Origin of the sequence: Mucilaginibacter sp. UR6-11 (genome assembly GCF_020880695.1) — a bacterium.
Taxonomy (GTDB): domain Bacteria; phylum Bacteroidota; class Bacteroidia; order Sphingobacteriales; family Sphingobacteriaceae; genus Mucilaginibacter.
In genome coordinates this window covers 230,686-288,356 of record NZ_JAJIWO010000004.1, presented here as the reverse complement: position 1 = coordinate 288,356, position 57,671 = coordinate 230,686, and the positions used below count along the sequence as shown (strand labels likewise).

General features: G+C 44.3%; 52 protein-coding genes (1 of these 52 running past the window's edge). 16 read left to right on the top strand and 36 right to left on the bottom strand.

What is annotated here, in order from left to right:
* The 4 genes from LJ658_RS12150 to LJ658_RS12135 form a co-directional block, all read left to right on the top strand.
* On the top strand, positions 1-1,784 hold the 3' portion of the coding sequence (locus LJ658_RS12150; RefSeq protein WP_230546781.1) for a sodium-translocating pyrophosphatase. Its footprint begins 454 nt before the window's first position; the window shows 1,784 of its 2,238 coding nt (coding positions 455-2,238); the start codon falls outside the window, past its left edge; its stop codon occupies positions 1,782-1,784.
* A gap of 211 nt (positions 1,785-1,995) precedes the next feature.
* Positions 1,996-3,351, top strand: coding sequence for a lipopolysaccharide biosynthesis protein (locus tag LJ658_RS12145; RefSeq protein WP_230546780.1), 1,356 nt, complete (start codon positions 1,996-1,998; stop codon positions 3,349-3,351).
* A 170-nt stretch (positions 3,352-3,521) separates the two neighbouring features.
* On the top strand, positions 3,522-5,081 hold the full coding sequence (locus LJ658_RS12140) for an amino acid permease (RefSeq protein ID WP_230546779.1): 1,560 nt from the start codon (positions 3,522-3,524) through the stop codon (positions 5,079-5,081).
* 102 nt (positions 5,082-5,183) lie between these two features.
* Positions 5,184-5,759, top strand: a complete 576-nt coding sequence (locus LJ658_RS12135; protein WP_230546778.1) for a MarC family protein — start codon at positions 5,184-5,186, stop codon at positions 5,757-5,759.
* Between the two features lie 12 nt (positions 5,760-5,771).
* Here the strand turns inward: LJ658_RS12135 and LJ658_RS12130 are convergent, their stop codons facing one another.
* The 4 genes from LJ658_RS12130 to guaA all read right to left on the bottom strand — a co-directional run bounded on the left by LJ658_RS12130 (position 5,772) and on the right by guaA (position 10,245).
* Entirely contained in the window at positions 5,772-6,167 is a 396-nt protein-coding gene (locus LJ658_RS12130; protein ID WP_230546777.1) for a VOC family protein, read from the bottom strand.
* Positions 6,168-6,348: 181 nt separating this feature from the next.
* Positions 6,349-7,512, bottom strand: a complete 1,164-nt coding sequence (locus LJ658_RS12125) for an RsmB/NOP family class I SAM-dependent RNA methyltransferase (protein ID WP_230546776.1) — start codon at positions 7,510-7,512, stop codon at positions 6,349-6,351.
* Positions 7,509-8,654, bottom strand: a complete 1,146-nt coding sequence (locus LJ658_RS12120; protein ID WP_230546775.1) for an ABC transporter substrate-binding protein — start codon at positions 8,652-8,654, stop codon at positions 7,509-7,511. Before LJ658_RS12120 ends, LJ658_RS12125 begins: the two co-directional genes overlap by 4 nt.
* 61 nt (positions 8,655-8,715) lie before the next feature.
* Positions 8,716-10,245, bottom strand: coding sequence for a glutamine-hydrolyzing GMP synthase (gene guaA / locus LJ658_RS12115; RefSeq protein ID WP_230546774.1), 1,530 nt, complete (start codon positions 10,243-10,245; stop codon positions 8,716-8,718).
* An 85-nt stretch (positions 10,246-10,330) separates the two neighbouring features.
* Here guaA and LJ658_RS12110 point away from each other — a divergent pair, with 85 nt between their 5' ends.
* Both LJ658_RS12110 and LJ658_RS12105 read left to right on the top strand, forming a co-directional pair.
* Positions 10,331-10,912: a hypothetical protein gene (locus LJ658_RS12110; RefSeq protein WP_230546773.1), complete on the top strand. Its 582-nt coding sequence runs from the start codon at positions 10,331-10,333 to the stop codon at positions 10,910-10,912.
* 1 nt (position 10,913) lies between these two features.
* Complete coding sequence (locus LJ658_RS12105; RefSeq protein WP_230546772.1) at positions 10,914-11,462, top strand: GNAT family N-acetyltransferase; 549 nt, start codon at positions 10,914-10,916, stop codon at positions 11,460-11,462.
* 61 nt (positions 11,463-11,523) lie between these two features.
* On the opposite strand, the gene LJ658_RS12100 is transcribed toward LJ658_RS12105, so the two are convergent.
* Both LJ658_RS12100 and LJ658_RS12095 read right to left on the bottom strand, forming a co-directional pair.
* Positions 11,524-12,126, bottom strand: a complete 603-nt coding sequence (locus tag LJ658_RS12100; protein ID WP_230546771.1) for a porin family protein — start codon at positions 12,124-12,126, stop codon at positions 11,524-11,526.
* 122 nt (positions 12,127-12,248) lie between these two features.
* Positions 12,249-12,863, bottom strand: a complete 615-nt coding sequence (locus LJ658_RS12095; protein WP_230546770.1) for a porin family protein — start codon at positions 12,861-12,863, stop codon at positions 12,249-12,251.
* Positions 12,864-13,020: 157 nt separating this feature from the next.
* Between LJ658_RS12095 and leuS the strand changes: the two genes are divergently transcribed.
* Positions 13,021-15,819 (top strand): leucine--tRNA ligase, encoded by a 2,799-nt coding sequence (gene leuS, locus LJ658_RS12090; protein ID WP_230546769.1) that lies wholly within the window; start codon positions 13,021-13,023, stop codon positions 15,817-15,819.
* Between the two features lie 184 nt (positions 15,820-16,003).
* Positions 16,004-18,517 (top strand): outer membrane beta-barrel family protein, encoded by a 2,514-nt coding sequence (locus LJ658_RS12085; RefSeq protein ID WP_230546768.1) that lies wholly within the window; start codon positions 16,004-16,006, stop codon positions 18,515-18,517.
* Between the two features lie 69 nt (positions 18,518-18,586).
* On the opposite strand, the gene LJ658_RS12080 is transcribed toward LJ658_RS12085, so the two are convergent.
* The 4 genes from LJ658_RS12080 to LJ658_RS12065 form a co-directional block, all read right to left on the bottom strand.
* The gene (locus tag LJ658_RS12080; RefSeq protein WP_230546767.1) at positions 18,587-19,378 is read right to left on the bottom strand and encodes an alpha/beta fold hydrolase; all 792 of its coding nucleotides are present in this window, start codon (positions 19,376-19,378) and stop codon (positions 18,587-18,589) included.
* 4 nt (positions 19,379-19,382) lie between these two features.
* Positions 19,383-19,838 carry an SRPBCC family protein gene (locus LJ658_RS12075; RefSeq protein WP_230546766.1) on the bottom strand — a complete coding sequence of 152 codons (456 nt, stop codon included), beginning with the start codon at positions 19,836-19,838 and terminating at the stop codon, positions 19,383-19,385.
* Positions 19,822-20,163 (bottom strand): helix-turn-helix transcriptional regulator, encoded by a 342-nt coding sequence (locus LJ658_RS12070; protein ID WP_230546765.1) that lies wholly within the window; start codon positions 20,161-20,163, stop codon positions 19,822-19,824. Before LJ658_RS12070 ends, LJ658_RS12075 begins: the two co-directional genes overlap by 17 nt.
* 120 nt (positions 20,164-20,283) lie before the next feature.
* Positions 20,284-22,092 (bottom strand): DNA mismatch repair protein MutS, encoded by a 1,809-nt coding sequence (locus LJ658_RS12065; protein ID WP_230546764.1) that lies wholly within the window; start codon positions 22,090-22,092, stop codon positions 20,284-20,286.
* 63 nt (positions 22,093-22,155) lie between these two features.
* On the opposite strand from LJ658_RS12065, the gene rlmH reads away from it, so the two are divergent.
* Positions 22,156-22,629: a 23S rRNA (pseudouridine(1915)-N(3))-methyltransferase RlmH gene (rlmH, locus tag LJ658_RS12060; RefSeq protein WP_230546763.1), complete on the top strand. Its 474-nt coding sequence runs from the start codon at positions 22,156-22,158 to the stop codon at positions 22,627-22,629.
* 65 nt (positions 22,630-22,694) lie between these two features.
* On the top strand, positions 22,695-23,636 hold the full coding sequence (locus LJ658_RS12055; protein ID WP_230546762.1) for a cation diffusion facilitator family transporter: 942 nt from the start codon (positions 22,695-22,697) through the stop codon (positions 23,634-23,636).
* Positions 23,637-23,754: 118 nt separating this feature from the next.
* On the opposite strand, the gene LJ658_RS12050 is transcribed toward LJ658_RS12055, so the two are convergent.
* Both LJ658_RS12050 and LJ658_RS12045 read right to left on the bottom strand, forming a co-directional pair.
* On the bottom strand, positions 23,755-24,294 hold the full coding sequence (locus LJ658_RS12050; RefSeq protein ID WP_230546761.1) for a DUF5606 domain-containing protein: 540 nt from the start codon (positions 24,292-24,294) through the stop codon (positions 23,755-23,757).
* Between the two features lie 75 nt (positions 24,295-24,369).
* Positions 24,370-24,831 (bottom strand): peptidylprolyl isomerase, encoded by a 462-nt coding sequence (locus LJ658_RS12045; protein ID WP_230546760.1) that lies wholly within the window; start codon positions 24,829-24,831, stop codon positions 24,370-24,372.
* Between the two features lie 259 nt (positions 24,832-25,090).
* Between LJ658_RS12045 and LJ658_RS12040 the strand changes: the two genes are divergently transcribed.
* Together LJ658_RS12040 and LJ658_RS12035 are read left to right on the top strand one after the other, a co-directional pair.
* Positions 25,091-26,356, top strand: coding sequence for an asparagine synthetase B (locus tag LJ658_RS12040; protein ID WP_370632966.1), 1,266 nt, complete (start codon positions 25,091-25,093; stop codon positions 26,354-26,356).
* A gap of 80 nt (positions 26,357-26,436) precedes the next feature.
* A complete protein-coding gene (locus LJ658_RS12035; RefSeq protein WP_370632965.1) occupies positions 26,437-27,723 on the top strand; it encodes an asparagine synthetase B in 1,287 nt (428 codons plus the stop codon).
* Positions 27,724-27,837: 114 nt separating this feature from the next.
* On the opposite strand, the gene LJ658_RS12030 is transcribed toward LJ658_RS12035, so the two are convergent.
* The 5 genes from LJ658_RS12030 to LJ658_RS12010 all read right to left on the bottom strand — a co-directional run bounded on the left by LJ658_RS12030 (position 27,838) and on the right by LJ658_RS12010 (position 34,005).
* Positions 27,838-29,967, bottom strand: coding sequence for a putative porin (locus tag LJ658_RS12030; protein ID WP_230546759.1), 2,130 nt, complete (start codon positions 29,965-29,967; stop codon positions 27,838-27,840).
* Positions 29,960-30,781, bottom strand: coding sequence for a purine-nucleoside phosphorylase (locus LJ658_RS12025; protein WP_230546758.1), 822 nt, complete (start codon positions 30,779-30,781; stop codon positions 29,960-29,962). The genes LJ658_RS12030 and LJ658_RS12025 overlap by 8 nt, the downstream gene beginning before the upstream one ends.
* Entirely contained in the window at positions 30,744-31,805 is a 1,062-nt protein-coding gene (gene lpxK, locus LJ658_RS12020) for a tetraacyldisaccharide 4'-kinase (protein WP_230546757.1), read from the bottom strand. The genes LJ658_RS12025 and lpxK overlap by 38 nt, the downstream gene beginning before the upstream one ends.
* An 84-nt stretch (positions 31,806-31,889) precedes the next feature.
* Complete coding sequence (locus LJ658_RS12015; protein WP_230546756.1) at positions 31,890-32,984, bottom strand: AI-2E family transporter; 1,095 nt, start codon at positions 32,982-32,984, stop codon at positions 31,890-31,892.
* A gap of 148 nt (positions 32,985-33,132) precedes the next feature.
* Positions 33,133-34,005, bottom strand: coding sequence for a nucleoside phosphorylase (locus tag LJ658_RS12010; protein ID WP_230546755.1), 873 nt, complete (start codon positions 34,003-34,005; stop codon positions 33,133-33,135).
* Positions 34,006-34,064: 59 nt separating this feature from the next.
* Here LJ658_RS12010 and LJ658_RS12005 point away from each other — a divergent pair, with 59 nt between their 5' ends.
* On the top strand, positions 34,065-34,238 hold the full coding sequence (locus LJ658_RS12005; protein WP_230546754.1) for a DUF6496 domain-containing protein: 174 nt from the start codon (positions 34,065-34,067) through the stop codon (positions 34,236-34,238).
* Between the two features lie 53 nt (positions 34,239-34,291).
* On the opposite strand, the gene LJ658_RS12000 is transcribed toward LJ658_RS12005, so the two are convergent.
* Entirely contained in the window at positions 34,292-35,281 is a 990-nt protein-coding gene (locus LJ658_RS12000) for a Gfo/Idh/MocA family protein (protein WP_230546753.1), read from the bottom strand.
* Positions 35,282-35,300: 19 nt separating this feature from the next.
* A complete protein-coding gene (locus tag LJ658_RS11995; protein ID WP_230546752.1) occupies positions 35,301-36,614 on the bottom strand; it encodes a folylpolyglutamate synthase/dihydrofolate synthase family protein in 1,314 nt (437 codons plus the stop codon).
* A 111-nt stretch (positions 36,615-36,725) separates the two neighbouring features.
* On the opposite strand from LJ658_RS11995, the gene LJ658_RS11990 reads away from it, so the two are divergent.
* Positions 36,726-37,100 carry a response regulator transcription factor gene (locus tag LJ658_RS11990; protein ID WP_230546751.1) on the top strand — a complete coding sequence of 125 codons (375 nt, stop codon included), beginning with the start codon at positions 36,726-36,728 and terminating at the stop codon, positions 37,098-37,100.
* Positions 37,101-37,279: 179 nt separating this feature from the next.
* On the opposite strand, the gene LJ658_RS11985 is transcribed toward LJ658_RS11990, so the two are convergent.
* From LJ658_RS11985 to LJ658_RS11950, 8 genes are all read right to left on the bottom strand, one after another.
* Positions 37,280-38,095 (bottom strand): energy transducer TonB, encoded by an 816-nt coding sequence (locus LJ658_RS11985; RefSeq protein WP_230546750.1) that lies wholly within the window; start codon positions 38,093-38,095, stop codon positions 37,280-37,282.
* Between the two features lie 71 nt (positions 38,096-38,166).
* Positions 38,167-38,568 carry a biopolymer transporter ExbD gene (locus LJ658_RS11980; protein WP_230546749.1) on the bottom strand — a complete coding sequence of 134 codons (402 nt, stop codon included), beginning with the start codon at positions 38,566-38,568 and terminating at the stop codon, positions 38,167-38,169.
* A complete protein-coding gene (locus LJ658_RS11975) occupies positions 38,568-39,269 on the bottom strand; it encodes a MotA/TolQ/ExbB proton channel family protein (protein ID WP_230546748.1) in 702 nt (233 codons plus the stop codon). The genes LJ658_RS11980 and LJ658_RS11975 overlap by 1 nt, the downstream gene beginning before the upstream one ends.
* A gap of 12 nt (positions 39,270-39,281) precedes the next feature.
* Positions 39,282-40,901, bottom strand: a complete 1,620-nt coding sequence (locus tag LJ658_RS11970) for an SPOR domain-containing protein (protein ID WP_230546747.1) — start codon at positions 40,899-40,901, stop codon at positions 39,282-39,284.
* 103 nt (positions 40,902-41,004) lie between these two features.
* Positions 41,005-42,891 (bottom strand): hypothetical protein, encoded by a 1,887-nt coding sequence (locus LJ658_RS11965; RefSeq protein WP_230546746.1) that lies wholly within the window; start codon positions 42,889-42,891, stop codon positions 41,005-41,007.
* A 12-nt stretch (positions 42,892-42,903) separates the two neighbouring features.
* Positions 42,904-46,005 (bottom strand): tetratricopeptide repeat protein, encoded by a 3,102-nt coding sequence (locus LJ658_RS11960; protein WP_230546745.1) that lies wholly within the window; start codon positions 46,003-46,005, stop codon positions 42,904-42,906.
* 215 nt (positions 46,006-46,220) lie between these two features.
* Positions 46,221-46,586, bottom strand: a complete 366-nt coding sequence (locus LJ658_RS11955; RefSeq protein WP_230546744.1) for a PleD family two-component system response regulator — start codon at positions 46,584-46,586, stop codon at positions 46,221-46,223.
* Positions 46,587-46,818: 232 nt separating this feature from the next.
* Positions 46,819-49,752, bottom strand: a complete 2,934-nt coding sequence (locus LJ658_RS11950; protein ID WP_230546743.1) for a pitrilysin family protein — start codon at positions 49,750-49,752, stop codon at positions 46,819-46,821.
* Positions 49,753-49,979: 227 nt separating this feature from the next.
* On the opposite strand from LJ658_RS11950, the gene LJ658_RS11945 reads away from it, so the two are divergent.
* Positions 49,980-50,645: a porin family protein gene (locus tag LJ658_RS11945; RefSeq protein WP_230546742.1), complete on the top strand. Its 666-nt coding sequence runs from the start codon at positions 49,980-49,982 to the stop codon at positions 50,643-50,645.
* Between the two features lie 73 nt (positions 50,646-50,718).
* Here LJ658_RS11945 and LJ658_RS11940 read toward each other — a convergent pair whose 3' ends face one another.
* The 4 genes from LJ658_RS11940 to LJ658_RS11925 all read right to left on the bottom strand — a co-directional run bounded on the left by LJ658_RS11940 (position 50,719) and on the right by LJ658_RS11925 (position 53,581).
* Positions 50,719-51,189, bottom strand: a complete 471-nt coding sequence (locus LJ658_RS11940) for an RNA-binding protein (protein WP_230546741.1) — start codon at positions 51,187-51,189, stop codon at positions 50,719-50,721.
* A 174-nt stretch (positions 51,190-51,363) separates the two neighbouring features.
* Positions 51,364-51,723: a PleD family two-component system response regulator gene (locus LJ658_RS11935; protein WP_230546740.1), complete on the bottom strand. Its 360-nt coding sequence runs from the start codon at positions 51,721-51,723 to the stop codon at positions 51,364-51,366.
* A gap of 223 nt (positions 51,724-51,946) precedes the next feature.
* Positions 51,947-53,167, bottom strand: a complete 1,221-nt coding sequence (locus LJ658_RS11930; RefSeq protein WP_230546739.1) for a BamA/TamA family outer membrane protein — start codon at positions 53,165-53,167, stop codon at positions 51,947-51,949.
* 81 nt (positions 53,168-53,248) lie between these two features.
* Complete coding sequence (locus tag LJ658_RS11925) at positions 53,249-53,581, bottom strand: glycine zipper domain-containing protein (protein ID WP_230546738.1); 333 nt, start codon at positions 53,579-53,581, stop codon at positions 53,249-53,251.
* A 265-nt stretch (positions 53,582-53,846) separates the two neighbouring features.
* Between LJ658_RS11925 and LJ658_RS11920 the strand changes: the two genes are divergently transcribed.
* Complete coding sequence (locus tag LJ658_RS11920; protein ID WP_230546737.1) at positions 53,847-55,073, top strand: multidrug effflux MFS transporter; 1,227 nt, start codon at positions 53,847-53,849, stop codon at positions 55,071-55,073.
* A 424-nt stretch (positions 55,074-55,497) separates the two neighbouring features.
* Here the strand turns inward: LJ658_RS11920 and LJ658_RS11915 are convergent, their stop codons facing one another.
* The 5 genes from LJ658_RS11915 to LJ658_RS11895 all read right to left on the bottom strand — a co-directional run bounded on the left by LJ658_RS11915 (position 55,498) and on the right by LJ658_RS11895 (position 57,658).
* Positions 55,498-56,184, bottom strand: a complete 687-nt coding sequence (locus LJ658_RS11915) for an ATP-dependent Clp protease proteolytic subunit (RefSeq protein WP_230546736.1) — start codon at positions 56,182-56,184, stop codon at positions 55,498-55,500.
* Positions 56,185-56,196: 12 nt separating this feature from the next.
* Positions 56,197-56,469 carry a hypothetical protein gene (locus LJ658_RS11910; protein WP_230546735.1) on the bottom strand — a complete coding sequence of 91 codons (273 nt, stop codon included), beginning with the start codon at positions 56,467-56,469 and terminating at the stop codon, positions 56,197-56,199.
* Positions 56,450-56,977, bottom strand: a complete 528-nt coding sequence (locus LJ658_RS11905; RefSeq protein WP_230546734.1) for an RNA polymerase sigma factor — start codon at positions 56,975-56,977, stop codon at positions 56,450-56,452. Before LJ658_RS11905 ends, LJ658_RS11910 begins: the two co-directional genes overlap by 20 nt.
* Positions 56,978-57,039: 62 nt before the next feature.
* On the bottom strand, positions 57,040-57,432 hold the full coding sequence (locus LJ658_RS11900) for a hypothetical protein (protein WP_230546733.1): 393 nt from the start codon (positions 57,430-57,432) through the stop codon (positions 57,040-57,042).
* Positions 57,433-57,505: 73 nt separating this feature from the next.
* Positions 57,506-57,658 (bottom strand): hypothetical protein, encoded by a 153-nt coding sequence (locus LJ658_RS11895; RefSeq protein WP_230546732.1) that lies wholly within the window; start codon positions 57,656-57,658, stop codon positions 57,506-57,508.
* Positions 57,659-57,671: the final 13 nt, after the last annotated feature.

Below are 57,671 nucleotides of genomic sequence, written 5' to 3'. Positions count from 1 at the left end.
CTCTATTTATTGTGTTTTATACTATTTATGTTAAAAATACAGGTGGCGACGTTAACCATGAGGCTATGGCTAAAGCGTTAGACGTACTGGCCGGCTTCTCGTTAGGCGCCGAGTCTATCGCGCTGTTTGCGCGTGTGGGCGGTGGTATCTACACCAAAGCTGCCGACGTAGGTGCGGATCTGGTTGGTAAGGTTGAAGCCGGGATCCCAGAGGATGACGTGCGTAACCCGGCTACCATTGCCGATAACGTGGGTGATAACGTAGGTGATGTTGCCGGTATGGGCGCCGATCTGTTCGGGTCATACGTAGCGACAATGCTGGCTACAATGGTGCTGGGCCGTGAAATTGTATCTCCCGATCAGTTTGGCGGTATTGCCCCGGTTTTATTACCGATGGTGATTGCCGGCCTGGGTTTGATATTCTCAATAGTCGGCGCATCGTTAGTCAGGATTAAAAACGAAACTGACAGCGTACAAAACGCACTGAACATAGGTAACTGGGCCTCAATTATATTAACGGCCATTGCTACTTATTTTGTGGTACAATGGATGCTGCCCAATACCCAAATGCACCTGGTGCGTGATCTGGACGCCAACGGCGTTTTGAAAGAAGGATCATTGGTATTTACCAAAAACGGTGTTTATGGTTCTATCCTGGTAGGATTAGTTGTGGGTACCTTAATGTCAATCATTACCGAGTACTATACCGCAATGGGTAAGCGCCCGGTTATGAGCATCATTAAACAATCATCAACCGGCCATGCAACCAATATTATCGGCGGTTTGGCCGTTGGTATGGAATCAACCGTGTTGCCAATTTTAGTGCTGGCAGCCGGTATTTATGGTTCGTTCTTTTTCGCAGGATTATATGGTGTGGCTATTGCGGCCGCAGGTATGATGGCGACAACAGCCATGCAATTAGCTATCGATGCGTTTGGCCCTATTGCCGATAACGCGGGCGGCATTGCCGAAATGAGCCAGTTGCCGCCCGAAGTACGTCACCGTACAGATAACCTGGACGCCGTAGGCAACACTACCGCAGCAACCGGCAAGGGATTTGCCATTGCGTCGGCAGCGTTAACCTCACTGGCCTTATTTGCGGCTTTTGTGGGTGTGGCAGGTATTGAGCATATTGATATTTATAAAGCTAACGTATTAGCCGGTTTGTTTGTGGGCGGTATGATCCCGTTTATCTTCTCGGCATTATGTATCTCGGCTGTGGGCCGGGCTGCAATGGCGATGGTAGAAGAGGTACGCCGCCAGTTCCGCGAGATACCGGGCATTATGGAGTACAAAGCTAAACCCGAGTATGAAAAATGCGTAGCGATATCAACCAAAGCATCCATCCGCGAGATGGTTGCCCCGGGTTTAATCGCATTGATCACCCCGATAGTGGTTGGCTTTATTTTCGGCCCTGAAGTTTTGGGCGGTTTGTTAGCCGGTGTTACCGTATCAGGCGTATTGATGGGGATCTTCCAGAGCAACGCCGGCGGTGCCTGGGACAATGCTAAAAAATCATTCGAGAAAGGTGTGGAGATCAACGGCGAAATGCATTACAAAAAATCAGAACCGCATAAAGCATCTGTAACCGGCGATACCGTGGGTGACCCGTTCAAGGACACTTCAGGCCCTTCAATGAACATATTGATCAAGTTAATGTCAATCGTATCACTGGTTATCGCACCGCACTTAAACAGCGCGGTTGATCATAGCGCACGCTTGCAAAAACAAATCAAACTGCAATCAATGACTACGCATGTAATCAAGGTTGACAAGAAAGCATAAATTAATAATTCCATGGAAAAGGGGATACCGAACCGGTATCCCTTTTTTTGTTCACAAACCTGCTTATTTAAACTTGTAAGGCGGGTTTTAAATAAATTAAGTATGTTTGGTAGTGTAACGGCAGGCTCATCATGGTAAATGAGATCAAGCATATATTCTGAAAGGAATGCTGTACCTGTGTTACTTAAATAATAAACCTAGTTAATTTAAATTGGGCAATCTCTTAAATAAAATATCTTCGCGGTTTCGGTTAAATAATCTGCATTCTTTAAGTAAGGTATATATCCGGCAGGTATTTGCTTCATTATTTATTAAAGCGGGTAGTGTTATCATATCCCTGCTGTACATACCGCTTGCCCTTGGATATTTAGATACTGAGAAATATGGCATCTGGGTAACGCTTACCACAATTGTAAACTGGATAGGGGTGCTGGATATCGGCATGTCTAACGGTTTGCGCAATAAACTTGCCGAAGCTCTCGCCAAAGAAGATATTAAACTAGGCAAAATATATATCAGCACGGCTTATGCTTTTTTAGGGGGGATTTTTTTAAGTGTGCTTATTCTTTTTATGGCGGTTAACCCGTTTATAAACTGGCAGGTTATATTGAATACGCATGCCATATCCAGGCACGAACTCTATTTAATTACCAGCGTGGCGGTGTCATGTGTGATTTTGAGGTTTATAGTTGATACGATCACAATGGTTGATGCAGCTCACGGCAACTCTGCAAAAGCGGCGATGTTACTTGCTATTGGCAATGGCGTATCGCTTATATTGGTTTGGCTGGCAACCTTATTTACTCAAAAAGGCAATATTTTGCTGCTATGCACTATTGTTACCGTGGTGCCGGTACTGGTTTACACCCTGTATAGTTTGATTGTTTTCGGTAAAAAATATAAAAATATAAGGCCATCATTTAGTGCCGTAAAGATTGAACACTCAAAAAGCTTAATAGGGCTAAGCCTGCAGTTTTTCATAGTTCAAATAACCGCTACCATATTATATTCAAGCTCACCTTTTATCATAACACAGCTATTTAACCCTGCAGCAGTTACCCAGTTTAGCATAGTTACCAATATATTTACCATGCCTGTTATGATATTTGGTTTAATATGCAGCCCGATAATGCCACTGGTGACCCAGGCTTTTGTAAAAAAGGACAATGAGTGGATTAAATCCGCATTAAGGCGGTTAAACTACTTCTCTTTATTGTTTTGTGCAGGAACCGTCATAATGATATTTTTATCGGGCTGGATATATAAAATATGGCTCGGAGATAAAGTACATATACCGTTTAATTTATCGGCAGCCATCGGCATTTATACGATAATCATTATTTTAAATGCTCCTTTTTCAAACTTTATAAATGGTTTGGGAAAAATAAAAATACTCACTTTTATATCGCCCATTGAAATAGGTTTTTTTGTTACGTTAGCTATTATTCTATCTAAGCTGTTTAATGATGTGATTGGTGTGTCCGTAGCTTTATCAATTACTGCGCTTATTACGTTGATTTTATTGCCGTTGGAAATCAGAAAGGCGCTGAAAAATAATAAGCCGTAGCGTAAGGAATCAGCTAAAGAACCATGACAATTAAACTGCTGTCAAACCGGCATCCCAATTTGTCAGATCAGAGCCTTTCGGGTGCATATTTAAGCACAATTGCAGCGCATTAATTTTTTCAAAAAAAATAAGTATGTTTGGGAATAGATTAACTGATTTTCAAAACAAATATGAAGCTATTTATTAAAAAACCTATTGCACAATTAATGGCCGCTTCGAAAGAAGGAGAGAAGACATTAAAACGTACACTCGGTGTTGGCTCGCTTATCGCTTTGGGTATCGGCGCAATTATCGGCGCGGGTATTTTTGTGCGTACAGCTGCAGCCGCAGGCGAGCATGCCGGACCGGCCGTTACCATTTCATTTTTAATTGCAGCAGCAGGTTGCGCCCTTGCAGGGTTATGCTATGCTGAATTTGCCAGTATGATACCCATAGCAGGATCGGCTTATACCTATTCTTACGCTACTATGGGCGAGTTCATTGCCTGGATCATTGGATGGGATTTAGTTTTAGAGTATGCATTAGGTGCCGCCACTGTCGCTATCGGTTGGTCGCAATATTTCAATACCTTCCTTGAAACTTTCTTTAACTGTCATATTCCTTTTGCGTTATCACACTCACCGTTTGAAGTATCAACCACTACTACGGGTATGTACGCGTCAGAATTAGGTTCGCACGGTATCGTTAACTTACCCGCTATCTTTATCCTTTTAATGCTTACGCTATTGCTGATCAAAGGTACGGCCGAATCGGCAGCGGTAAACAACGTTATCGTAATCATTAAAGTTGCCATCGTATTAATGATCATTGGTTTAGGCTGGAGCTTTATTAATCCGGCAAACCATATCCCTTACCTGATACCGGCTAACGCAGGTACAGTTACAACCAATACAGGCACGGTAAACTATGCCGATACGTTTAACCACGGCTGGCTGGGCGTATTGCGCGGCGCAAGTGTAGTGTTCTTCGCATTTATCGGTTTCGATGCGGTATCAACCGCGGCACAGGAAGCCAAGAACCCGCAGAAAGATATGCCAAAAGGTATCCTGATCTCATTAGTGTTCTGTACATTATTATACGTCCTGTTCTCGCACGTGTTAACCGGTTTAGTTCCTTACAAAGAATTTTTATTACAAGGTAAAGAAGCATCGGTAACTTATGCTATAAACGCGGCCATGGGCGGCGGTTACGGCTGGTTGGCAAAACTGGTTACTATAGCTATTCTGGCCGGTTTTTCATCGGTTATCCTGGTAATGTTGCTGGGCCAGACCCGTGTGTTCTATACCATGAGTGTTGACGGTTTAATTCCGCCGATATTCTCAAAACTGCACCCTAAATTCCGTACACCTTATAAATCGCAATGGTTGTTTTTTGTGATGGTATCTATCTTCGGCGGTTTCATCCCCGACAGTATTGTAGGCGATATGGTGAGTATAGGTACATTATTTGCATTCGTGCTGGTATGCCTGGGTATCTTTATCTTGCGCCGTACAGATCCGGGTATTACGCGTCCGTTTAAAACACCATTATACATGATAGTTTGCCCGCTGGGCGCAGTCATTTGTTTATGTATGATGGGCAGCGAAGGTTTGGAGAACTGGCTGCGCCTGTTTATCTGGATGGGTATCGGCATGGCGGTTTATTTTGGCTACAGCATTAAACACTCGCATGTGCGCCACGGCAAGCCCGAGAATGCCATAGATCCGCCAAACCCTAAATTTGTTGAGTAATAACAGCATATTACGATAATCAAAAAAGGTTCTGGGATATTTTCAGGACCTTTTTTGTTGATATTGTTTTATAGCTTTGTGTAAACCGCTAAAACCATTATTATGCACCCTTTCATTTTCAAAGAGATAGTGTCGGTAACCATGATCCTCTTCGCGATCATTGATATCCTCGGCGCCATACCCGTAATTATCCAGCTGCGCCAACGTGCCGGGCACATCGAGTCGGAAAAGGCCAGTATAGTGGTGCTGATTTTAATGATTGTGTTTTTGTTTGTCGGCGATAAACTGCTTGATATCATCGGCCTTGATGTGGCTTCATTTGCCATTGCGGGCTCGCTGGTGATCTTTATTATCGCGATGGAGATGATATTGGGCATTCACCTTTTTAAACCCGACGAGGAAATGTCAAGCACGGTTTCTATCGTTCCACTGGCTTTTCCGCTAATTGCCGGAGCCGGCACCATGACCACGCTGTTATCGCTTAAATCACAATACCAAACGCAGGATATATTGATAGGCATAGTACTCAATACCATGTTTGTTTATCTGGTACTTAAAAACGTGCAATGGCTGGAGAAGCTATTTGGCAAAACCGGAATTGATATTCTGCGTAAAGCGTTTGGGATAATATTATTGGCTATCGCGATAAAACTGTTCAGGAGCAATACGCATTTGTAGGTTGCCGGGCTCTTACATCTTGTCCATCAGTATTACATTAAATTTATGGCCGTCAGGGTCTGCAAAGCCAAAGCCATAATAATTAGCCTGGTCTCTGCCCACTTCCTGAAAAATGGCGCCACCTGCGTTTTTAACTCTCTCAGCCCATTCATTCACTTCGGCCTCGGTGTCTGCGGCAAGCGTAAAAATAATCTCGCTGTTTGTTGTTGGTCCGGGCGATAAATATTCATCTATTTTAGAGCCTTGTTCAAAAAAGTGGATTGTAAATTCATCATCGCCAAAAAGGAAACTGGCTAACTTGGGATAACCGTTTTGTGCACTTGGCTTAAAGCCTAATTGGGTGTAGAATTGATAGGTACGATTGGTATCTTTTACACTAAAATTGGCCCAGATTTTTTTTGTTTTCATAGTGTTGATGTTTTAGTAAGACTGCATAATTATGCTAATATGCGCCAGACAATAGTAAAGTAATGTGCCGCATTGGTGTCGTTGGTTATAAAGCTAAACTAAGCCCTAATATTAATATTTAAAAAAATTAATATTTTTCACGTTGGGAGACGTATGTTAAGGCGGATGATAAGTTGATTAATTAAATCCGGCTTAGCCTTGCCACAAACATACTATCTGCCTTGCCTTCATATCCTTTCAATACTTTAACTTCTTCCAGCTTTAAACCACATTCTTTAACTAAATAATCAACCACATCTTCATTCTCGGCCTTAAAAGCCGAGCAGGTTATATAGATTAATGGTTTACCGGTTTTCAAAAATTTGATAACGTTAGCGGCTATGGTTTTTTGCAGGCGCTGAAAGAACTCTATCTTCTGCGGCTCAAATTGCGATATCATTTCGGGTGTGCGGCCCCAGGTGCCCGAGCCGCTGCAGGGGGCATCCAGGATAATACCGTCAAACGCATAATCATGCAGGGTTTGGTCAACGTTTTGGGTCAGGTCCAGCTGCTTCTTTTGATATTTCATTAATCCCGCGGAGCGGAAGCGCTCGTCCAGGTTAGCTAAAATAGATTCACGGATATCAGACACCACCAGTTTAATATTTGGCTCCAGCTCATGCAGCAGCAAAGATTTGCCGCCGCTTGCCGCGCAGGCATCCCACCACGAGTCCCAGACATTGGGCCTGAAATAATTGGCGGTTTGTTGTGATGAATAGTCCTGCACCTCAAACCAATGCTGGGTCGGGAAAATAGTTTCCAGCCGGGTGCCGTTGGGCAGTGCAATACAGCCGTTCCCCTCGTCTTTAAAAGCTATTGATGCTTTGTTTAATTCGGCCTTTACCAAATGGTCGTAGCCGTTGTGTACATGGATAAACAGATCAGGCTGTACAAAAAACGATTTCAGAAAGGCCGTTTTATCAATATCAGGCGAGATAAGGCTGGTCCACGGAAAAACATCCTCCAGCCTAAAACCCGGATAGGTTTTGGTAACCAGGTCTATTTTTTCTTCAATAGTAAAGCCAACACAGGCCGCCCAATCGGGCTTAAAATGTTGCAGGAAAGAGTTAAGCTGCGTATTGCATAAAAACTCGGCAACCATTAAACGGTCCTCGGTAGGGGTGTTCCAAAGCGCTTTACCTAAACGAAAGTAATTATAAACTAACCGGTTGGCAATGCGCCGGTCGGTTGAGCCCATTTGTTTGTTTTGGCGATAAAAGCCCGGTAAAAATTTGCCTAAAGGGGTTTCGGCAGGATACTCGCCCAATATCCGCTGAAACGTTTTAAGCTGGTTTATCGCCTTCATTCTACCTTCCTCAATTCGTAATAACGGTAATCCATGATATTTACATGGGTATTAATATAACCAATTCCGGGCTTTTTAATAAAGTGGAAATTATTATGGATTCCCGTAAAATCAGCCGATGTTAAATTTTTTATTTCGCCGTTATTGGCGCCTAATAACCTGCCAAAATATAAACCTTCATCAAACCCTTTTATGGCATATTCACCTGCTTCCTGATGATAAACTTTGCGGTAGTTACGCATAAATTCAACCGTGGCAGCGCTTTTATAGTCAACCTGATCTGCCGAGGTGATATGTGTTTTTAGCCGCTGCAAAATTTCGCTATGCAAAAAAGTGAATTTTTCCCAGCTTGGGTGGCCGAATAAAATAATTGGATAATGTTTTGCCAGCGAATCCAGCGACCGCATGGTGATGGTTAAAAATGCCTGGTTGGTTGATGGCATTACCACAATATTAGGGCCGGTTAATGAAAATTGTAAGGCCATTGTATTTAAGCGGCCCCTTACAACGGTTGTTTGTATGATCTGTATTTTCCGGCCGCTAAGGCTGTCTATAGCGTTTTTAAACGGGATAATGTAGTCATTATCTTCTGAGTAGCCCGATTTAAGCACAAATATTTTTTGCGGAACTAAGCGTGCCTGGATATACTTTGCGGCTGCCCGGGCATGATATTCAAGCGGCGGTGTAACGGTAACCAAATTTTGATTACCGAAGGTTGATGGAGCCGCCGGTGACAATGGCGAAACTATGGGTTTGCGTGCTGCTTTTAATACGCCGGTAAATGCTTTCAGATCTTCCGGAAAAATAGGGCCTACAATCAGGTCGCTTTCGCGCACCTGCGGGTTAAACGCCAGTGCATGTGCCTGTGAGGCTAATCCTTTGGTATCATATATCTGCAGCTTATAATTGTAGCCCGCTGCGGTCAGTGAATCTAATGCGAGTTTAAAGCCCTGGTAATAATCAAGCGCTATGTTGGCTTGTTTTAAACCGGCCTCGGTATAGGATGCGCCGGGGTTTAAATGATCAAGCGCAAAGGGCAGGAGCATTGAAATTGTCGATCTCTCCGGCAGCCCCGGTTGTGGTTTGGCAGGGGTGGGTTTGGTAGCCGGCTTTTCAGTTTCAGTTTTTACGGGTGTTGCCACCGGCCGCAGTTTTGGTGAACACGCAGCCGTTAGCAATGCAATCCCTAAAAATATTAACCGCTTATTCCCACTCAATTGTGGCAGGCGGTTTTGAACTGATATCATATACTACCCGGTTAATCCCTTTTACATTATTGATGATCTCGTTTGAGATCTTAGCCAGCAAATCATAAGGTAAGTGGCACCAATCTGCCGTCATCCCGTCAACTGATTCAACCGCACGTAAGCAAACAACGTTTTCGTAAGTCCGTTCATCGCCCATAACCCCTACCGATTGAACCGGTAAAAATATGGTACCGGCCTGCCATACTTTATCATAAACACCTGCACTGCGCAAATTGTTGATATAAATAGCATCTGCTTCCTGTAATATAGCAACTTTTTCCGGCGTTACCTCGCCTAATATCCTGATTGCCAAACCCGGACCCGGGAAAGGGTGGCGGCCTAATATGGTCGGATCAATGCCCAACGCTTTACCAACGCGGCGTACTTCGTCTTTAAATAAAGTATTTAACGGTTCAACCACCTTCAGTTTCATGAAATCGGGCAGGCCCCCTACGTTATGGTGCGATTTTATGGTGGCCGACGGACCTTTTACCGATACCGACTCAATGACGTCCGGATAGATGGTGCCTTGTCCTAACCATTTTACGTCCTGTACTTCGTGTGCTGCGTCATCAAAAACTTCAATAAACACGCGACCTATGGCTTTACGTTTAGCTTCAGGGTCTGATAATCCGGCCAGTGCATCATAAAAACGCTGTTTAGCGTCAATACCTTTGATGTTAAGACCCATGTGCTGATAGGAATCCAGTACCGACTGATACTCGTCTTTACGCAATAAGCCATTATCAACAAATATACAATGCAGGTTCTTGCCGATAGCATGGTGCAGCAATACGGCTGCAACAGATGAATCAACACCGCCTGATAATCCTAATACCACTTTATCGTTACCCAGTTTTTCTTTTAATGCGGCAATGGTTGTTTCAACAAACGAGTCTGCTGTCCAGTCCTGCGAGCAGCCGCAGATGTCCACTAAAAAGTTTTGCAGCAATTGTTTACCGTCTAAACTATGGGTAACCTCGGGATGGAATTGGATGCCGTAGGTTTGGGTATTGGTTATCTGATAGGCAGCTATCTTTACGGTATCTGTGCTGGCTATGATCTCAAAGTTATCAGCTATACGGGCGATGGTATCGGCGTGCGACATCCACACCTGTGAACCGGTAGATATCTGTTTAAATAATGGGTTTCCGCTATTGATGAATTGCAGGTTTGCCCTTCCGTATTCGCGCGTGCTTGACGGCAGTACCTCACCGCCGTGAAAATGGGCCAGGTACTGTGCGCCGTAACAAACTGCTAAAATGGGCAGTTTGCCATGAAAGCTCATAAAATCAAAATGCAGCGCATCGTCCTGCCGAACCGAATAGGGGCTGCCTGAAAGGATGATTCCTTTTACAGTGTCGTCAATTTCAGGGATTTTGTTAAATGGGTGGATCTCGCAGTAAATATTGAGTTCCCTAACCCGGCGCGCTATCAATTGTGTAAACTGCGAGCCGAAGTCAAGAATGAGGATTTTTTCTTGCATGGGCAAAGATAGTTTTTTGCGGTGAAAATCTGGGAAGGAATTTTGATTTTGAAATGATTGAAATTTTTAGGCTTATCTTTGTCATATGTCTAAAAGAACAAACATTTTGCTTTTTATACTCTGCTTAACGGGCATTGCTAAAGCCCAGACAGCCGACGCGGTTTATGATCAATATCTTGATTTTAACCTGAAGCGACTGGAGGGTAATACTGCGGCGGCATTAGCACTGGGCGAAAATATTTTACCAAACGTTGGTAAACTGGCCGGCAAAAGCCAAATCAGCTTCTATAACAGCCTTGCTAAATTATATGATGACGATAACCAGTCGGTAGAGGCTATTCCATTATATGAAAAGGTTGCCGCTGCCCAGCCCGATTATTATGTGGTACACCGCGCGCTTGGCTATCTGTACCTGAAACCTACAGACGAATTGTATGCGAAACTGCAACTATCGCCCGGGGATAAAGAAATTGAGATGCAATATAAAACAGCGGTAACTAAAGCGTTGCCGCATTTAGAAAAAGCCCAGGCCTGTGATCCGAGCGATGAAACGCTGGCCCTGATAAAAACACTTTATACCAACCTGAAAGATAAAAAGGCATTGGATACTTTAACCGGAAGACTGGCATTACTTGCTGAAAAATGTATTGATATTTTAACTGAATAACATGGCTGTTACCATCCGCCCGGCAACTTTTGATGATGTGCCGCAATTAATGGCGCTGATAGCATTATCTGTGCGTGGTTTAAGCGTTGGCTATTATACCCCGGCTCAAATTGACAGTGCCATCAAATATATTTTTGGCATTGATAGCCAGTTGATTATTGACGGTACTTATTATGTAGCGCAAACTGACGGAATAATAATTGGCTGTGGCGGCTGGAGCAAACGCAATACGCTGTATGGCGGTGATCAGCATAAACCGGTTGAGGACCCTTTGCTTAATCCTGAACATGATGCTGCACGAATCCGCGCATTTTTTGTGCACCCTGATTATGCCAGGCAGGGGATAGGCAGACGTATTATCAGCGTTTGCGAAACCGAGGCAAAAAATAACGGATTTACCAATTTTGAATTAGGGGCAACTTTACCTGGTGTCCCGCTTTATACCGCCATGGGTTATCAGCCTGTTAAAAGGGTTGATGCTGTTTTGCCCGATGGCGAGGTACTGGGTATCTTAAAGATGCAGAAACAACAATACCCTTACGAAGTTTAAACGTCGTAAGGGTATTTGAAAATGTTCCGCTCACAAAACGGGATATTTTCCCGGCGGGTGTTTAAAACGCTAACCCTACGTTAAAGCTAAAACGTTCGTTACGTGCAACATCACCAGAGTTGAAAACGTTGACTACACTGCTTTGGCCATCATACTCTATAAAGAACTTGGTTTTGCGCGATACCGGTATTTTCACACCGATGCCATAAGCCAGGCCGCCGTCTGTACTGTTGAAGCCATCTTTTAAATCATAACCGGCTGCATGGGCACTGGTTAAAAAACCAATGTATGGGCCAAAATCCAGGTACCAGTTGTGCGTTCTTCCAAAATGCCAGTTGGCTAATACAGGTACAGTTATATAGTTAAGGTTAAAATCAACACCATCAATAGTTGATGTCGGTGTGTTAATATAGCCGTTGGCCCATCCTTTTTGGTCATAAACAACCTTAACTTTTAAACTCCAGCTTCTGCTGAAATAATGGTCGGCATAAACTTGCGCGTTAAAACCACTTATAGCGTCGGTGCTTTGGTAGGAGTTGTCAGCCGTAAGATAGGCGCCGTTATAACCAAAGCCAATACCAAATTCGTCCTTTGGTTTATGCTGTGCCTGTGCGAGTGAGTAAATACCCAGCGCCATAAAAAGTGTGGTAAGGATTTTTTTCATAAGTGATAGTTTAAGTTTTTGCAAAGATAATTGAAATTTTGAATTCGAAACTCTGCGTGCGGATTATTAACAATAAGGGCTTATAGGGAATGCACCCTATAAGCCCTTCTGAAGTTTATAGTTTAAAATTTTATACCGACATTTAAAGCAGATCTCTGGTTTTGGGCACCGGAAGAATCGTGGGCTAAGATGTTTGAAACACCAAGCTGGCCATCATATTCAATAAAGAACTTTAATTTATTGGATATCGGGAGTTTTAGGCCCAATCCTAAATCAGCTCCCATATCAACACTGTTAAAACTGCTTTTTAAATCACTGTTATTATAGTCTTCAGATGCTTTTGTTAAAAAGCCTACGTATGGTCCGGCATTTACATACCATTCATGTTCTTTCCCAAAATGCCAGCTGGCGGTAACAGGCAGAGTAATATAATTTAATGAATAATAAACGCCGGTAACCGTTTTCCCCTGGAGTTGGAGATAACTGTTGCCCCAGCCTTTGGGATCGTACATAACCTTTGCTCTAATGCTCCATGATTCATTAAGATAATGATCAGCAGATACTGCAAAATTAACGCCGCCAATATGGCCGGTGCCGCTGCCATAGGTTTGGTTGGCAGTTACATAAGCCAGGCCATAGCCTACACTAACGTCAAATTCATTTTGGTTTTTAGTTTGTGCGCTGGCTAATGAGCATACACCCAACATAATGGCTAATGTTGTAAAGATTTTTTTCATAATTGTGGCTTTTTAGGTTTGCTAAATTAATTTAAAATTTGAAATTAATTAACAATATTTTAATTGTTGAGCGGTCAAAAGCTCAACACTTATATAATTAGCTACTAAACTAATAGAGATTTTCTTAATTTCGCGGTTCATAACCCTGGAGTTAAGCATGGACTATCAATTTAAAGATATAGAGCAAAAGTGGCAACAGTTTTGGGCCGATAACCAAACTTTTAAAGCTGAGGATAAAACCGACAAACCGAAGTACTACGTGCTTGATATGTTTCCTTACCCATCGGGCGCGGGGTTACATGTGGGCCATCCGCTGGGCTACATTGCTTCTGATATTTTTGCACGCTATAAACGGTTAAAGGGTTTTAACGTATTGCATCCCATGGGTTATGACAGCTTCGGCCTGCCTGCCGAACAGTATGCCATACAAACCGGCCAGCACCCCGCGGTTACTACCGAAGCAAATATCGCTACTTACCGGCGCCAGCTGGATCAGATCGGTTTTTCGTTTGACTGGAGCCGCGAAGTGCGTACCAGCTCGCCCGATTATTATAAATGGACCCAGTGGATCTTTATGCAGTTGTTTAACAACTGGTATAATAAAGATGCCGACAAGGCACAATCAATAGCCAAACTGGTTGAACATTTCGAAAAGAACGGATCAGCAGGAGTTAATGCCGTAGCCGATGAAGAGATATCAAGCTTTACAGCTGATGAATGGGAGGCTAAGAGCCCCAATGAGCAGCAGCAAGAATTATTAAAATACCGCCTTACCTATCTGCGCGAAAGCACCGTGAACTGGTGCCCGGCTTTAGGTACCGTGTTAGCGAATGATGAAGTGAAAGACGGCTTTAGCGAACGCGGCGGCTACCCGGTTGAGCAAAAGAAAATGATGCAGTGGAGCATGCGCATAACCGCTTATGCCGAGCGTTTACTACAAGGTTTGGACAAGATAGACTGGCCGGAGCCGCTAAAAGAAATGCAGCGTAACTGGATAGGCAAAAGTACCGGTGCGTCGGTAAAATTTCCTATCGATGCTCAAAACTCAAAACCCGCTACTCAAAACTATATAGAGGTTTTTACTACCCGTGTTGATACTATTTTCGGCGTTACCTTTTTGGTTATAGCGCCCGAGCATGAATTGGTTGCCGAATTAACAAGCCCGGATCAAAAAGCCGGGATCGACGCTTATATCATCCAAACCAAAAAGAAATCTGAGCTGGACAGGATGGCTGATGCCAAAACGGTGTCGGGCGCATTTACGGGCAGCTATGTGATCAATCCGTTGAATAATGAAAAAGTTCCGATTTATATTGCCGACTATGTTTTGGCAGGATATGGTACCGGCGCTGTTATGGCGGTACCCAGCGGAGACCAGCGCGACTTTTTGTTTGCCCGGCATTTTAGCCTGCCGGTAATACCGATACTGGATACCCAGGATATAACTGTTGAAGCCGACCCGACGAAAGAAGGTAGATATATCAACTCTGATTTTATAAACGGATTGGCATACAAAGAAGCGACAGCGGCAGTTGTTGCCAAACTGGAAGCATTGGGCCTGGGCAAAGCGAAAGTGAATTTCAGGATGCGCGACGCGATTTTTGGCCGCCAGCGGTATTGGGGCGAGCCTGTGCCGGTTTATTTTAAAGAAGGATTACCACACTTAATCAGCGAAAGCGATTTGCCTTTGTTGTTACCCGAAGTTGATAAATACCTGCCTACAGAAAGCGGAGAACCCCCGTTGGGCCGTGCCGAAGGATGGAAGCATCCGGAGGGCGATTATGAATTGAGTACTATGCCCGGCTGGGCAGGAAGCAGCTGGTACTGGTACCGCTATATGGATGCACATAACGACAGGGAGTTTGCATCAAAAGAAGCTATTGCATACTGGAAAGATGTCGACCTGTACATCGGCGGCAGTGAGCATGCTACCGGCCACTTGCTGTACAGCCGTTTCTGGAACAAGTTTTTGAAGGATATTGACTTAGTTGTTGAGGAAGAGCCATTCAAGAAACTGATTAACCAGGGGATGATCCAGGGGCGCTCAAACTTTGTTTACCGGTTGATAGACGAAGAGGGCAGGGGTACTAACACTTTTGTATCGCATGGTTTAATTGGCCGGTATAAAACATCTCCATTACACGTTGATGTTAATATAGTTGAGAATGAAGTACTCAACATCAATAAATTTAAAGCATGGCGCGAGGAATATCAGGACGCCGAATTTATACTGGAAAACGGAAAATATATCTGTGGCGTTGAGGTTGAAAAGATGTCGAAATCTAAATTCAACGTGGTTAACCCGGATGATCTGATTGCCCGTTACGGCGCCGATACTTTGCGCATGTACGAGATGTTCCTTGGTCCGCTGGAGCAAAGCAAGCCGTGGAATACCAATGGTATTGAAGGGGTATTCAAATTTCTGCGTAAGTTCTGGCGCTTGTTCCATAACGATGTCTGGGAATTTACCGTAACAGGCGCCGAGCCGACCAAAGCCGAATTGAAATCATTGCACAAGATCATCCGTAAGGTTGAAGAAGATATTGAGCGTTTTTCGTTCAATACCTCGGTATCCAGCTTTATGATCGCTATAAATGAATTAACAGATCTTAAATGCAATAACCGCAAGGTGTTGCAGGACCTGGTTGTGGTATTATCAGCCTATGCGCCGCATATCTGTGAGGAGCTTTGGGTGATGCTGGGCAATGGGGCGGGTACGTTATCATACGCGGCTTATCCTAAATTTAACCCGGCCTACCTGGTTGAGGACGAGTTTGCTTATCCTGTTTCTATCAACGGAAAAACGAAGATGAACCTGAATATTTCCCTGAGCCTGGAATCAAAGGAGATCGAAGAATTTGTATTGGCGAATGCCGATGTGCAACGCTACCTGGATGGTAAACAACCCAAAAAGGTAATTGTAGTTAAGGGCCGTATTGTTAATATGGTGGTTTAACCGGCTTAGGTGTCCCCGGTTTTGCGTCCCGGGACACCTGAAAAAGTGACCGGATTTATCGGTATCCATACCTAAAGTTTTGGTAGTGTAACATTTACGCCGATATTGTTTGTAATTTTAATAAATCTGCCTTTTCATTGTAACATTTGGAGTAATTTCGCCTCCAATTACAAAAAATGTTAAAATGAAACGTATTATTCTACTTATTCTCATAATTTGTTCTGTTATTTCGGCCAAGGCACAATTTGGTGTTGGGGGCGGCGGCCCTTCTATCGTAGGGAAAATATCAGGACAGGTTACCGATTCAATTACGCATAAAGGTTTAGATTATGGTACCGTTAGCTTATTCAGAAGCACCGGAAAATCGCCGATAACCGGTGTTTTAACCGACGATAAAGGAAATTTTCAACTGGATAATATTCACCCGGGTGTATACCGTTTAGAGGTAACTTTTGTAGGCTATCCAACCAAGGTTATCAGCAATGTTGAAACTACACCCGGAAAACCCGATAAAAATTTAGGGGTGCTGGTGGTGTCGCCAAGTGCCAAAGCATTAAAAGAAGTTACCATAACCGGGACAGCCGCACTGGTTGAAAACCGCATTGATAAGATTGTTTATAATGCCGAAAAAGATCTGACTTCGCAGGGTGGCAGCGCTACGGATATATTGCAAAAAGTTCCGCTGGTATCGGTGGATATTAATGGCAACGTGTCTTTACGTGGCGACGGCAATGTGCGCGTACTTATAAACGGCCGGCCGTCAGGCGCAACATCGGCCAGTTTAGCCGACGTATTAAAGGGCATCCCGGCCGACCAGATCAAAAGCATTGAGGTAATCACTTCGCCATCTGCTAAATATGACGCAGAAGGCTCAGCCGGTATAATTAATATCATCACCAAACAAAAAAATATCTCAGGCATCAGCGGAAGTATCAGCGGCGGTGTTGGTACGCGCCAAAATAATGGCAACATGAACCTGAACTATAATAAAAACAGGTTTAACTTAACTATTAACGCCGGTGGTAATGCCTCATGGCCGCAGTTATCCAATACCTACTTCTCACAAAAAATTGACAGGGACACGGTTCATACTTTTACCGAGACAAAAGGTACTACCAGGGTTAGCCGCCATGCTGTAATAGGTTCAGTATCGGCCGGTTATGAATTTAATGCCTTTAACAGCTTAAATACAAGTATCCGCCTAAACCAGATCGAGTTCAACACAACAACAAATTCACAAACTGCGGCAGCAAAATCCTATAGTTTAAACTCTGTTGGTCATGCCGTGCCGGCGAGCGGGTTTGACTGGAATATTGATTATGTACATAAATTTAAAAAAGAGGGCGAAGAGCTTGACTTGTCAACCCAATGGAGCCACAGCATAGGTACCACAGAGTTTACTAATACCTACAGCGCTGTATTTAAAAATTTAAAGAATAATATTGACGGAACAAACAATGAGTACACCGTACAGGCTGATTATACGCTGCCAATTAATAAGGTCTTTAAATTAGAATCAGGTGGTAAATATATTATCCGGAGGATAAATACCAACAATGACCTGTATAGCCCGGTTGGTAATGATTTTGTTTTTAACGACCTTACTTCAAGTACCTACGGTTATAACCAAAATGTAACTGCCGCTTATTCTGTATTTACCATAACCCTGCCTAAAGGTTATAGTGTACTGGCAGGCTTAAGGGACGAGTATACAACAATAACCGGTAACCCGCATAGCCTGGTCCAGGCAGTTACACCTTTTACGCAGGATTACAATACGTTAATACCGAGCCTGACTTTCCAAAAGAAAATCAGTACTACGCAAACTATAAAACTCGGTTACAGCAAACGTATTACACGCCCAAGCCTGCAGTTCCTGAACCCGTATATTGACAGCACAAACGTGCAGAGCCTTAAAGTAGGTAACCCCAGGTTAAACCCGGAGATCTCGCAAACTATTGAGTTAGGCTACAACACCTATATCGGCAGCTCTATCATTAACCTGTCTGCTTACTACAAGCATACCTCGGGATTGATTGAAGGTATTGCAACCCCGATATCAGTTGTTGTTAACGGTGTGGCGCAGGGCGGTACAATTACCACTTACCAAAACATAGGTAACAATAACTCATTAGGCGGCAGCTTTTTTGGATCGATAACCCCATTTAAAGCATTAACTATTATGGGTAATATTAATGCGTACACGTACAAACCAGATCCGTCGGGCGTATTTAACCTGGCACAATCACAAAATGGTACATACATGCAATACCAGGGGTTTTTAAGGGCGACATTGACATTGCCTAAAGACATCGTGGCAGAGTCATTTGCTTTCGGCAGTTCATCTCGCCGTACCATACAGGGCAGCAACCCGTCGTTTAGTATTTTTGGGGTAGGTGTTAAAAAGCAGTTTGATAATAAAAAATATGCGCTGGGCTTAAATGCAATACAGCCGTTTAGCACTTACAAAAATTTCGATTCGAACATCAGCAGCCCCGGCTTTACCCAAACCAGCAAGTTCCAGTTACCTTTCCGTTCATTTGGTTTAACGTTTAGCTATAACTTTGGTAAAATGAGCTTTAGCAACCCTAATCCAATGGAGAAAAAGAAAGGCGTTAACAACGACGATCTAAAACAAGGCGACGGCGGTGTAGGTGGCGGTGGCGCAGGCGGTGTTAGCGGCGGCGGTGGCAGATAATATTTGCCAGTTTCCACAAAAAAGCGGCGGGTATTAACCTGCCGCTTTTTTGTTTGTAATTTAAAAGAATTATTGCTCCAAAAACTCCCGGATCAGCATAGCTGTTAGTTCAGGCATTTTACTGTCTGCAGGTAGGTCAGACTCCATGGCGCCAAGAAAGCCGCCGTGTACACCCGGTAATACGGCCAGTTGCCCACCTTCTGTCAACAATGACATTTGCTGAGTATGCTCCACCGTAATCACATCTTTATCAGATACTATAAACAGGGACGCGGCTTTTATAGATTTAAGGGTCTCATCACTGTAATCCTTAAAACTGATCATCCGCGCCTTGTCTTTTTCAAACATAGCCTGCAGGCGTGTTTCGTCCGGGGTTAGTTTTAAAAATTCTTCTTTTAAGATAGCAGGCATGTGGTTTATAGTTACCTGTTGCATGCCCTCAAAAAAACCGGGTAAAAAACCATCGCGTTTATAAGCGCCTGCTATAACAATTATTTTATTTACCAGCTGCGGGTGCCTTATGGCTAGTTGAAGGGTAGTGGTACCACCATTGCTGAAACCTAAAATATTAGCTTTTTCAATATGGAGATGTTTAAGTAAGGCAGCAACATCATCAGCATCCTGCTCAAATGTTTCCGGAGCATTCCTGTCAGTGGTGCGGCCGTGTGCCTGCAGTTCTAAAGCTATAACCTTGCCATGCGCAGAAAGTAGGGAGAGTATCCGTCCGAAAGTGGTGTTGATAGTCGATCCGCCGCCGTGTATCAATACCAGGGGCATATTCCCTTCGCCATGTATCTCATAATACATACTAATACCATTAATGGCGGCATGTTGACCTATGGTGGTTTTATGATTATTCATCGTCTTATTTTTTAATTCTTCCAGCTAAGTAAACCTCCAGTTTAGCTACATTTTGTTTCAGGCCTTCATCAGCTTTAAAGGTTTCAACAACCTGTATAAACTGTTCGCGTGTTTCAAACAGCATGTGCCAGGTAAGCAGGGTTTGTTCGCCCTGTTCTTCAAACCGTATGGTGGCCGTAAACCTCGGCGACGAATCATGTTCATAAACTATTTTCTTGTGATGCACTATCTCTTTAAAAATGCTCCTGTTTTTATAGTCGGTGCCATCAGGGCCGTGCATAACCAGGTTCCATTCGCCGCCGGATTTCATATCCATGGTGGTTATGGTGTTGGTAAAGCCATCTGGGCCCCACCACCGGGCTATATGTTCGGGTTTGGTCCATACTTCCCAAACTAATTCAACAGGCGCGTTAAGGGTTCTTGTAAGCAGTAATTCGCGGTCTTTAGTGTTGCTTTCCATGTTGTCTTTCTTTTTTAAGTTTATCTAAATAAGTTTCCAGGTTGTCTAGTTTACTTTCAAAATGCTGGCGGTATTGCTCAACCCATACCGCTACCTCGTTTAGCTGGTCCAATTGGGCTTCGCAGTAGCGCTCGCGGCCCTGCTTCTTTATTTTAAGCAGCTCGCACTCTATCAAAATTTTTATGTGCAGCGAAATGGCCTGACGGCTTACATCAAAGCTGTCGGCAATGGTATTTACGTTTAGGGGTTGAGCGGCCACCATATTGATGATCTGGCGACGGGTAGGGTCGGCAATGGCCTGGAATACATCTCTTCTCTGAATCATTATGCAAGTATATGCTTGCAAATATAAATGCAAGTATTTGCTTGCGCAAATTTATTAAAAAAAAATCTACCTGATCGCCTATCCGGCGTCCGCGCTTGAAACCGGCTATGGGTGTTAATGTTAAATGGTAGGGATATTGATGCCTATCTGTTTAAGTAATAGGGTAGCGTTAAACGTTTTACATTCGCCATGTTTCATTTTATAATCAAACAGCATTTCACCGTTAATTACCTGTATATCAAAATGGAAATTACGTACATAGTGAGGGTAAGCGGTTTCCAGCTTAGCCATCTCCAGGTCGTGTGTGGCAACCATACCAACACCATGTTTGGTAATTAACTGCTCAATTACCGCTTTCGATCCAAGGTATTTATCAACCGAGTTGGTGCCGCGCAGCATCTCATCAATTAAAAAGAAAACTTTATATTCCTGTTCAACCCCGGCCAGCAGCATTTGCAGGCGGTCAAGCTCGGCTTTAAAGGTCGAGGTACTTTCATTTAACGAATCCTTGATCCGCATATAGCTTATTATAGTGATAACCGATACCCGCATACTTTCGGCACAAACCGGCGCACCGCAAAGTGCCAGCACGGTATTAATGCCAATGGTGCGCAAAAAGGTACTCTTGCCTGCCATATTCGAGCCGGTGATAATGTCAATCTTAAAAGTATCGGTCAATTCATAGTCATTGGTAACCCGGTTTTTACTGTTGATGAGCGGGTGGGCAATATGATGAGCAACCAGCATATAAGCTTCGCCATCCTCAATTTCAGGGGTCGACCACTCCGGATAGTTAAATTCCAGGCCCGCTATACTGGCCAATGCTTCAAACCCCGCTATTACCTCAAAGGCATCTTCCAGGCTTTCGTGATTATTGCGTTTCCATTGTTCAATGGCAATGGTTTGTTTGAGTGCCCACAGCATAAAAACATTCAGCACAAAGCCCACAATCATAATCAAATTATAGCTCAGTTTATCAATAAGTTTAGACAAGGCGGCTATGTTTTTTGATGTTTTGTTTTCTTTGATCTTGGCGGTTAAGGCAGCGTTATAACCGGCTTTCCAGTCTTCATTTTCAATTTTATCAAACACAACGGCGTAGCCGGCCAGCACTTTGCTTATCTTATCGGCAATGGCTGATGATTGGGCGATATAACTGCCCCTGGTTACGACAATAGTTAAGTTGGCTGCGGCTAAAAGCAGGGTGCCTAACTGTGCTATCGGCCAAAAAAAACTGGCGCCGATGGTAGCCAGTAAGAGGTATGGCGCTATTTTAATGTATTTAACAAGTGTGCTTTCTCCGGGGATATTTAGCGGTGTATGTAAATAATTAAACAAACCTTTAAGCTGGTTGACATCTGTTTTATTGGCAAATAGCAACAGGGTTTGAAACTCCAGTTTCCATTGGTTTTTAGCGGCTATTTCTTTAACCGCAGATTGCCTCGCTATGATTATTTCTTTTTTTGCAGGAGCGCTTAGCCAATCGGCCAGTTTGGTGATACCCGGCGAGGTCGCCGCACGGTTCATCAATTGGAACAGCGACATGCTGCCAAATATGTCCAGGTCGGCGGTGTAAAAATGTTTTTCATTACTAAACCGGCTGCCGTTGTCATAAATGTTGTCGCGGGTTTGTATGCAGGCTGTTTCGTTGGTATTGATCAGGGCAAGATCCCTGAAATATTTCATCTGGCGCTCATAGCCGCTTTGCCGTTTCACCAGCCACATAAAGCCAAAAAGCAAAACAATGAAGGCTATCGCTACTATTGTAAAATTATCATTAACGGCTCCAAAGTACACAGCCACTACCATGGCACCGAAAATCCCCAGGCGCATTAATGCGTAAGTATCTGCCAGTTTTTTAAATTTATCGGCCTCTTGCGTGGCAAGCTGCGCATTGTTTTTATAATGATCAATAATATCCTGTTCCATTCTCTAAATAAAATCAGTCAAAATAAGCACTAATATTTGAAATAACCGTTTATTTGTTGCTTTATGAAGATAACTTTCTTAACCGTTGGTAAAACAGAAGATGCTTATTTAAAGGATGGCATTGATAAATATGTAAAGCGGCTGAAGCATTACACCAAATTAGAGGTTATTGACCTGCCCGAACTGAAAAACACCAAGGCCTTAACAGAGCAACAACAAAAAATAAAAGAGGCAGACCTCATCCTCAAAAAAATAGCTCCGTTAGATCATGTCATCTTGTTAGACGAGAAAGGGCTTGAATTAACCTCCAGGCAATTTGCGGCCTATCTTGAAAAAAAATCCGTCAGCTCAACCTCAAGCCTGGTATTTGTAGTTGGCGGGCCGTATGGTTTTGACCCGTCAGTTTATGACCGGGCTAATGATAAGCTGTCGCTATCGCGGATGACTTTCTCGCACCAGATGATCAGGTTATTTTTCACAGAGCAGCTATACCGGGCGTTTACTATTTTAAAAGGCGAGCCGTATCATCATGAGTAGCACGCTTGCTTATTTTTGACTTTTGAATACTAATTTTTAACTTACTAAAAGCTTACCTTTGCGCCATGTCAGGTCACGACCATTCTCATTCTCACGATCATTCTCATGGCTTTGGTCATCATCATCACGAACAGCCAAAGCTCGACCATTTAAATGCGGCTTTTATCTGGGGTATTATATTAAACTCGGCTTTTGTTATTATTGAAGTGGTTGCCGGCCTGCTAACCGGCTCGCTATCGCTATTAACCGATGCCGGGCATAACCTGAGCGATGTTGTAGGCCTGGCCCTGGCTTTACTGGCCTTTAAGCTAACCAAGGTAGGCTCAAACAGCAATTATACATATGGTTATAAACGTTCAACCATACTGGTTTCGTTTTTTAACGCGGTGATATTGGTAGCCTCCATCGGCATCATAGTTTACGAAGCCGTTATCCGTTTTATCCATCCACAGGTTATTGAAGGCGATACCATTGCGTGGGTGTCTTTAATAGGTATTGTTATTAACGCGTTTACGGCCTGGCTATTTGTAAAAGATAAAGATACCGACCTGAACATAAAAGGCGCTTACCTGCACATGGCAATGGATGCCGTGGTGTCATTAGGTGTGGTAATAGCCGGCGTGATCATCTATTTTACCAAATTGTATTGGATTGATAGTGTAGTGAGCTTAATCATCGCTATTGTGATTTTACGCGGCACCTGGAGCCTGCTTAAAGATAGCTTAAGGCTTGCGATGGACGGCGTGCCCAAAGAAATGAACCTGGCCAAGATCAAGGCTGAGCTTAAGAAAGCCGAGGGGGTTGTTGATGTACACCACATGCACGTTTGGGCGCTAAGTACTACTGAAAATGCTTTAACGGCCCACCTGGTTATAGCCCCGGCAGATCTGCATTTATTTGACAGCATTAAAGCAGACCTGCGACACCGCCTGCTGCATTTGGATATTAATCACAGCACATTTGAGCCCGAGTTCTCAAACGAGAAGTGCGATGAGCCGGATTGTTAGACAGATTTGCAAATGTGCAATGAAACCATAATCAAATACAAACAAAAAGGCTTACGAGATTTCGTAAGCCTTTTTGTTGTTAGGCAGCTGCACATCCGCATATCTGCACATTAAAAACCTACCCTTTCTTTGATGGGTTTTTTGGTGCGCTTACCTTTGGTGCCTGTGCTTTTGGTGCCGAAGTAGCTTTTTTAGCTACCGGTTTTGGTTTATCAGCGGCCTTTACGGATACTGCAGCCTTTTCGGTTTCGCCACCAGCTTCGGGGGCTTTTGGCGCTTCTTCGCTAAACAAAGGCATATCTTTTAGTATGGTGAACCAGTTTAAGATCTTCTTCATATCAGAAGCATAAACTTTTTCTTCATCATGGCTCGGGGCCACCTCTCTAAAAAAACCTCTTAGTTTAGTACCGTCAGCTTTGGTATCCGGAATGTTAGCCGCATTTTTCATGCGCTCAAAAACATCCTTTAATTTGATATCCTCGTCATCGCCAAAAATAGTGATCTCATCTAACGCCGCCAATTTAGCGGTAGACAGGTTGGCTATCAGTTTTGTTTTTTGCGCATCAAGGCTTTCCAATACAAAACCTGTTTTGTTTTGTACTAATGCTTTCCATAAACCCGGTTTACCTGATACCGATACAATTCCGCTTAAATTCATATTGTATGTTATAAGTTGTGCGTTATACGTTGTACGTCTGACTTAGAACGTACAACGTATAACATCCAACGTAAATTAATCCTCTATTACTTCTATTGATGTTATTTTATCGCCCTGGCGGATATCGTCAACTACGTCAACATTCTCTATAACTTTGCCGAAGCAAGTATGGTTACGGTCTAAATGCGCAGTGTTGGTACGGCTATGGCAGATAAAGAACTGTGAACCACCGGTGTTACGGCCGGCATGGGCCATTGATAATACACCACGGTCATGATATTGCAGTTCTCCGGTTAATTCGCAATCAATGTTATAACCTGGTCCGCCGCTGCCTGCTTTATAAGCGGTAGCCGGATCTTTAGAGAAAGGGCAGCCACCCTGTATCATAAAGTCAGGGATAACACGGTGAAAAGCTATACCGTTGTAAAATCCTTCTTTTGCTAGTTTTTTAAAATTAGCTACTGCCTTAGGGGCGTCCGTTTCGTAGAACTCTACGGTCATGTCACCTTTTTCGGTTTTTATAATTGCTTTACTCATCGTCAAATTTTTTAATAGTTGGCAAAGGTAATAAATTTTAGAGATTAGTGATTGGAGATTAAAGATTAGTTAGTTACACGCGTATTGGTGGCTGTAACTATATACAGAATGGTTGTTTACCACCCTGCCCGCAGCTCACAAAAAGAGGTTTGATTATGTAATAACCGTGCCCGGCTATCTTAATTCACCTATAAAACCGGGCAGTCTGCTCATCTTATTAACATATAATGTTTGCTATATTTATTCGTTAAATTTGATTATGATCCACCGCTTAAAATATCTTTTGCTTTTTGTCTTTGTGCTTCTAACCTTCATCAGCAGGGCCGCATCACTGTTGATGCCGATGGACGAAGCGCAGAAAAATCATTTAAAAGCTTATGGTATTGCTTTTTGGGTATTAAAAAACGGGGGTGAGGTTGACTGGCTGCTTAACTACCGCGGCGGCAGTTTCATGACCCGGTATGATAAGAAGCTGGAGGACGAATGCAACATCCGGGGCATCAGCTATGAAGTTATAGCCGATGCTAAAGTGAGCGAAATACTTACCCAGGTAAATGACCCGTCGGTAAATATGGATCTGGTGAAGCTGGAGAAAGCTCCCAGGATAGCCGTGTATTCGCCAAAAAATAAACTGCCCTGGGACGACGCAGTTACGCTGGTGCTCAAATATGCCGAAATCCCGTTCGACCTGGTGTATGATGAGGAAGTACTGCGCGGCGATCTGCCTAAATACGACTGGCTGCACATGCACCACGAAGATTTTACCGGCCAATACAGCAAATTTTTTGCAGGCTATAGCAACGCGCAATGGTATATTGATGATAAAAAAGCGCAGGAAGATATGGCCGCAAAACTGGGTTTTAAAAAGGTGTCAAAAATGAAACTGGCTGTGGCGCAGCATATCCGCGATTTTACGGCCGGGGGCGGATTTTTATTTGCCATGTGCTCGGGTACTGAAACGTTTGATATAGCGCTGGCTGCTACCAACACAGATATTTGCGAGGGCATGTTTGATGGCGATGGGGCAGACCCGAATGCGCAAAGCAAGCTTGATTTTACGCAGACCTTCGCTTTTCAAAACTTTAACCTTGACCTTAACCCCATGTCGCACCGCTTTAGCGATATTGATGTAACAAACACGCGCCAGGTTGAGCGCACCCAGGATTTTTTTACCTTGTTTGATTTTTCGGCCAAATGGGATGTGGTGCCCAGTATGCTTACTCAAAATCATGATAAAGTTATTAAAGGCTTTATGGGCCTTACCACCGCGTTTAGCAAGAACACCATTAAACCCGGTGTAACCATAATGGGCGAAATGAAAACGGCCAACGAGGTGCGTTATATACACGGCGAGTTTGGCAAAGGGCAATGGACTTTTTACAGCGGCCACGATCCCGAAGATTACCAGCATTCGGTAAGCGACCCACCGACGGATTTAATTTTGCATCCAAATTCGCCCGGCTACCGGCTGATTTTAAATAACGTACTGTTTCCGGCTGCCAGGAAAAAGAAACAGAAGACGTAGGAGCAGTGATGAGTGTTGGGTAATGGGTGTTGAGTAGTATGTTAAGTAGTTGATTATAGCGCATTTTTTAATTAAAGGATATGCTAAAAAACCTTTTAGCTTTCACCTTTTCGCTTTTTGCCTTAACGCTTTCAGCTTATAGCTTAAAGGCGGTTTCCATCCTTATACCTATGGATGAGGCGCAAAAAGATCATTTAAAATCATACGGCATTGCTTTTTGGGTGTTAAAAAACGATGGCGAAGTTGATTGGCTGCTCAATTACCGGGGCGGCAGCTTCCTGACCCAATACAGTCAAAAAACCGAGAGCGAATGCAGGGTACGCGGCGTTAGCTACGAGGTCATAGCCGACGCGCTGGTGGCGCAGATTATCGCCCAGATAAATGACCCTTCCATTAATATGGACCTGGTTAAATTACAAAAGGCGCCGCGAATGGCAATATACTCGCCAAAAGTGGGGGTGAAGCCGGCGGACGACGCCGTTATCCTGGTTTTAAAATATGCCGAAATCCCGTTTGATATTGTTTATGATGAAGAGGTTTTAAAAGGCGATTTAAATAAATATGACTGGCTGCACCTGCACCATGAAGATTTTACCGGCCAGTACAGTAAAGAGAACCGCGGCCGCAATGCCGACAAGTTTTTAGAAACCAAAGCCCTACAGGAAGCTACTGCCAAAAAGTTTGGCTACAGCAAAGTTTCAAAAATGAAGCTGGCAGTAGCACAAAACATTCGTGATTTTTGTGCTGGAGGCGGATTTTTACTGGCCATGTGTTCGGGCGCGGATAGTTTTGATATTGCGCTCGCCGCCGCTAAGACAGATATTGTTGACGAGATCTATGACGGCGACCCGCCCGATCCGCAGGCGCAATCTAAACTTGATTTTAGCCAGACCTTCGCATTTCAAAATTTCACCGTCGTTACCGGCAGTTATGCTTATGGCAGGGGCGGGGGCAGGTTCAGTAATATTGACGTAAGCAATACCCGGCATATTAACCAGGAGGATGACTTTTTTACGCTGTTTGATTTCTCGGCCAAATGGGACGTTGTGCCCGCTATGCTTACCCAGGATCATGACCGCGTGATAAAAGGTTTCCTGGGCCTGGCTACCGCCTTTGATAAAAGTAAGATAAAATCAACCGTAACCATAATGGGCGAAATGAAAAGCGCTAACGAGGCCCGCTACATTCACGGTGAATATGGTAAGGGTCAGTGGACCTTTTATGGCGGCCACGACCCGGAGAACTATCAATACAGCCCCAACGAACCGCCAACGGACCTGAGCCTTCACCCCAACTCGCCGGGCTACCGATTGATCTTAAACAATGTACTGTTCCCGGCAGCAAAGAAGAAAAAACTGAAAACGTGATTAGAGATTAAAGGTTAAAGGTAAGTTATTGGACCGGCAAATTAGGTAATATAATCTAAGTCGGGTATAATGCTTGAAATGTTGTCTTTACATCGTAATTAACCCGCTGCCGATTTACTGGAAAAACATCCAGCTTACACCAAATTTAAGGGCGTGGTCCTGCTGCGGGTAACGGTTAACCGTATAATATCCCTTGCTGAACAGGCCCTGGTTGGCATAATCATACATTACAAAAAGATTGGTTTGCTTGATAGTGCCCTTTAAAAAAACGGTAGCTACGGGGTATGATGAAAAGGTAACATCGGGTCCGTTATAAAATTGGCCTAATCCTACTGCATAAGATGGTGCTGTATAGGTAGTATTATAGCGGACGTTCACACCGGTAGACATGTGCAGTTGTTTAAACAGGAAAGCATTATAATACAAACTGCTGTAAGTATAAACCTCGGGTACACGAAGGGTTGACTGGTAGTCAGTTTTCTCGTATACAATATAATTATCAAAATGCAGATTGCGCCAGCTCAGGTTTTTACCAAAGCTTACTTTTAACAGATTGATATTGTTTGAAACCTGAACGGGATGCGCGTCTACACCACCGGGCTGGGCTTCAAAATACAGGTAATCGGCAATTAAAAAATACTCGGCCTTTAAATCAAGCTGTAACGCGTTATTGATGTAGTTGAATGATACGCTGGTTGTTTTTTGATTGGCAAACTTATTATTAAAAATATAATGGTTTGATACCCAATTGGTAGCCACCATTGATGGCGAACTGCTTTGCACGTATCCGTCCAAAATTATCTTGCCTGCTTTATTGCTGCCTGCAAGCAGGGCTTTGGCATCATATAAAAAATCGCCAAAATTATGGCCAACCGCTATTTGATTTACGGTGGCCTCTAAATTTACGCGGTCGCTGAACCGGTAACTTAATTTACCTTTTATGGTGATGTTTTGAAAAGAGGCGTCCTGCTTTTTATCGGGCTTGCGCAACTTATTGCCGTACTGGTCAACCGTGGTATCGCTTACAAACTGGGTATAGCCATACAGATCGTGCGTAAGGCCGAGGTCAAGCTTCAACTCGTTCTTCACAAACTGGTTTGATTTGCCCCGAAGGTAAAAACTATAACCAAAATCATTCTGCACGTGGGTTACCGTAAGCGAATCCCTCGACCGGTTTGAACTGAAATAATAATCCGGAAAAACATGATAGGTGTCTACATCATTTTGCAGGAAGTCATATTTGGTAACGTTATAATTTAACGTGTAACTCACCTTTTGGGTCGGTAATATATTAGCGTTGTTTTTGCGGATGGTGGTATCAATACGGCCTATATAATAAAACTGTTTAATGTAAATGCCGCCGGTTTTCCAGTTTTCGAAGTTGTTGGGCAGGCGCACCGTTTCGGTACTCTTATCAAATGACCCGCGTGAACTGGTAAAAACCGAGTCGTTTAATATGGAGCCCGTTTCCGGCGATTTAAGGTTGTTTAATATCGCATTGGCTAACAGGTTATACCGTTTGTTTTTTGAGGCGTACCAGGTAAATACCGCCGCATTAAGGTCGCTTACGTTTTGGCCCAGTACCCGGTTACTGCTGTAAAAACCGCGCGAGCCAATAAAATTAAGGTTCACGCCAACGTTCCAGTTGGGCTTTATATTTTGGGTATGTATTACCTTAAATATCTGTTCGGCCGATCCGGCTGTGTACAGGCTCATCAGAGTGTATGGCACCCTGGCGTTATAATACTGAATGTCTTCGGGTTTTAGCAGCCAAAGATCAAGCGCATGTAAACCAACGTCAAAGCCGATGGTTTTTGCGGATTCAAATAACAAGCTCCGGGTGGCTAATCCCTCGGTGCCGCCAAGGCTTATTTTGGGCGACCGTGGCTGGAAAAGCTGGCTGTAATTTTCGAAGTTTGCAAGCGTAGTATCAATAGCAAACAGCTGGGTACTGTCCCGCAACAGGCTCTCATTGGTTACCTTGATAAATTTTGAGGTGAAAATAACTGTATCACGGTCGCGCTGCTCACGCTTACGCAGGGTATCAATCATTTGGTCGCTGGTAAGCGCTTTGCCTGATCTTGTCGCGGTATCACTTCCGTAACGCTGCTGGTTCGGATTATTAGGATTATACCGGTTCGGATTATTGGGATCATACCGCTGCGGCGGATATTGCTGGGCAACAGCAATCCGCGCCGCGAAACAGATCAGTAATAAAAGGACGTATTTTAATTTATCAGGCATTTAAACCGGCAATCAATTCTTTAAGGATAAGGGTCAATTTGGGTTCGGCTGCCACAGCTACCGCTATTATTTCTTCAACCGATACCGGTTTAAGATTTTCAGGAAAGCCCTCATCGGTCAGTACTGATATGGCAAATACCGGCAGGCCCATGTGGTTGGCTACGATAACCTCGGGCACGGTACTCATTCCAACGGCATCGCCGCCAATAATTCTCAGGTATTTATACTCGGCACGGGTTTCTAAATTAGGGCCGGTAACAGCAACATATACGCCTTTATGGCAAGTGATGTTATTTTTTGAAGCGATATCAAGCGCCTTGTCTATAAGATTATGCTTATAAGGCTCGCTCATATCAGGAAAACGCGGGCCCAGGTCGGCGTCATTGCGGCCTACCAGCGGGTTTTCGGGTTGCAGGCTTATATGGTCTTCAATAACCATCAGATCACCTTTTTTAAACGCCGGATTTAACGCGCCGCTGGCGTTTGATACAAACAAAGTTTTTATACCCAGCATTTTCATAACCCTTACCGGGAAAGTGATCTGCTGCATACTGTAGCCCTCATAATAATGTAAACGGCCCTGCATGGCAACCACTTTAACGCCGCCAAGCGTGCCAAAGATCAGTTTGCCCGAATGGAACTCTAATGTAGAGATCGGGAAATCAGGAATGTTACTGTACATCAATTGTTTTTCCACCTCAATTTCATTAACCAGGCCGCCTAAACCGGTGCCTAAAATTATACCCACTTCGGGTTCAAAATCGCCAATGCGGCTTTTAATGTATTGGGTGGTGCTCTCTATATTTCCTGACATATTCTGTTACAATTTCATTAAATTCCTGCCCGTGACGTAAAAAACTAATGCCTATTGGCAGTACCAAAACGGGCAGTTGTTTAACAAGCGGCAGTAATTCCTGTTCTCCTAAACGCTGTGCATCCTTTTCTGTTGTGATGATTACTTTTTTTTGTGATGCGCATGCGGCAAATTCATCGGCAAGTTTAGTGATATTTTTTAAGCTAAAGCGATGATGATCGGGATAATTATGGTGAATAACGTGTAAAGTTTGTTTTTTGATATGATTAACCAACGGCTGTGCGTTTGCAATACCTGTTAGCAGGAAAACCGTGGTATCGGTGTCAATTGTAGTTTCGTTAGCATTACCAGCCATATCCTGCAATCCCAGGTAATTTATGGTTGTAAAAAACATTTGCTGATAGGGTTGTGGTGCTATATCATTAACTATCTTTTCCAACTGATCCTGAGAAAGGTCTGCCGGGCATTTGCTAATAATGATAATTCCTGCCCGCCATTTCCCAAAAAAAGGCTCGCGGTAATTACCGGCCGGTAGCACCAGGTGCAGATCATCCAGTTTATTATAATCAAACAATAAAACACTTAACCCTGGTTTAACCGCACGGTGCTGGTAGGCATCGTCTAATATGATAAGATCGTGGTCGTTCTTTAACTGCTCAATACCGTCCACGCGTTTCTCGCAAACGGCAACCGTAATATCCGGGAACTTGTGTTTGAACTGCGCCGGCTCGTCGCCAATGGTAGTTGCAGTAGCGGTTGCAGTAGCCGTTTGGTAGCCTTTGGTTTCGCGGCCATAGCCACGACTTAGGGTAGCTAACTTAAAATCGTTTTTGAGCAGGCGGATCAGGTATTCGGTCATCGGGCTTTTACCAGCGCCGCCAACTTCAAGATTGCCAACAGCAATTACCGGCAAATCAAACTGTCGACTTTTAAACAGCCCGGCATCATAAAAAAAATTGCGTATCACCACAATTAACCCGTAGATCAACGAAAAAGGAAATAATAGCAGGCGCAGATATTTCATACAGGGGGTAAAGATAGGAAAAAGCAGTTATCGCGCTAAAACCAATCGAAGCCCCCGGGGCTTGCAGGGCCAAGCCGACTGGAGTTATTCTGTTTTCATTTTTTTCTCCGCCTTCTTTTTAAATTCATAATCGCCGCCTAACAGGTACCCCCAGGGTTTCATGCTCTCAATCCGGTCAAAAATTATTTTAAATATTGCCATCATCGGTATTGACAGGAACATACCCGACAGGCCCCAGATCATTTCCCCTAAAATAATACCCAGAAAAGTTATCAGCGCGTTTAGCCTGGCTTTTGAGCCAACTACGGTAGGCAATAATACATTTGCATCAATTGCGTGGATGATAATTACACTTATACCCACCTCGATTGCGTTGGTTATGGGCCCCGTTGCAAAGGTTATTAACACACTTAACGTTAAAGCGGTAAATATCCCCAGGTAAGGGATGATATTAAAAAGCCCTACGATTATACCCAGCAGCACCGCGTATTTTATGCCGATAAACCAAAACGCAGTGCAGGCTACGGTGGCTACTATGATCATTTCAAATAAAAGGCCTAAAATATACTGTCTTAATATGTTTTGAACGTTGGCAACTATGTCATATACAACCGGCTCGTTGTCTTTACCAAAAGCCTGCAGGATAAAGCCGAACAGCAGTTTCCGGTAAAAAAGAATAAAGAAGGTAAAGATCATGATGAACACATAGAACAATAACAGTGACGATACTGCGCCAAAGGTGGTACCCACCACCTCTGTTCCGGACGACATGATTTTTTTTTCAGTAGTGCTTAAAAAGGCCTTTTGTTTACTTACGTCGTAATGGAAGGTGCCTTCAACCCAGTCGTACAGGTTGTTTACAGATTGGGCAAGCTGTTTCTGAAGCATCGGCCAGTCATCCATCAGCCTGGAGATCTGTGAGCCCACCAGATATAAAACACCACCGACAAAACTTACCAACAGGATGATAGACAGGAACGCCGATATACTGCGCGGCAGGCGCAGCTTCTGCTCAAAAAGGCTGCAAATGGGTAACAAAAGGATCGCGAACAACAAACCGAACAGCAGCGGGTCCAGAATTTCCTTGCCTTGTACCACCAGGAAGCCCAGCGCCAAAATGCCAATTAATATCAGCGATAAGCGTTCGTAAAAAGGAGCTATGATCTTTTTTGTCGTCATAAAATTCAATAGGGTATTAAAAATTTAACAGGCAACGTTGCAGCCGGTTATATGTTTTGAAGATAAGCATAATAGTTAATCCGCGGGATTTTTCAAAATAATAGTATCTCCGGGTGCCGCTTTATGCAATGCCCGCCGGGTCGGCAGGTCAGGCTCGGGTTAGCTTATCCAGCAAGTGTTTAATATAATGGTCCATGATCTTTGCCGGTTGGGTGCTGAATTTTTGGGTAATCCGGTTAGCCAGTATAACATTGCAGGATACCGCCTGGTGACCCAACGCTGCGGCCAAACCATATATGCCGGCTGTTTCCATCTCCAGGTTGGTTATGCGTTGCCCGTTAAAATTAAATTGCTGTATAATGTCCATTAACTGCGGGATAGCCGCTGTTGCCCGTACCTGCCTGCCTTGCGGCGCGTAAAAACCCGGGGCGGTAATAGTTATGCCCTGCTCTTCGCCCTTGCCTAATGCGGCTAACAGGCTTTGCCCTGCCGACGCCACATAAGGCGACAGCGGGGCGCCGGCAGGCAATACATTTTTAAAAGCGGTTAGCAGCGCCTGTTCGTTAGCGGTTAATGCCTGCTGATAATAAAGCATCAGCGGATCCAACCCAAAAGCTGCCGACGATAATAACAGGCTATCAACGGGTATATCAGCCTGTACAGCACCAGATGTGCCTATGCGTACCAGTTTTAAACTGCGTAAAACCGGATTAACCGTGCGGGTATTAAAATCAATATTGACCAATGCATCCAGCTCATTAAACACGATATCAATATTATCAGTACCAATGCCTGTTGAAAGTACGGTTATCCTTTTATTGCCAATAGCGCCGGTATGGGTAATGAATTCGCGTTTCCCTTTTTTTAGCTCGATGGTATCAAAATACTTGCTTATCCCGCCAACCCGGTCCGGATCGCCCACGGTTATAACGGTCTCGGCAATATCGCCCGGATGCAGATTTAAATGATAGGCACTGCCGTCGGCGTTTAAAATTAAGTCAGTTTCTGATATCCGGTTCATCCGCGTAAAATTGGCAAATATTTTGCATGGGTTAATATCATTTACTTAAATTAAATACCATGGCAAAATATTCAGAAAAAGCAGGGGAAAAAGTAGCGGAAACCATGCACGAAATGAAAGAAGGCAAGCTAAAAAGCGGGAGCGGTAAAAAAGTGACCAGCAAAAAACAAGCGGTTGCTATCGGTTTATCAGAGGCCAGGAAAGAAGGTGCCAGGGTGCCGAAGAAGAAATAAACCCACCAGTCTCCCGAAGGGAAATTTTTAACAGGCAATTTTAAAACCCTCCCTTAGGGGAGGGTTGGGAGGGTAAACGCGTCGATTATCTTCATCAAAACAATAGCCTCATCAATTGAGCAGGGGTTGGGCCCCTGGCCGTTAAAATAGTTAACCACTTTTTCAATCAGGGGTTGCTGTACGTGTTCAAGCGGGGCAAAATTTATAAGCTCCTCGTTATTACCGGTTCTTAACGTTATGGTATGCGGTGCATTAAAGAACGGAAAGCGGATGCTGCCTTTTGAGCCTATTATTTCACAACTGTCAACCGATTCTTCTTCGGCTACGTTGAAGCACCACGACCCGTCTACCACAACCCCGCTTTTAAATATCAGCTGGCCGCTTACATGGTCATCGCAGGGATTTACGCCCGATTGATTTAGCGCGTGGCCATGATAATACTCGGGTTCGCCAAAAAAATATAACATCAGGTCGAGCTGGTGCGGAGAAAGGTCATGAAAGTAACCGCCGCCCGACAGGGCCGGGTTTACGCGCCAGTTAGCTTCCAGGTGGGTTACCAGGGCCGGTTTCCTGCTTTGCCACATCCGTATTTGTACGGTGCGGATATCGCCGATTAGCCCCGCGTCTAAAAGCTCTTTTATCTTCAGGAAAAACGGCTGTGCCCTGCGGTAATGCGCTATTGAAACTTTGCCGGAGCTTTGCTTAACAGCATCAGCTATCACAATGGCTTCGGCGGCATTTAAGGTTACCGGTTTTTCAATATAAACGTTCAATCCCTTTTTTAAAGCGGCCAGTGTATAATCAAGATGAGAGGCCGGGGGAGTGGCTACATAAACCGAATTAATACCGGCATCGTCCATCAGCTTTTCGCCATCGTCATACCATTTGGCTACGTTATGCCTGCGGGCGTAGTCCGCAGCTTTTTCAGCATCGCGGCGCATTACAGCTATCAGTTTGCTGTTGGGCACTTTGCTTAGCGCCGGCCCGCTTTTTTTCTCGGTTACGTTGCCGCAGCCAATTATACCCCAGGTAATTTTGCTCATGCGATAAAAATAGAATTTTTCACACAACTTCGGCAACTACAAACGTGCTGCCGCCAACAAATACCAGGTCGCCATCTTCCGCATTTTTTTGTGCCGATGCCAGGGCGTCTTTTACCGACGCGCAGACCTGGCCCGTTAAGCCGAAGCTTCCTGCCTGTTGCTTTAAGCTTTCGGCCGGTAACCCGCGCGGAATATCCGGCCGGCAAAAATAGTAAACCGCGTCTTTAGGCAGCATAGCCAGCACCTTACTGCTGTCCTTATCATTCACCATACCAATAACAAAGTGCAACCGGGTATATTTTATCCGCGCAATGTTTTTTAGCACTTCCTGTATTCCGTCCGGATTATGGCCCGTATCACAAATGGTTAGCGGGTTGTTGTTTAAAGTTTCCCAACGGCCGTGCAAACCGGTAAGCGCCTTAACCTGGCGTAATGCTGTTTTAACATGCCCGTCGCTAATCAGAAAGCCTTGCCGGCGCAATTCATCTACTGCTGATAAAACAGTTTTTAAATTTTTTAACTGGTAACTGCCGGTTAGGTCGAGTTGTAAATGGTAAGTTTCGGGTGGCGCGTTGCGGGTAGCCTCCACATCCAGTAATTCATCGTAGCCTTTTGCCGCCTGCTCATCTTTTAAGTCTAACTGTGCCCTTACCTCAAACAGATCCGAAGCAAAGCTGATTGGTGCATTTTCTTTTTCCGCTTTGCGGATAAAGATATCGGCCACTTCGGCCTGCTTTTCGCCAATGATGACGGGGACATTGGGTTTGATGATACCGGCTTTCTCCGCAGCGATCAGTTGCAGGGTATCGCCCAGTATATTCATGTGGTCCCAGCCAATGTTGGTGATGACAGACAGCAGCGGGGTGATGATATTGGTTGAATCAAGCCTGCCGCCCAACCCGGTTTCAATAACCGCGATATCCACTTTTTCTTTTGCAAAGCTATCAAAGGCCAGGCCCACCGTCATTTCAAAAAAAGAAAGCTGGATAGCTTCAAAGTCTGCTTTATGGCCGGCCACAAAATCAATCACCGCTTGTTCGCTGATCATTTCGCCATTAATGCGGATCCGCTCCCTGAAATCTTTTAAATGGGGCGATGTGTACAACCCGGTTTTGTAGCCCGCTGTTTGCAGTACCGCCGCCAGCATATGCGAGGTTGACCCCTTGCCGTTAGTACCGGCGATATGAATGGTCCTGAATTTATGCTGCGGGTTATCCAGCCGGTTGCAAAGCCGGATAGTATTACTCAGATCAGCTTTGTAGGCAGATACGCCTACGCGGGTAAATACGGGCAATTGTGCGTACAGGTAATCGATGGTTTGTTGATAGGTCATGCTAGCGGCAAAGTTAAGCTTTGGCTGACTTCAACCAATAATAATTTTACAGCAGGGAAGCGGCCGATTATGGTATAACAATTGCAATTATATAGTTACAATCAATTTAGTATGGAAAAAAAGGTACTTGTAATAGAAGATGAACCCGTTATTGCCGAAATGATGAGTATTTTACTGGAAATGGGTGGCTACAAAGTGATTAGTCTGGGAGACACCGGAATGGCGAGAAGACGGTTACACGAGAAGGAAGTTGGATTAGTTTTACTTGACCTGCAATTGAGTGGCGAGACCGGGCAATCAATGTGTAATTATATTAAAACTACCGAGGATATTAAACACCTGCCGGTAATCCTGGTATCGGCCAACTGCGACCTGCCGCAGATTAGCAAAGACTGCGGCGCCGACGACCATATTGCCAAACCATTCGACCTGAACTTTTTTATGGAAAAAGTAAAGGCGCATTGTTTGCAGGATGCGGTGAATTAGTATTGTTGAAACTGAAGCTGGCTACCAATACTGGTCGAAGTTTAGCCTAGCGTAACTTCGTCCTAAGACATGTTAAGCTTTCAGCTTAACTAAAATAAAGGTAATGACCCAATCCTTTCGTCATAGTAATCCGTACCACGCGCGCCATAATCATACTTATCAGAAAAAGAACGATATTCTTAATTAACCTTAAATACGAACACTACCGTACCAATTTGCGGGTCGGGTGCCGAATCAAGCGGGTTGAGTTTGGAGTTTTTAACGGCGTCCTCGCATTTTTGCAGGAGGTTGGAGTCGCTTATGGTAGTACCGCGGGCGCCTGCGCGGGCATAAACCACATTGCCATTTTTATCAACGCGGATATCAACCATTACTTTGCCGCTGTGCCTGCCATCATCGCTGATTGCCGGCTTGCTGGTAAAGTTACGCTGCGCCATCATTAAACTGCCGCCATTGCCTGACCCGGTGCCGTTATAATTATTGGTTAGGGTGCTGCCGGTTGGCTTGCCCTGGTTGCCCGGGGTGCCGGTTGTTCCGTCGCCTTCGCCAACGCCGTTATTGGTTTTGCCCTTATATAGCGCGTTTTGATTAACCGTTGGTTTGGCAACCGCTTTGGTGGGCTGCGTTGCCACGGTATTGGCCGGTTTTTTGGTATTGGCTGCCACTTCGGGCGCGTCCTCTGTATTTTGGGTTACTACGGTCTTGTCACTGCTTTCGGCCTGTGTTTTTTGCTCGGTAGGCGGGGCGGGGGTAACTTTATCGGGTTTGGTATGATTTGCTTTTTCTGATTGCGAAGGCTGCTCGGTACTCATGTAGTCGCTGCCCATGCCTTCGTCTGTGGTACCGTAATTCACCAATATCCCCCCGGTACCATCTTCCGGTTTCGGCGGATTGGTAAACACAATAAAATAACATAAAGCCATTATAAACGCCAGGATAATGCCTGTCGCTAAAAATGCTTTTGGATAGTTATTTTCTTCCTGTTGGTAGTTCATTTTTATTTAGTCATTGGTCATCGGTCATTAGTCATCAGCAATATCCCAATGACTAATGACCAATGACTAATTTATCCCTTCGGCTCTGTAGCTAATACCAGTTTAATATTCAGTTTCTGCGCTATATCCATTACCTGTACCACGTCCTGTATTGCTACGGTTTTATCTACATACAGCACTATGGTAAGTTCGGTAGCCAACGTTTTATAGCTCAGCAGTGTCGCGTTCAGGTCGGTTACCGGGATCTCTTTTTTATCAACGTAATATTTCAGATCCTTGGTTATAGATACCGTAATTGTTTTTTTGGATACCGACTGGCCGCTTGATGATTTTGGCAGCATCAGTTTGATCACGTTTGGGTTGGTAACCGTTGACGCGATCAGGAAAAACAAAAGCAGGAAGAACATGATATCATTCATGGCCGAGGTATGTATCTCGGCAGATGCCCCCCTTTTTCTCTTTCTTAAATTCATTATTTGCTGGGTTCTTCTAACAGGTCAATAAATTCAATGGCATCGGTCTCTAATTTTAGGATCACTTTGTCAACCATCATGTTTAAAATGTGGTAACAAACGTAGGCCACAATACCTACAAATAAACCTGCTGCCGATGTCACCATCTTTACATATAAACCGCCTGATATGACGCCCATACTGATGTTATCAGTTTTTGAAATATCATAAAAAATCTTAATTACCCCGGCAATGGTGCCCAGGAAACCAAACATGGGCGCTATACCGGCTACAATGCCCAGGATGCCTATGTTTTTTTCGAGCTTGGATACTTCCAGCTTGCCTATGTTTTCAATAGCGCCTTCAATATCTTTTATAGGGCGGCCAATGCGTAGCAGGCCCTTTTGCAACATACGGCCCAATGGCGAGTTATTGTTACGGCAAATGGCAATAGCCGACTCCAGGTTGCCCGACAGGATGCTGCTGCGCACCTGCTGCATCAGGTTATTCTCGTTTTTTGAGGCTTTACGAATGGTAAAATATCTTTCAAAAAATATAACCAATCCAAGTACAGCTAAGATACCTATCGGGATCATTACCCAACCGCCCTTAAGCAGTAAATCGCCAAAACGAAGTTCCTGGGTTGGTATAGCTGCTAACTGCTGTGCAGCATGGTTAGCGGTATCTGTTAATTTGTTAACGGTGTCTGTAACTGCTTGCATTAATATGTTGTGTTATTTTTGTGGTATAATTTCAATTGGATAGGCGTCGCCGCTGGGTATCTTGTTTGCTTCAATAGCTTTAAAGGCAAAGTCCTTAGCCTCCTGGCGGGTGGCAAAATGGCCGACAGATACGTGATAAAGCGGTCCGGTACCGTCCGGTACCAACCACGCGTCGAGCCCGTTCTTTTTTAATTTTTTAATTAACTGAATAACTTCGGCCATCGTCCGGCAATCGCCTGCGTAAACCTCGAAACGACGGGTACCTGTGGCATCAGATTGTCTTACGCCCGCGCTGTTCTTAATGATCTTTGGTTTGGCCGGTGCGGTTTGGTTTGGTACAGTTGATGCAACTATCGCCTGGGTTTTAGGTGTTATCTCGATGGCATAGGCATTGCCGCGGGGTATTTTGCCCGCCTCAATAGCCTTTGAGGCAAAGTCCTTTGCTTCCAGGTGGGTAGCGAAATAGCCTACAGATACGTGGTAAAGCGGTCCGGTACCGTCCGGTACCAACCACGCGTCGAGCCCGTTCTTTTTTAATCTTTTAATTAACTGGACAACTTCGGTCATCGTCCTGCAATCACCCGCGTAAACCTCGAAACGGTGGGTGCCTGTTGCAGCAGATTGTTTTACAGCCGCTGCACCCGCGGCGCCCGGTTTGGCCGGCGTTGTTTTGGCTGGAGCAGGTATGGACCGGGTAACAATCAAATCTTCTTTTTTTGTTTTAGCTGCCGGTTGCACACTTATAACCTGTTCTTTTTTAGTGCCCAGGGTTGTTTTGGCAACCGTATCTTCTTTAACGCCTGTTGTATCAGCTTTAAGGCTATCGGATTTTAAAGTATCCGCTACAATTGCCTTTAGGGTATCTTTTGGTTTAACCGAATCAATTACTTTAGCCTTCGGTTTCCAGAATACCATCCTGGCAAATGTATCCGGCTGATATGTGTATAACGCAAAAACACCTACGCCTATTACTGCCATAGTTATAAGTACGATCAGGATCAGGCGCCATGGGCCCCGCCTGGCTTCGGCTTCTTCCCCCTCCGGATCAAAGAACTCGGGCGATATGCCTGCTTCCTGTTCGTCCGCAGCGGGCGAAGAAATAGTTTCCCGCACCGGTTCGGCCGGCGGCAGATCATCGGCAACATCGTCAGTTATGACGGGTTTTGGCGGTACTGGCGGCGGATAATTAAGCTCAACTTTGGGCCGTTCCTCTACCGGTGCCGCATCGGTTTTATTGATGCTGATAGGTTCTAACCCGTAAAAAACAATATCGTCAATTATCTTTTCGGCGGGCCTGAAAGTCAGCTGGCCAAATTCTGTATAAAAGGAGCCAAGGTTACCGATAGGCACCTCGCTTAACAGCGCCTGCTGCTTCAGGTTGGTAATATATTTTTCTGCGAAGTATTTGGCTGACGCTACCGATATGTTTTTTTTAACCGCGATATACTCGGCAAGCGAGTCATCGTCAATAGATTGCGCATCAAATTGCGCCCGGTGATAAGGCGGATAAAATTTACGTTCATTTTCGTCGTAATAGCCACTTACGCGTGCCTGCACAAAGTAACCCAATCCGGGTACACTTACTTCGCCCTGCTGCATCAGCAATTCGCCTAAATAAAAGCCTACATCCATTTGCTAAAAGTAACGGTTAATTAGTTAACTTCAAACTGTTTTAGTCCCGGGCCAAGAGTCTGTAATCGTAAGTATTAGCTAACTTTCGACTGCCGGGCACTGACTAGAAGCTGAAACTAGCGCCGCCAAATATATTAAATCCGTAGTCAGGATAGTACAACCAGGTTTGATTTGTTGAATTTAAAATGTTATTAACACGTCCGAAAATAGAGATCTGTTTATTGACTTTATACTCAACGCCACCACTCAGATCAGCAAACTGGCTAACCTCTGATATCACCGAGGTACCCACCGGTGGGGCAATACCATAGGCCGCTGTAAATGCCGCTGCATTTGGTTTATCATAGGCAGCGCCTCTAAACATTAATGAGCCGGTAATTTTAACCTTGTCATTGATGTTGATGGCTGTGCCGGCAGTAAGTTTAAACTTAGGCATGTTCCAGGCCTGCGCCTCGGAAGCCATGTGGTAGTCTTTAAACTCTATATGGCCAAACAGGTCCACATCGCCGGATACTTTGTAATCCAATTCGCCATTAAAGCCATTTACGCTTGAGTTGCCGTTATCATATATCACGGCAAACCTGTTTTGCCCGCCCGCGAAATAAAAGTTGCTTACCAACAGCGGCATGTCTTTTACCGTGTTGCGGTATATATCTGCCTTAAAACCAAGCCCCGGTGCAAGGGTGCCTTTTAAACCGGCGCTAAGGTCAAGTTTATCAACCGAGTTTTTGATGCTGAGGTTTCTGCCCAGGAAAGGATTGAGGCTGTAAAAATCTCTTAATGATGATTTATTTACATCGCCTTTGGCCTCAACAAATAAACGGACATACTTAGGGATTACCTGGTACTCCAGCTTCGCTGCCGGGAACAGTGAGAAGCGGCTGGCAAAGCCAAATTCGTCAACAATATTTATACCGGCATCAATTTTATAGTTCTCGCCCTGAAACTTGATGTAAGGGTTTAACCGCACTATGCTGTTATTGTACGAATATAGCGAGTCTTTCTGGGTGCTCAGATCCAGCGACACGCTTAAACCTGCATAAAACTGGTTAATGGTCTGGTTTAAAAAGCCTGAGAGCACCAAGTTGTTCTCCCTGGCTTTAAACCGGTCGCCAAATACATAGCCCTTTAATTTTAAGGCATAAGTAAAGTCGTTCTCAACGTCCTTATAGTTTTTGGCGATCTCGCCTTCGGCGCCTAATGTATTAAAGTACTGATGGGCCACATCCAGTTTAGCCGGAGGGTTAGCTTTATCATACCCGTAAAAATAACTGCCGGTGTTGCTGTAGTCGATATGTCCTGATAAAGTGTTTACATCGCCAATGTTTTTACCAAAAACGCCTATTTCATCTTTGTTTGAGTTTTGCTTGTAGTAGGTAGTGCCGCTTTGCGCAAAGTGTTTAACATAAACGCCGGCCTGCAAAGCCTGGTCGGTGCCATTGCCAAAAAAACCTTCTAAAAACGTGGTTTTTAAGTTCCCGATGCCGGCCCTTACCAAATTATTGTAGGGCAGGGTATCCTGTTGCACCGGTATCTTCATGGCACTTAATTGTTTAATCTCTGAGTTCTGCTCCAGTCGTTTATCCATGGGTGCATAGCTTAACGGGGCCTTATATGGCGTTTTATCTTCCAGATCAGGGTTACGGCGTATTTTTACGGCATCGGCCAATAAAGGTTTATAAGCCGAAGTAATTACGATCTCTTCAGATAAGCTGCTGCCATTAGCGGGGTTGGTACCGCCTGTGCCGCCGCCTTTAGTAGTATCGGCTGCGTTGGTTTTAGCGGCCTGGTCGCCCAACGACCTGACATCCGTTAGTTTTTTGGCTGTTGCTGTTTTAGCTGCCGGTTTAGCCGGGGCTTTGGCCGGTTGTTTCTTTACAGTTTTGGCAGTCGTTGTTTTTTTACCTTTGGTACTTTTTTGCGCGTTAGCCGGAACAAAGTATAATACCATGATCAAAGTAAACAGCGTATAGGTGTATTTGAATTTCATGTGCTTGTTTCTCTATTCTTTGTTAGCCGGTTTATTTTGAGTAGTATCTGTTTTCATTTCGTCGGTGCCCTGGTTTTTGGCAGGTTTTGGCGGCGATATTCTGTCCAACTTTTGCTGGGCGGTCGCCAGGATCTCATCGTCACCTTTATAGTTATCCAATATGCTTTGCAGGGTAGCCTTGGCCTGGAAGTTGTCTTTTAGCGCCACATAATCATCGGCCAGCAAAATAAACGTCCTGGCTATCCAGTAATCATAATTAGGCATTTCTTTAGCCAGCTCAAAACATGTTTTTTGCGATGTTTTGTACTGGTGCTTTAAGTATTGGATATAGGCCAGGTTATACTTGGCCTCGGCAGCTGCTACGGTTTTGGTATTGCTGATAGTGTAGTCAAACTCGTTTACAGCCGCGGTAGTATCGCCTTTTTGCAGGTAAGCCAGGCCGGCGTATAACCCTGTCCTGAATTTATCCTCCTGTGCTGATTTTTCATTCTGCCTGATCAGCTTAACATAGTTTAACGCGTCATCCGCGGCGTGCATATGCGCATAACACAGCAACAGGTTATTAATGGCGAAGGTATAATCAGCCTTATATTCAGAGTTGATCTCCAGCTTTTTCAAGAATACCACCGCTTCATTATATTTTTTCTTGTTGATGTATAGCTTGGCCATACTTATCAGTGATTGTTCGGTCGAGCTGCTGGTCCAGTCATTCAGGATCACGTTGTAATCCACAATAGCCTCATCGTCACGTTTAAGGTTAACCAATGCCTGCGCACGGATAAACCTAACCTGCTTTTCATAAATAGGCTTGGTGGGAAACTTATCAAAGTAAGCGCCAACGGCTGATACGGTACCCTGCCAGTCGCCTCTTAAATAAAGGTTGTTGGCGGCGGTATACATAATGTTTTCCTGTTCGGCGGTCGAGTAGTTGCCTATCGGCGTTGTGCCCGCGTAAGTGATGAAAGTTTGCGCGTCGCCCTTATCGGTATATATTTTCTCAATTTGCTTTAACGCCTGCTTGGCCTCATCGGTTGACGCATAATCTTTTACTACCTGTTTAAATGATTCAACTGCCAGGTCATCGTTGCCCGCGTTATAGTCAATTAAACCAATGGTAACCAGCGCCCGCGGTATATAACTGCTGCGCGGATATTTCTGGATCATGGTTTGTAAAGCCGCTTTGGCCGTAGGGCCGTCATTTTTTACAAAGTAGGTGTAGGCTATCTCAAAATCGGCATCATCTGCATAATCAGAGTTAGGGAAAGTGCTTAACAGATTTTTAAGGGTGCTGATCTTGGTATCGGGTGCGCCCTGCAAACCTTGTATCATACCACGTTGAAATAAAGCGTAATCTTCGCTTTTAATATGCTGGTTAATAATGCGGTTATAGTATTCTAAAGCCTTATCATAGTTCTTCAATACAAAGTAGCTGTCACCGATCCGGGCGGTTGCATCATTAACCGTATTGCGGTCCTTTTCTTCGCCATCAATAAACTTCTGGAAATAAGTGGCGGCAGTACGGTACTTTTCGCCGTAAAAGGCGGCATAGGCCAGCGCGTAGTTAGAGTAGTTATAAACGTTGGTTTCTTTTGCCTCCGGCAGATCTAAAAAGTCCTGGAAGGTTGAAACCGATTCGGAGTACTTGCGCACCTCGTACATCGCTTCTGCCATCCAGTAAGTGGTAAGGGCCTTGATTTTAGGGTCAACCGGGACCTTCAGCGAGCGTAAAAATATGCCTATCGCGTTCTCAAACGCGCGTTCGTTATAAAATTCTAATCCGCGGTAATAGGCAACTTTCTGGTAAGCTATCTTAGCGCTTTGTGTTTTATTGGGGATAGGCTCCAGGATCTCAACAGCTTCTTTATAATTGCGCGAGTTAAGTAATTCCTCGCCCAGTAAAACTTTAACTTCGGTGGTGCGGGTTGATGCAGGGTAGTTTTTTAAATACGCGCGGGTAGCCTCAAGCGCCTGGGTGTTAAAATCAAGTTCGTACGATAGTTTGGCGTATTGGTACAAAGCATCTTCCTGTAACTGCTTGTCGAAATTTAATTTTGCAGCGTTTAAAAAGGCGTTACGGGCGCTTTGCTTGTTGTTCATTTTTAAGAAAACTTCGCCTAACGTATAGCTGCCGCTCTGGCTGTAAGTATCTTTTTGCTCAATCAGTTTTTCCAGCTCGGTGGCTGATTTGGCGTAGTTGCCCACCTTGTAGTAAGCATAACCCATTTGGTAGCTGTCCTGCGTGCTTTGGGTTTTGCCATGGTCGCGCGCCTCAAAACGGTCGTAATATTTAACCGCGTTATCATAATCAACTTTAGCAAAATAGGATGCGGCGATGATGCGCAGCATTTCGGTTTCGTTTTGCTGTTTGGTATGGTTTACAATAGGTACCGCATAGCTTAAAACATCATCATAACGTTTGTCCAGAAAGTAAACAGCGGTAATGTAATATGGGTAGCTGCTCTCATATTTTTTTGAGTTTTTTAACTTCTCAAAATTTACCAGCGCCAGGTGATAATCCTGGTTAAGGTATGCGATGTAGGCAAAATAATAGGTGGCGTCATCCGTAAACGGTGATCGCCTGGTCTTTACCTCGCTAAATAAAAGTTGCGCATTGGTATAATCGCCTAACGAAAAATAAACATAGCCCTTGCGGAATTTATATTCGGTGTTTTCGCTGCCGCTTAATTGGCCCGCCGTTATTTTATCAAACCACAACAGGGCTTGTTTATAGTCGCCCTTTTTTGAGTAGGAGCGGCCTATCTGGTAAATTGCCAGTTTGGCCAGCGGATTTTCCGGATGCTCGTGGATAAATTTCAGGAACAGGCTCTCGGCATCATCATTGCCCAATTCAAGTGCGCAAAGGGCAATATAATATTGCGCGTTTTCTTTTAACAAAGGCAGGTCGCTTTCAAATTGAGGCTGATTGCTGGTTTTTAATTTTGATTCGGTAACCAGGCGGTACTGTTGCGCTGCCGCTACGTACATTCCCCGCTCCAGCAGGTCGCCGGCCGAATGATAGGTACGATGAAGTTTAAAAGATTGATCCTGCTGTGCGTGTAAATTAAGCGCAAAAAATATAGATAAGAGGAGTATGCTGTATTTGATTTTAATCATAGTGCGTAAAAATGGTGCTGCAATTTAGCTAAACACAAAAATGCAATCCACAATAGTAATTAACAACTGTGGATAACACTTTTTTAACGCCTATAATAAAAGCGAGGTATAGGTGTGGAAAACTTTTAAATTGTTAATGATTGTCGCAGCCGTATGGTAACGGGCTGGCAGGGGAGGTTGACTGAATATAATACCGGGATGCCTGTCTCCGAAATTCAGGCTGCAGCCAAATTTTTCTGAACGCTGTTTAACAGCACATCAATATCAAATGGTTTGGCAATAAAATCGTCGGGGCAGCCCCTTTCCCGGTAGCAGTCTGTTAACGCGTGGCTGGCAGATAATAATATAACTGGTATATTATGGGTTTCTTTCCGGGCTTTTACGCTGCGGCACAGTTCGCGGCCGTCATAGTTACCCAGCATGATATCCAGTATGATTAAATCAGGTTGTTGCTGTTTAATTTTGTCAAATAAAAATTCCCCGTCGGCGAGCGTTTCAACTTCGTAACCTGAGTCTTCCAGTATCAACTGCAATACTTCTAAAATATCTTTATCATCATCGACCGCTAATATCCGTTGCATTTTTATTATATTAAAGTTATCCTAAAATGAAAAGGTATAGGAGGTTGTTATGTTAACGTTATAACAATTCCTATACCATATCTATAGATAATCTCATTCTGCAGTCTTATTTCTGTATTTTGGCTACAGAAACTTCAGATTTATAATTTTTTAAGCGCGATTTTTATTTATAGTTTAATTAATTTGCTTATTATGCAACCTAACTGCTTGTTTTACACAACACTATTAGTGTTTAGTAGCCAAAAAGCTGTTTCAAATCAGGCTTAATCAGCTCGCCATATTTCTTCAGATCGGCATCGCTCACCCGTTTATCAGACGCAACAACGCAATAAGTATAAGGCTTGCCTTTTAATTCGGTGTCATGAAAGTTCTTTATTGTTGCAAAGTCAAGGCTGCCCAGCGTGCTAAAGGTAGTTTTGCGCGCGTCGTAATTTAGTCCGAGCCGCTGTGCTGCCAGGTAATTAAATAAGATGTCATCCTGGGTTATACGCTCGGTTTCTATTGATTTACGGATGTTATCTTTAGCATCAGCCAGCGATTTTTCAGATTCGGGCATGTCGGTAAGCAATTCGTTCATGCTTTTTATTGATTCATTCAATTTATCGGCCTGTGTACCGATATATCCTAAAAAGTAATTCTGATCCTCTTTTTTCGCCGGTGATACATAGTAAGCATAGGTACTGTAAGCCAATGCTTTTGATTCGCGGATCTGCTGGAAAACTACGGTGCTCATACCGCCGCCAAAATAATTATTGAACAGTTCAACCTTCGGGGTTTGTTCGGGATTGTATTTTCCTTCGGTGCGGACCCAGTAAATCTCGGCCTGTACCATGTCATAGTTGGCAAATAATACCCTGTTTTTGTCGACAGATACTTTAACAAACTGCTTTTTTGCCGGGTAGGCGGTAAAAACAGCCGGCGTTTTATGCAATGTCGCCAGGGTTAGGGCCGCCGCGGTTGCGGTTTGCGGGCCGTAGTACAAGATGGTATGCTTATAGTTATTAAGCTCATGTAAAATATTAACCAGGTCCTCGGCTTTTAAATTGTCTAACTCTTCTTCGCTGAGGGTGTAGTTAAACGGATTTGAGGCGCCATATTGCGCATAACTTACCAGCGACTGCGCAATTGTGGTTTTGTTTAGCTTGGCATTCTCGCGCGATTTTTTTATGCGCGCCTTTAAACCGGCCAGCGCTTTTTCGTCAGGCTGGCAGTTGGCCAAAAGGTCCTCATATAATTTAACAGTGGCACCAAAGTTTTCCTGCAGTCCGCTGAAGCTGACGGTTGATATTTCGGTACCGGTAGATATGCTGAATGATGATGCCAGCTTATAAAATGCTTTGCTGAAATCTTCGGCGGTTTTGGTGCGGGTGCCCAGAAACTGTATGTACTGCGCGGCAATAGGCAACAGCTTATTGTTCCAGCTACCCATATCATAACGATAGTAAAGCCTGAAGATGCTGTTGTCTTTATTTTGAACCGCCAGCAGCGCAACATTGCCTGATTTTGCCCGCTGTATATCTTTCTGGTAATCCAGAAAAACCGGTTTAACCGCGTTAGACGGCATGGCATTTACCTGCTTTAAAAATTCAGATTGTGAAGCCGCGTTTACCTCTACCGGGGTAATTGGCGGTTTTTCAACCTTTTGTATGCTTTTATCCTCGCCCTGGTGTTTGTAAATAATTACGTAATCATTGTCGTTAAGATATTTATTGGCAAATTCAACAATTTGCGCCTTGGTTATTTTTGACAGCTCACTAACCGAAGCCACCTCCGCGCGCCAGTCGACGCCGGCCACAAAATCATTCATCAGGTTGTCGGCGCGGTTGATATAGCTTTCGTTATCTTCTATAATCTCCTTTTTTTGGTTATTGACGATTGACCTGATCAGATCGTCAGAAAATTCACCCCTTCTTAATTTGCCTATTTCGGTAAGCATCAGGTCCTTTACTTCATCTAAAGATTGCCCTTTTATGGGGTTGCCGCGCAACAATAAAACACTATAATCCTTCAGCGAGTAGGAGCCTGCGCTTGCGCCGAGTAGTTTTTGTTTCTTTACCAGGTCAAGATCAAATAAACCTGCTTTGCCGTTGGTAAGCATTGAGCCCATCAGGCCAAGCAGCCGCGCATCACGGGTAGCGGCGCCGGGAAAACGAAAAGCGATGGTTAAATTTTCAGGGTTCGGCCCGTAAATATCACGCTTAACCGGGCTGGTGATGGGTTGTTCGGGCACAAAGGTATAAGGGGGGATAGGTTTAGCTTTCATATAGCTAAAGTGCGAATCCACTTTTTTTATCATCACATCAGGGTTAAAATCGCCTGATAAAATAATACCGATGTTGTTAGGTACATAATAGGTGTAATAATAGTTGCGGATAGCGTTTAAAGACGGGTTCTTTAAATCGGCCACGGTACCTATTGTAGTATGCCTGCCATAGTTATTGTTAGGAAACAGGCTGGCAAACATGGCTTCGTTTACCTTGCTGCCATCGTCATCCAGTGTGCGGTTCTTTTCTTCGTATACAGCTTCAAGCTCGGTATGGAATATCCGCAGGATCGGGTTGCGGAAACGCTCGGCCTGTAAGGTTAAAAATTTATCAATAGACGAGCTGGGGATATCTTCGGTATAGGCGGTACGCTCAAATGAGGTACTTGCATTACTGTTCTGACCGCCCATGGCAGCCATCATTTTATCATACTCATTGGCGATGGAGATTTTGGCGGCTTCGCCGGAAGTCTGATCAATTTCCTTGTAGATCTCTTTACGCTTTGCGTCATCAGTGGTTGAGTTGTACTGTTCATATAACGCGTCAATTTTATCGAGGTATGGTTTTTCTTTTACCCAATTGGTGGTACCAAACTTATCGGTCCCCTTAAACATCAGGTGCTCCAGGTAGTGGGCCAAACCGGTATGGTTATCAGGATCAGTCTTACTGCCTGCCTTTACGGCGATATAAGTTTGGATACGCGGTTGTTTATTGGTTGTACTGAGTATAACCGTTAAACCATTTTTCAACGTGTAAAAGCGCGAGTGGGTAGGGTCGCCGGTTACGTATTTGTACGAATAACCGCCCGATGTTGCGTGTTTCCAGGCAATAACTCCCTGCGCTTTAAGGTTGGATACAAACGCGGCCAGGACAAAGCCAATCAGGAATAATTTTTGTTTCATGCTACTTGTTTAAACAATAAAAGTATTTAAAAAATTCAATTGAAAAAAGCGGATTATTTGTTAATCAGCCATTGACTGGCCGCCGCCAAGAGCCTATTTGACAGTAAATATTAATACTTGTTACAGCGGGTTTTTGCCTAAAAATAAATAAAAAATATTTTTTAAAATAAACCTTTATTGATGCCGGTGCTCTAAAAAGCATTATTTAATAAAGAAAAACATATCGTATGAAAAAAATTCTCTTTTTTGCTATATGTCTGCTGGTTGCAGGCTCAGTAAGTGCACAACGCCGTTATTATCATTCGCCGCGCGGAGATGGTGGTTCAAGAAGCAGTGGTGATGATTTTTACAGCCCCAAAATAGGCCTCGAAATAGGCGCTAACGTATCAAACCAGATCAGTACGTCGAGCTCTAACTACAGCACGGGCAGCCTGGGCGGTTTAAACGCCGGCCTAACTTTTGATCTGCCTATTATTTACCCATTGTCTTTCGCGCCTGAAGTATTATACTCACAAAAAGGCTACGAGGCCACTACTGCTAATGGTATTTTTACCCAACGCACCCACTTTATTGATGTGCCCTTGCTTGCAAAATTTAAAGTAGGGCCGGCTTTTAACTTTTATATCGGCCCGCAATTGTCTTACCTGTTATCAACCACCAATACTTATGACGATGGTTTCCTGGTATCAAGCGAGCACTATTATGAAGATAACAACGGCCATAAATCATTTTTAGACGGTGTGCTTGGCGTAAGCTTTGATTTAAACAGATCTGTTGATCTGCATGCACGTTACACGCTTGATCTGCAGCAAACAGATTCGCAGGGCAGCACCTATGTGCCTAACTACCGTAACCAGGTTTGGCAGTTTGGCATAGGTTTTAAACTGAACTAACCCTACAACAACCCATAAAAAAAGCCGGGGCATTGATCATGCCCCGGCTTTTTTTATGTTTTATTTTTACAGATTAATAATCTGAGTTTCCTTTGTTACTGTCACGGTCGCGATAGCTGCCGCCCCCACCATTGCCCCGATCTTTATTATAACCGCCGCCGCTGCTCTTGTCGCGGTTGTAACCGCCACCACTACCGTAGCCGCCGCCACCGCCGCTGTTTCTGTCGCGGTTGTAACCACCACCACTATTCCTGTCGCGGTTATATCCGCCACCGCCGCCGCCGCCACCGGCAGGCCGGTCGGTTTTTTCTTTAGCCTGGCTTACTGCTATTGTTTTGTCTAAAATTTGTTTTTCATCAAGATTGGTAATGGCATTTTGCGCCTCTTCATCGTTTGGCATTTCAACAAATGCATAACATTTGCTTCTGCCGGTTTCACGGTCCATAATTACGTTGGCCGAACTTACTTCGCCATACGGCGAGAAAAGTTCAATGATGTCAGCTTGCTGGTACTGATAAGGCAGCTTGGCAATAAAAATTTTCATCTGGTAAAAGAATTACAATTAGTTATAACAATAGTAGGCATTTATAATCAATAAAAGATGTTGTGTTTTTGATAAATATCTTTTACGGAGGCCTTTACAAACAACACCGGTGTGTTTTGATTGTTTTGTGCTATTTAATATTATAACGGGAAGCGGCCGGAGCGGAGAGACGGATTATAAAATAAGGCTGTTAACTTTTTCTACCAGTTCGGTAAGGTCAAATGGTTTGTTAATAACAGCATCGCAACCGTAACCAAAAAGCTCATCATCATGATTGATATAAGCAGAGAAAATAATAACCGGTACGTCCTTATATTCGGGGTGACATTTTATTTGCTTGCATAGTTCGCCGCCGTTAATGCCCGCCACGCGAAAATCCAGGATCACCAGGTCGGGAGAAAAATCTTCAACCATGTCCATAACTTCTTCGCCGCTTGATGTGCTTTTCACATCAAATTTTTCGTAAGAAAGTGTTTCATGAACAATATCCAGGATATCCTGATTGTCGTCTAATATTAAAATGCGTTTTGACATTTACTGATCTTAATTCTTCGAAAAACTATAAATCGTTTAAGTGAAAATGCTTTATAAAAGCATAAGGGGATGCAGCTGAAAATTTTTTCGAAATCGTTGGGCCAAAGATAACCATATTTTCTAATATTCACAGTCTCGTATGTAATAATCTGGTTATAATATCTGGTTATTTAACCGGCAAAATTAAATAGGCTTCTGCGGCGCAACCACGGCGTTTTTTAGTTTAAAAAGCTTCACCAAGGTTTACCATGATGGCCGAGTAATCTTTGCTGCGGCCGTAATCAATGCCCAGGTTAGTGTCGGATTTTTTGTTGAATTTTATCCGCAGCCCGGCGCCGTAAGCCGGGTTCCAATATTTAAACCTGCGGCTGTTGGCCTCGCTTGCCGAGTTTATATTGGCGAACGCCACAAAACCAAACAGCCCGTTTGCGGTAATATCGCGGCGGTACTCGGTTTCAAAATAAAAAAGGCTCTCGCCCCGGTACCGGTTTTGCTCAATGCCGCGCCCCGACCGCTGGTAGGGGTCCATGCCAATTGACGGGAGGTTAAGATAAGGGCTGCCCGATGAAAGGGCGGTCCAGTAATAGGTCCAGAAAGCAAGCATATTTTTGGGGCCCGACTGTGATAATGATACATATTTCCGGAGATCCAGGTAGATGGATTGCCAGGTATCGTCGCTGCCGAACGCTTCGGCGTTATACCGGTAAATAAGGTTACCATACCATCCTGGCAAAGGGTTGATAGAGTTATTGCGCGTATCGTACAATAAATTTAAACTGGGGCCCGACGAAAATGAATTTTGCTCGGCTTTGGTGCCAAATTTATATTTGGTAAACTGGCCCAGGTCCATTTGCGAGCCGTTATCGCTTTCAATATCAATGTAATAATCTAAATTATAGCCAAGGCCGGCATAAAAATAGGAGGTTATGCGTTTTAAAACGCTTTGATAAAAGCGCACATAAACATAATTAATCAGGAATTTGTTGTCGGCCGGCTGGCCGCCGCCCAGCCCCCAGGTGTATTGCGGGTATTTCATAACCCGGGTATCGCCCTGTATGTTAAAACTATTGTCCTTTAACCAAATGCTGGAGTGCACAGGCAAACCATACCGCCCTTTTAAATTTAAATAAGGCGCAAAGGTTACTGATGACAGGTAAGTGCTTTTGCGGCTGCCCAGGTAAAAGCCCGCGGTGGTTGATGTGATGAGCATCTTACGGTCAGTAGCGGCTGTTGATGATACCGGGAATATAGAAAAATAGATCTTCTTTTTTTCGTCGGTGTTTGTAGGGCGTGATCTGACCTTTACAATTGAACGCGCAATATCTATCAGGTCTTTTTTTTCGACGGTATCAATAGGGCGAAATTTTGCAGAACTGCTATCGTTTTGCGCAAATAATAAACAAGGCGTTACGGCCCCAATAATTAGGAATAAGATTTTAAGCATTAACCTGATAACGAATAAAGTACTGGTTTAATATACAAAAAAAGGCCCGTAACGTAAGTTACGGGCCTTTTAAACCAATATTTAGTATTTTCTTTTTTGATACACGTAAGAATTTGGATAATGACCGTGTTTACGATAGTAAGCGGCCCTGTAAGCAGCAATTCTTTTTTTCTCTTTATGCTTACGTGTTTCGTTACCAATAACGTAACCACCACCGGCACCAAGTGCACCACCTATTAAAGCGCCGCCAACGTTATGGCCGATAAGACCACCAACAACGGCACCGCCTGCGCCGCCAATGATGGCACCTTTACCCTGGTCGCTTATTCCTTTTTTCTCTTGTGCTTGCGCGAAATGTCCTGTCGACAGCAATAGCGCTGTAAGTATTCCGGTGTATGTTATTAACTTTTTCATAGCTTGTTTTACTGTAAATAAATTTAGTATTTAATCATAATTCAAATAACAGGCCAAAAAATATAACAGGTGTTAAACCCCGGTTTTTAGCAGACTATACCCATAAACGGCTATTAATGTTATCCCGGCTGAACATAGCGTTGTATACTATAGTAGTCGGTTAGCCGGTTATTTACTAAAATATTACCCGTTTTGTGGTTGAGCTTAATATGGAAAACCGATCTTTGTCGCATCCGGGGGGACAGGCTTCTCTCTTTTTTTATCTATGACTAAAAAACGTTATTTCCTTACTGTACTCATCTTAGGTTCGCTTACGGCACTGGGGCCTTTTTCAATTGATATGTATTTGCCCGGTTTCCCGGCCATCGCCAAATCACTTCATACCACTACCGCGCAGGTTTCGCTTTCATTGTCCAGCTTTTTTATAGGGCTGGCCGCAGGGCAGTTGTTATACGGGCCGCTGCTGGATAGATTTGGCCGGAAAAAACCATTGTATGTGGGTTTGGTGCTGTACATTATTGCTTCGGCGGGCTGTTTTTTTTCAACCGGCATTGAAACCTTGATCCTGCTGCGTTTTATACAGGCGATAGGCAGCTGTGCCGCTGGTGTGGCATCAATGGCCATGGTGCGCGATATTTTCCCGCTAAAGGACAATGCCAAAATATTTGCCCTGCTGATATTGATCCTCGGCGCCTCGCCAATGCTGGCGCCTACCATTGGGGGGTATGTTACCGTGGTATGGGGCTGGCACGAGATATTTGTGATACTGGGCATTATGGCGCTGCTGATCTTACTGGCGGTGATCCTCTTCCTGCCCGAGAGTTATAAAGCCGACCCAACCTATTCTTTAAAACCTGCGCCTATTATCAATAGTTTTTTACAGGTAATTAAAGAGCCCCAGTTTTATACCTACGCCTTTGCCGGAGCTTTCGCTTTTTGCGGATTGTTTGTGTATGTATCGGCTTCGCCGATAGTATTCATGGAAGTTTTTAAGGTAAGCGCCAAAGTTTACGGCTGGATCTTCGCCACCTTATCGGTTGGTTTTATAGGTTCGAGCCAGGTGAATAACCTGCTGCTGAAAAAATATAAAAGCGAGCAGATCATTTGGGTTTCCATGGGCGTGCAGGTTGTTACAGCGCTGCTGTTTTTCATTGGCAGCTGGTATAACTGGTATGGCCTGTACAGCACCATCGGCATGATATTTATTTTACTCTGCTGCGTTGGCACAACCAGCCCCAACGCATCGGCGCTGTCATTGGCGCCGTTTGAGAAGAATGCCGGCACCGCATCGGCATTATTAGGCGCCCTGCAGCTCGGCTTGGGCGCCCTGGCCACTTTGGGTATCAGTATGTTTAACAGCCATTCGGCCGTGCCCATGGCGGCCATCATGGAGTCGACAGCAATAATTGGCCTGCTGATATTGTTAACCGGCCGCAGGCGGATAAAAAATAAGGTGGATGTGAGCGGGGCAGGTGCGGTGATGGCGCATTAAGTATAATGCAAGTGAATTATTGCAACGGAAAAGGATTCGTTTTAAAGTAAGAGAAATGATGGTACGGAAGGCGTTTAAACCCCTCCCTTCCAACGCACCGGCTTACGCACCCCTCCCGTGGGGAGGGAATTTAATGATTGCCGCTGTGAAAAATGTGCAGTGATAGCACATCAAATAACAATACCTAAGATTCTTAGGTATGATCCATTTTAGTGATCCATCCCCATAAAAAACGGTCAAAAAGCGACTATTTTCGATATGCTGATTATCAGAGTTTTATTTAAAATCTAAACTTGAATACCCTGACGAATAAGGCTGATCCAAAGTGATCCGCTTAAAAATATAAATTACTTATTTACAATAAGTTAACCAAAAATGGCGATCCGGGTGATCCACTTTTTTTAGTGGATCACCTGCACCGGTTTCAATCCCCTAAAACCTCGTCAATCACCCCGAAAGCTTTTGCTTCGGCGGCTACCATCCAGTGGTCGCGGTCGCAAACCTCGTGCACCTTTTGGTAATCCTGGCCGCTGTGTTTGGCAATGATGTCATACAGTTCTTTTTTCACTTTTAACACCTGGTTGGCGGTGATCTCGATATCAGATGCCTGTCCCTGTACGCCGCCCAGCGGCTGGTGCAACATTACACGCGAGTGGGCCAGCGCGCTGCGTTTACCCTTGGCGCCGCCGCATAACAATATCGCGCCGAAGGAAAGGGCCATACCGGTACAGATAGTCGCCACATCCGGGCTTACCAGCTGCATGGTATCATAGATACCAAATCCGGCATATACCTCGCCGCCCGGCGAGTTGATGTACATATGGATATCCTTCTTGGCATCGGTTGATTGGAGGAAGAGCAGCTGTGCCTGCACAATGTTGGCAATGTTGGCTTCGACCGGCGCGCCCATAAAGATAATGCGGTCCATCATCAGCCTGGAGAAGACATCCATCTGCGATACCCGCATCTCGCGCTCTTCGGTAATATAAGGCGTCATGGCGGTTGGTATGGCCGCGCTTTCAACGCTGGTCAGGTAGTTGTCTACCCGCTCGGCCCGGACATGGCAATGCCCCACCGCAAATTTGCGGAACTCGTTCTTGTCGATATTCATGATGTTGTTGGTTTATTGTTTACTAAACAGCCGCCTTATCTTATCAGCAAAGCTGATGTGTTGCGCCTGTGTAAACAGTTGTTGATGGATCTGTTCTATTTCCTTTTTCAGTTGCCTGCGGCCAAACTGCTGGATGGTGGCATACGCCTTTTGCTGCCAGATTAGTTTATCAGTCAGGTCATTGTCCAGCATCAGTTTAGCCTCGAACAGCAAAGCATCGCCGGTGTTGGCGGTACCCAGGATATGGGCCTCTATCTGTCTGGTTTCATTCCATGAAGTCGTCATACACCAATGCTTTTTGTTTAATGGTTTCCCGTACCTTCTCCAAACATTTATACTTCTGTACGGTAGCGCTGCGCACACCGCTGTAGCCAAACTCGCCGGCTATCTCGCTAAGCGAGAGCTGATCGTAATAGAACCCCTTTAGCAGTTCCATGCACTTATGGCCCGCCGTCTCTAAAAACCGCATCAGGCGATTGTTTGACGGGGTTGCAAGATCCTCATCAAACAAATCAATATCATCCAAAGGTACATTCTGACTGGTCTGGCGATAACGCTTCAGCCATAAATGCTTTGCCGTACCTACCAGGTAAGCGGTATCGTTATCTAAGGCTGATAGCCGGCTCTTCTCGTAATAAGCGACCAGGGCGTCCTGGAACACGTCCTTAGCCTCATCAAAGCTGCCGCCCATGCGGCTGATGTATCTGGCCACAACCGGGAACGCCTTTTTATACAAACTGATAAAAAGCTCCTGCCGTTGCGCTGATCTGTCTGAAATGCTGGTACCGGGCATAATGTGCTGTTTATAGATATGTGCTGGTTACGGGTTAAGTATCACCTTTTATTTTAAACTTTTTATTCTTTCACCGCCGTGACCTCTGATCCGTCGGTACCTTTGGTAGAGAAGATGAGTTGTTTGCCGTCAAAGCGCTCAATATAAAAAGGGAACTTGCGGGTACCGCCGGGGATGATCTCGGTATATAGAATGTTTGAGCCATCCATGGTAAACGTACCGTGCGACAGTACCTTGCCATCCCAATAAATTAACAAACTATCTTTGGCTGTGAACTGAATGAACGGTTTTTGGCTAAGCAGGGTCATAGCGCCTACGCTGTCGGGCGGGCTTGCGTTTGGGTTGCGCACCCGGATGTATTTCCATTTTCCGTATAGGTTTTTCGGCTTAACGGCGGGTTTGCACGCGGCAACTAATAAAATGAGTGTTAACAGTAAGGCTGATTGCAGTTTCATGGTACAGCTAAGTTACAAACAATGTGGTTTACCTGTCCGCAGGATGTCGAAATAATTCGGATAGCTAACCTGGCTATTTGCTTTTTGGTCCCTGCTGCAATTTATGCTCGGCTTTCTTTACTTCGTCTTTCTCGCTCAACGGGAAATCGGTTTTAATTTCTTCCCGGGCCTTGGTACTGGTTTTTTTTGCAGTGGGATTGGTTGTTGCTGATTTTGCCGTTTTCATAACTATTAATTTA

What these genes read in the sequence shown, in the direction of transcription:
- LJ658_RS12140 (WP_230546779.1), top strand. Translation starts at nt 3,522, where the DNA reads ATGAAGCTATTTATTAAAAAACCTATTGCACAATTAATGGCCGCTTCG.
- LJ658_RS12135 (WP_230546778.1), top strand. Translation starts at nt 5,184, where the DNA reads ATGCACCCTTTCATTTTCAAAGAGATAGTGTCGGTAACCATGATCCTC.
- LJ658_RS12130 (WP_230546777.1), bottom strand. Translation starts at nt 6,167, where the DNA reads ATGAAAACAAAAAAAATCTGGGCCAATTTTAGTGTAAAAGATACCAAT.
- LJ658_RS12125 (WP_230546776.1), bottom strand. Translation starts at nt 7,512, where the DNA reads ATGAAGGCGATAAACCAGCTTAAAACGTTTCAGCGGATATTGGGCGAG.
- guaA (WP_230546774.1), bottom strand. Translation starts at nt 10,245, where the DNA reads ATGCAAGAAAAAATCCTCATTCTTGACTTCGGCTCGCAGTTTACACAA.
- LJ658_RS12110 (WP_230546773.1), top strand. Translation starts at nt 10,331, where the DNA reads ATGTCTAAAAGAACAAACATTTTGCTTTTTATACTCTGCTTAACGGGC.
- LJ658_RS12105 (WP_230546772.1), top strand. Translation starts at nt 10,914, where the DNA reads ATGGCTGTTACCATCCGCCCGGCAACTTTTGATGATGTGCCGCAATTA.
- LJ658_RS12100 (WP_230546771.1), bottom strand. Translation starts at nt 12,126, where the DNA reads ATGAAAAAAATCCTTACCACACTTTTTATGGCGCTGGGTATTTACTCA.
- LJ658_RS12095 (WP_230546770.1), bottom strand. Translation starts at nt 12,863, where the DNA reads ATGAAAAAAATCTTTACAACATTAGCCATTATGTTGGGTGTATGCTCA.
- leuS (WP_230546769.1), top strand. Translation starts at nt 13,021, where the DNA reads ATGGACTATCAATTTAAAGATATAGAGCAAAAGTGGCAACAGTTTTGG.
- LJ658_RS12085 (WP_230546768.1), top strand. Translation starts at nt 16,004, where the DNA reads ATGAAACGTATTATTCTACTTATTCTCATAATTTGTTCTGTTATTTCG.
- LJ658_RS12080 (WP_230546767.1), bottom strand. Translation starts at nt 19,378, where the DNA reads ATGAATAATCATAAAACCACCATAGGTCAACATGCCGCCATTAATGGT.
- LJ658_RS12075 (WP_230546766.1), bottom strand. Translation starts at nt 19,838, where the DNA reads ATGGAAAGCAACACTAAAGACCGCGAATTACTGCTTACAAGAACCCTT.
- LJ658_RS12070 (WP_230546765.1), bottom strand. Translation starts at nt 20,163, where the DNA reads ATGATTCAGAGAAGAGATGTATTCCAGGCCATTGCCGACCCTACCCGT.
- LJ658_RS12065 (WP_230546764.1), bottom strand. Translation starts at nt 22,092, where the DNA reads ATGGAACAGGATATTATTGATCATTATAAAAACAATGCGCAGCTTGCC.
- rlmH (WP_230546763.1), top strand. Translation starts at nt 22,156, where the DNA reads ATGAAGATAACTTTCTTAACCGTTGGTAAAACAGAAGATGCTTATTTA.
- LJ658_RS12055 (WP_230546762.1), top strand. Translation starts at nt 22,695, where the DNA reads ATGTCAGGTCACGACCATTCTCATTCTCACGATCATTCTCATGGCTTT.
- LJ658_RS12050 (WP_230546761.1), bottom strand. Translation starts at nt 24,294, where the DNA reads ATGAATTTAAGCGGAATTGTATCGGTATCAGGTAAACCGGGTTTATGG.
- LJ658_RS12045 (WP_230546760.1), bottom strand. Translation starts at nt 24,831, where the DNA reads ATGAGTAAAGCAATTATAAAAACCGAAAAAGGTGACATGACCGTAGAG.
- LJ658_RS12040 (WP_370632966.1), top strand. Translation starts at nt 25,091, where the DNA reads ATGATCCACCGCTTAAAATATCTTTTGCTTTTTGTCTTTGTGCTTCTA.
- LJ658_RS12035 (WP_370632965.1), top strand. Translation starts at nt 26,437, where the DNA reads ATGCTAAAAAACCTTTTAGCTTTCACCTTTTCGCTTTTTGCCTTAACG.
- LJ658_RS12030 (WP_230546759.1), bottom strand. Translation starts at nt 29,967, where the DNA reads ATGCCTGATAAATTAAAATACGTCCTTTTATTACTGATCTGTTTCGCG.
- LJ658_RS12025 (WP_230546758.1), bottom strand. Translation starts at nt 30,781, where the DNA reads ATGTCAGGAAATATAGAGAGCACCACCCAATACATTAAAAGCCGCATT.
- lpxK (WP_230546757.1), bottom strand. Translation starts at nt 31,805, where the DNA reads ATGAAATATCTGCGCCTGCTATTATTTCCTTTTTCGTTGATCTACGGG.
- LJ658_RS12015 (WP_230546756.1), bottom strand. Translation starts at nt 32,984, where the DNA reads ATGACGACAAAAAAGATCATAGCTCCTTTTTACGAACGCTTATCGCTG.
- LJ658_RS12010 (WP_230546755.1), bottom strand. Translation starts at nt 34,005, where the DNA reads ATGAACCGGATATCAGAAACTGACTTAATTTTAAACGCCGACGGCAGT.
- LJ658_RS12005 (WP_230546754.1), top strand. Translation starts at nt 34,065, where the DNA reads ATGGCAAAATATTCAGAAAAAGCAGGGGAAAAAGTAGCGGAAACCATG.
- LJ658_RS12000 (WP_230546753.1), bottom strand. Translation starts at nt 35,281, where the DNA reads ATGAGCAAAATTACCTGGGGTATAATTGGCTGCGGCAACGTAACCGAG.
- LJ658_RS11995 (WP_230546752.1), bottom strand. Translation starts at nt 36,614, where the DNA reads ATGACCTATCAACAAACCATCGATTACCTGTACGCACAATTGCCCGTA.
- LJ658_RS11990 (WP_230546751.1), top strand. Translation starts at nt 36,726, where the DNA reads ATGGAAAAAAAGGTACTTGTAATAGAAGATGAACCCGTTATTGCCGAA.
- LJ658_RS11985 (WP_230546750.1), bottom strand. Translation starts at nt 38,095, where the DNA reads ATGAACTACCAACAGGAAGAAAATAACTATCCAAAAGCATTTTTAGCG.
- LJ658_RS11980 (WP_230546749.1), bottom strand. Translation starts at nt 38,568, where the DNA reads ATGAATTTAAGAAAGAGAAAAAGGGGGGCATCTGCCGAGATACATACC.
- LJ658_RS11975 (WP_230546748.1), bottom strand. Translation starts at nt 39,269, where the DNA reads ATGCAAGCAGTTACAGACACCGTTAACAAATTAACAGATACCGCTAAC.
- LJ658_RS11970 (WP_230546747.1), bottom strand. Translation starts at nt 40,901, where the DNA reads ATGGATGTAGGCTTTTATTTAGGCGAATTGCTGATGCAGCAGGGCGAA.
- LJ658_RS11965 (WP_230546746.1), bottom strand. Translation starts at nt 42,891, where the DNA reads ATGAAATTCAAATACACCTATACGCTGTTTACTTTGATCATGGTATTA.
- LJ658_RS11960 (WP_230546745.1), bottom strand. Translation starts at nt 46,005, where the DNA reads ATGATTAAAATCAAATACAGCATACTCCTCTTATCTATATTTTTTGCG.
- LJ658_RS11955 (WP_230546744.1), bottom strand. Translation starts at nt 46,586, where the DNA reads ATGCAACGGATATTAGCGGTCGATGATGATAAAGATATTTTAGAAGTA.
- LJ658_RS11950 (WP_230546743.1), bottom strand. Translation starts at nt 49,752, where the DNA reads ATGAAACAAAAATTATTCCTGATTGGCTTTGTCCTGGCCGCGTTTGTA.
- LJ658_RS11945 (WP_230546742.1), top strand. Translation starts at nt 49,980, where the DNA reads ATGAAAAAAATTCTCTTTTTTGCTATATGTCTGCTGGTTGCAGGCTCA.
- LJ658_RS11940 (WP_230546741.1), bottom strand. Translation starts at nt 51,189, where the DNA reads ATGAAAATTTTTATTGCCAAGCTGCCTTATCAGTACCAGCAAGCTGAC.
- LJ658_RS11935 (WP_230546740.1), bottom strand. Translation starts at nt 51,723, where the DNA reads ATGTCAAAACGCATTTTAATATTAGACGACAATCAGGATATCCTGGAT.
- LJ658_RS11930 (WP_230546739.1), bottom strand. Translation starts at nt 53,167, where the DNA reads ATGCTTAAAATCTTATTCCTAATTATTGGGGCCGTAACGCCTTGTTTA.
- LJ658_RS11925 (WP_230546738.1), bottom strand. Translation starts at nt 53,581, where the DNA reads ATGAAAAAGTTAATAACATACACCGGAATACTTACAGCGCTATTGCTG.
- LJ658_RS11920 (WP_230546737.1), top strand. Translation starts at nt 53,847, where the DNA reads ATGACTAAAAAACGTTATTTCCTTACTGTACTCATCTTAGGTTCGCTT.
- LJ658_RS11915 (WP_230546736.1), bottom strand. Translation starts at nt 56,184, where the DNA reads ATGAATATCGACAAGAACGAGTTCCGCAAATTTGCGGTGGGGCATTGC.
- LJ658_RS11910 (WP_230546735.1), bottom strand. Translation starts at nt 56,469, where the DNA reads ATGACGACTTCATGGAATGAAACCAGACAGATAGAGGCCCATATCCTG.
- LJ658_RS11905 (WP_230546734.1), bottom strand. Translation starts at nt 56,977, where the DNA reads ATGCCCGGTACCAGCATTTCAGACAGATCAGCGCAACGGCAGGAGCTT.
- LJ658_RS11900 (WP_230546733.1), bottom strand. Translation starts at nt 57,432, where the DNA reads ATGAAACTGCAATCAGCCTTACTGTTAACACTCATTTTATTAGTTGCC.
- LJ658_RS11895 (WP_230546732.1), bottom strand. Translation starts at nt 57,658, where the DNA reads ATGAAAACGGCAAAATCAGCAACAACCAATCCCACTGCAAAAAAAACC.